Origin of the sequence: Rhodovulum tesquicola, from assembly GCF_024128855.1 — a bacterium.
Taxonomy (GTDB): domain Bacteria; phylum Pseudomonadota; class Alphaproteobacteria; order Rhodobacterales; family Rhodobacteraceae; genus Rhodovulum; species Rhodovulum tesquicola.
The window spans coordinates 1-46,968 of sequence record NZ_JAMYDV010000020.1; the positions used below are offsets into that span (position 1 = coordinate 1).

General features: G+C 67.8%; 39 protein-coding genes and 1 tRNA gene. 21 read left to right on the top strand and 19 right to left on the bottom strand.

Features of this window, described 5'->3' with window-relative positions; genetic code table 11:
• Positions 1-554: 554 nt before the first annotated feature.
• Positions 555-1,559, top strand: a complete 1,005-nt coding sequence (locus tag NHN26_RS14070) for a hypothetical protein (protein ID WP_253090039.1) — start codon at positions 555-557, stop codon at positions 1,557-1,559.
• A 135-nt stretch (positions 1,560-1,694) separates the two neighbouring features.
• Here NHN26_RS14070 and epmA read toward each other — a convergent pair whose 3' ends face one another.
• On the bottom strand, positions 1,695-2,732 hold the full coding sequence (gene epmA, locus NHN26_RS14075; RefSeq protein ID WP_253090040.1) for an EF-P lysine aminoacylase EpmA: 1,038 nt from the start codon (positions 2,730-2,732) through the stop codon (positions 1,695-1,697).
• Positions 2,733-2,833: 101 nt separating this feature from the next.
• Between epmA and efp the strand changes: the two genes are divergently transcribed.
• Positions 2,834-3,400, top strand: coding sequence for an elongation factor P (gene efp / locus NHN26_RS14080; RefSeq protein ID WP_253090041.1), 567 nt, complete (start codon positions 2,834-2,836; stop codon positions 3,398-3,400).
• Here efp and NHN26_RS14085 read toward each other — a convergent pair.
• The gene (locus NHN26_RS14085; RefSeq protein ID WP_253090042.1) at positions 3,376-4,395 is read right to left on the bottom strand and encodes a GlxA family transcriptional regulator; all 1,020 of its coding nucleotides are present in this window, start codon (positions 4,393-4,395) and stop codon (positions 3,376-3,378) included. The genes efp and NHN26_RS14085 overlap by 25 nt on opposite strands.
• Positions 4,396-4,496: 101 nt before the next feature.
• On the opposite strand from NHN26_RS14085, the gene NHN26_RS14090 reads away from it, so the two are divergent.
• From NHN26_RS14090 to NHN26_RS14105, 4 genes are read left to right on the top strand one after another with little or no spacing between them, the layout of a single operon-like run.
• The gene (locus NHN26_RS14090; RefSeq protein ID WP_253090043.1) at positions 4,497-5,750 is read left to right on the top strand and encodes a sarcosine oxidase subunit beta family protein; all 1,254 of its coding nucleotides are present in this window, start codon (positions 4,497-4,499) and stop codon (positions 5,748-5,750) included.
• A gap of 10 nt (positions 5,751-5,760) precedes the next feature.
• Positions 5,761-6,060: a sarcosine oxidase subunit delta gene (locus tag NHN26_RS14095; RefSeq protein ID WP_253090044.1), complete on the top strand. Its 300-nt coding sequence runs from the start codon at positions 5,761-5,763 to the stop codon at positions 6,058-6,060.
• Complete coding sequence (locus NHN26_RS14100) at positions 6,057-9,050, top strand: sarcosine oxidase subunit alpha (protein WP_253090045.1); 2,994 nt, start codon at positions 6,057-6,059, stop codon at positions 9,048-9,050. Before NHN26_RS14095 ends, NHN26_RS14100 begins: the two co-directional genes overlap by 4 nt.
• Positions 9,051-9,064: 14 nt before the next feature.
• Entirely contained in the window at positions 9,065-9,571 is a 507-nt protein-coding gene (locus NHN26_RS14105; protein WP_253090046.1) for a sarcosine oxidase subunit gamma, read from the top strand.
• A gap of 101 nt (positions 9,572-9,672) precedes the next feature.
• Here NHN26_RS14105 and NHN26_RS14110 read toward each other — a convergent pair whose 3' ends face one another.
• Positions 9,673-11,136 carry a metal-dependent hydrolase family protein gene (locus NHN26_RS14110; RefSeq protein ID WP_253090047.1) on the bottom strand — a complete coding sequence of 488 codons (1,464 nt, stop codon included), beginning with the start codon at positions 11,134-11,136 and terminating at the stop codon, positions 9,673-9,675.
• A gap of 333 nt (positions 11,137-11,469) precedes the next feature.
• On the opposite strand from NHN26_RS14110, the gene NHN26_RS14115 reads away from it, so the two are divergent.
• The 8 genes from NHN26_RS14115 to NHN26_RS14150 are packed head-to-tail and all read left to right on the top strand — an operon-like array spanning position 11,470 to position 20,057.
• Positions 11,470-12,600: a transporter substrate-binding protein gene (locus NHN26_RS14115; protein WP_253090048.1), complete on the top strand. Its 1,131-nt coding sequence runs from the start codon at positions 11,470-11,472 to the stop codon at positions 12,598-12,600.
• Positions 12,597-13,187, top strand: coding sequence for an ANTAR domain-containing protein (locus NHN26_RS14120; RefSeq protein ID WP_253090049.1), 591 nt, complete (start codon positions 12,597-12,599; stop codon positions 13,185-13,187). Before NHN26_RS14115 ends, NHN26_RS14120 begins: the two co-directional genes overlap by 4 nt.
• Positions 13,184-14,071 (top strand): ABC transporter permease, encoded by an 888-nt coding sequence (locus tag NHN26_RS14125; RefSeq protein WP_253090050.1) that lies wholly within the window; start codon positions 13,184-13,186, stop codon positions 14,069-14,071. The genes NHN26_RS14120 and NHN26_RS14125 overlap by 4 nt, the downstream gene beginning before the upstream one ends.
• The gene (locus NHN26_RS14130; protein WP_253090051.1) at positions 14,071-14,991 is read left to right on the top strand and encodes an ABC transporter permease; all 921 of its coding nucleotides are present in this window, start codon (positions 14,071-14,073) and stop codon (positions 14,989-14,991) included. Before NHN26_RS14125 ends, NHN26_RS14130 begins: the two co-directional genes overlap by 1 nt.
• 20 nt (positions 14,992-15,011) lie before the next feature.
• On the top strand, positions 15,012-16,637 hold the full coding sequence (locus NHN26_RS14135) for an ABC transporter substrate-binding protein (RefSeq protein WP_253090052.1): 1,626 nt from the start codon (positions 15,012-15,014) through the stop codon (positions 16,635-16,637).
• On the top strand, positions 16,627-17,571 hold the full coding sequence (locus tag NHN26_RS14140) for an acetamidase/formamidase family protein (protein WP_253090053.1): 945 nt from the start codon (positions 16,627-16,629) through the stop codon (positions 17,569-17,571). Before NHN26_RS14135 ends, NHN26_RS14140 begins: the two co-directional genes overlap by 11 nt.
• Positions 17,568-19,361, top strand: a complete 1,794-nt coding sequence (locus NHN26_RS14145) for an ABC transporter ATP-binding protein (protein ID WP_253090054.1) — start codon at positions 17,568-17,570, stop codon at positions 19,359-19,361. Before NHN26_RS14140 ends, NHN26_RS14145 begins: the two co-directional genes overlap by 4 nt.
• A 24-nt stretch (positions 19,362-19,385) precedes the next feature.
• Positions 19,386-20,057, top strand: a complete 672-nt coding sequence (locus NHN26_RS14150) for a cysteine hydrolase family protein (protein WP_253090055.1) — start codon at positions 19,386-19,388, stop codon at positions 20,055-20,057.
• Between the two features lie 12 nt (positions 20,058-20,069).
• On the opposite strand, the gene nadC is transcribed toward NHN26_RS14150, so the two are convergent.
• The 8 genes from nadC to repA form a co-directional block, all read right to left on the bottom strand.
• Positions 20,070-20,942 carry a carboxylating nicotinate-nucleotide diphosphorylase gene (gene nadC / locus NHN26_RS14155; RefSeq protein ID WP_253090056.1) on the bottom strand — a complete coding sequence of 291 codons (873 nt, stop codon included), beginning with the start codon at positions 20,940-20,942 and terminating at the stop codon, positions 20,070-20,072.
• Between the two features lie 24 nt (positions 20,943-20,966).
• Positions 20,967-22,007, bottom strand: coding sequence for a quinolinate synthase NadA (gene nadA / locus NHN26_RS14160; protein WP_253090057.1), 1,041 nt, complete (start codon positions 22,005-22,007; stop codon positions 20,967-20,969).
• Positions 22,008-22,185: 178 nt separating this feature from the next.
• Positions 22,186-23,391 (bottom strand): methyl acetate hydrolase AcmB, encoded by a 1,206-nt coding sequence (gene acmB, locus NHN26_RS14165; RefSeq protein ID WP_253090058.1) that lies wholly within the window; start codon positions 23,389-23,391, stop codon positions 22,186-22,188.
• Between the two features lie 738 nt (positions 23,392-24,129).
• Complete coding sequence (locus NHN26_RS14170; RefSeq protein WP_253090059.1) at positions 24,130-24,699, bottom strand: hypothetical protein; 570 nt, start codon at positions 24,697-24,699, stop codon at positions 24,130-24,132.
• A 34-nt stretch (positions 24,700-24,733) separates the two neighbouring features.
• The gene (locus NHN26_RS14175) at positions 24,734-30,040 is read right to left on the bottom strand and encodes an ExeM/NucH family extracellular endonuclease (protein ID WP_253090060.1); all 5,307 of its coding nucleotides are present in this window, start codon (positions 30,038-30,040) and stop codon (positions 24,734-24,736) included.
• Between the two features lie 445 nt (positions 30,041-30,485).
• On the bottom strand, positions 30,486-31,649 hold the full coding sequence (gene repC, locus NHN26_RS14180; protein ID WP_253090061.1) for a plasmid replication protein RepC: 1,164 nt from the start codon (positions 31,647-31,649) through the stop codon (positions 30,486-30,488).
• A gap of 181 nt (positions 31,650-31,830) precedes the next feature.
• Entirely contained in the window at positions 31,831-32,769 is a 939-nt protein-coding gene (repB, locus tag NHN26_RS14185) for a plasmid partitioning protein RepB (RefSeq protein ID WP_253090062.1), read from the bottom strand.
• Positions 32,759-33,949, bottom strand: coding sequence for a plasmid partitioning protein RepA (repA, locus tag NHN26_RS14190; RefSeq protein WP_253090063.1), 1,191 nt, complete (start codon positions 33,947-33,949; stop codon positions 32,759-32,761). The genes repB and repA overlap by 11 nt, the downstream gene beginning before the upstream one ends.
• 315 nt (positions 33,950-34,264) lie before the next feature.
• On the opposite strand from repA, the gene NHN26_RS14195 reads away from it, so the two are divergent.
• The 4 genes from NHN26_RS14195 (at position 34,265) to NHN26_RS14210 (ending at position 36,447) form a co-directional block, all read left to right on the top strand.
• On the top strand, positions 34,265-34,747 hold the full coding sequence (locus NHN26_RS14195) for a hypothetical protein (RefSeq protein WP_253090064.1): 483 nt from the start codon (positions 34,265-34,267) through the stop codon (positions 34,745-34,747).
• A complete protein-coding gene (locus NHN26_RS14200; RefSeq protein WP_253090065.1) occupies positions 34,744-35,214 on the top strand; it encodes a hypothetical protein in 471 nt (156 codons plus the stop codon). The genes NHN26_RS14195 and NHN26_RS14200 overlap by 4 nt, the downstream gene beginning before the upstream one ends.
• A complete protein-coding gene (locus NHN26_RS14205) occupies positions 35,202-36,257 on the top strand; it encodes a CBASS cGAMP-activated phospholipase (protein WP_253090066.1) in 1,056 nt (351 codons plus the stop codon). Before NHN26_RS14200 ends, NHN26_RS14205 begins: the two co-directional genes overlap by 13 nt.
• Positions 36,258-36,373: 116 nt before the next feature.
• Positions 36,374-36,447 (top strand) — tRNA-Cys (locus tag NHN26_RS14210).
• Between the two features lie 248 nt (positions 36,448-36,695).
• Here NHN26_RS14210 and NHN26_RS17610 read toward each other — a convergent pair.
• From NHN26_RS17610 to NHN26_RS14230, 4 genes are all read right to left on the bottom strand, one after another.
• Complete coding sequence (locus NHN26_RS17610; RefSeq protein ID WP_253090067.1) at positions 36,696-37,829, bottom strand: tyrosine-type recombinase/integrase; 1,134 nt, start codon at positions 37,827-37,829, stop codon at positions 36,696-36,698.
• A gap of 40 nt (positions 37,830-37,869) precedes the next feature.
• Entirely contained in the window at positions 37,870-38,190 is a 321-nt protein-coding gene (locus NHN26_RS14220; protein WP_253090068.1) for a hypothetical protein, read from the bottom strand.
• Between the two features lie 195 nt (positions 38,191-38,385).
• A complete protein-coding gene (locus NHN26_RS14225; RefSeq protein WP_253090069.1) occupies positions 38,386-38,823 on the bottom strand; it encodes a hypothetical protein in 438 nt (145 codons plus the stop codon).
• A gap of 81 nt (positions 38,824-38,904) precedes the next feature.
• Positions 38,905-39,303 (bottom strand): hypothetical protein, encoded by a 399-nt coding sequence (locus tag NHN26_RS14230; protein WP_253090070.1) that lies wholly within the window; start codon positions 39,301-39,303, stop codon positions 38,905-38,907.
• A 701-nt stretch (positions 39,304-40,004) separates the two neighbouring features.
• Here NHN26_RS14230 and NHN26_RS14235 point away from each other — a divergent pair.
• Together NHN26_RS14235 and NHN26_RS14240 are read left to right on the top strand one after the other, a co-directional pair.
• Entirely contained in the window at positions 40,005-40,235 is a 231-nt protein-coding gene (locus tag NHN26_RS14235; RefSeq protein WP_253090071.1) for a hypothetical protein, read from the top strand.
• Positions 40,236-40,355: 120 nt separating this feature from the next.
• The gene (locus NHN26_RS14240; RefSeq protein WP_253090072.1) at positions 40,356-40,721 is read left to right on the top strand and encodes a hypothetical protein; all 366 of its coding nucleotides are present in this window, start codon (positions 40,356-40,358) and stop codon (positions 40,719-40,721) included.
• Between the two features lie 192 nt (positions 40,722-40,913).
• Here NHN26_RS14240 and NHN26_RS14245 read toward each other — a convergent pair whose 3' ends face one another.
• The 4 genes from NHN26_RS14245 to NHN26_RS14260 all read right to left on the bottom strand — a co-directional run bounded on the left by NHN26_RS14245 (position 40,914) and on the right by NHN26_RS14260 (position 46,079).
• Positions 40,914-42,596 (bottom strand): site-specific integrase, encoded by a 1,683-nt coding sequence (locus NHN26_RS14245; protein ID WP_253090073.1) that lies wholly within the window; start codon positions 42,594-42,596, stop codon positions 40,914-40,916.
• Positions 42,589-44,415, bottom strand: coding sequence for a site-specific integrase (locus NHN26_RS14250; protein ID WP_253090074.1), 1,827 nt, complete (start codon positions 44,413-44,415; stop codon positions 42,589-42,591). The genes NHN26_RS14245 and NHN26_RS14250 overlap by 8 nt, the downstream gene beginning before the upstream one ends.
• Before the next feature lie 187 nt (positions 44,416-44,602).
• Positions 44,603-45,055, bottom strand: coding sequence for a helix-turn-helix transcriptional regulator (locus NHN26_RS14255; protein WP_253090075.1), 453 nt, complete (start codon positions 45,053-45,055; stop codon positions 44,603-44,605).
• A gap of 136 nt (positions 45,056-45,191) precedes the next feature.
• Entirely contained in the window at positions 45,192-46,079 is an 888-nt protein-coding gene (locus NHN26_RS14260; RefSeq protein ID WP_253090076.1) for a hypothetical protein, read from the bottom strand.
• A gap of 515 nt (positions 46,080-46,594) precedes the next feature.
• On the opposite strand from NHN26_RS14260, the gene NHN26_RS14265 reads away from it, so the two are divergent.
• Complete coding sequence (locus NHN26_RS14265; protein WP_253090077.1) at positions 46,595-46,846, top strand: helix-turn-helix domain-containing protein; 252 nt, start codon at positions 46,595-46,597, stop codon at positions 46,844-46,846.
• Positions 46,847-46,968: the final 122 nt, after the last annotated feature.

Consider the following 46,968-nt stretch of genomic DNA (forward strand, 5'->3'; position numbering starts at 1 on the left):
AAAAACCAAACGGTGCGCCATCCCTAAACAGCGCCACCCGCCAGCAATCATCCCCGATTGTCAAAACCCAGACCAGTCTCACAACCCGTCCAGACCACCAACGCCACCTCAGCGCCGCCGGTGAGGGAGGTATCTAGTCAGCACCGAAGAGAGTCGCAAGAGGTTTTTTTGCCGAGGGACAAAATTTCTGTCCCGACCATCCGGGGCAGGGGCAAACGCGCCGTCCGTGCGGCGGGATCGGGTTGTGACAGGCATGAGGCCGCCCGGGGTTCACCGGCAGCACGGACAACCCCGCCGTGGCAGGGCGATCCCTGTGGGCCCCGGTGTTTCAGGGACGCCTGTCGAAGGCCCGATTGGACCGCGCGGCGACGACCCCCGGGTCGTCGGTCATACACGGGCGTCCGTACGACCCGGAAGGAACAGGCCATCATTTGCCGGGCGGATCCCGCGCATGGTGCCTGCGTGACCTGCTCCGACGTCGCGCGCCGATCGTGCAGATTGACGGCCTCTCTTCGATCTGCCACGTCGCAAGCGCCATTTCCTGAGAGGCGATCATGAAGGACAAGCCGCTTGACCGGGCCGAACGGGCTCTGCTGACCGTCATCCGCGAGATCGACGACAAGCGCGGTGGGGTGGACCGCGACAGGCTCTCCGTCATGGCCCGGGGGCGCGGGCTGGAGGTTGCAAGACCGCTCGCCTCGCTGGTGGATCGCGGGCTGATCGAGGAAATTCATCGCCGCCCGCTCCTGCTGGCCCGGGTGTTCGGGGCGCGGCCTGCGCTGCTGTTCAGGCTGACGCCGTCCGGGCTGGCCGCCGCGGCGGAAACCGACCCGGCGGCCGAACCCGAAATGGGGGCGTCCGGGTCGATTGCGCCTGTCGTGGAGCCGCCTGCCGCCGGGATCGGCGAGCCTGAACCGGATCCGGCAGGCCCGGACCCCGTGGCGGCGCCGCCTGCCAACCCTCTGAAAACAGGGCATTCGCCCGTCGAGGACACCGCCCCGGCCAAGGCGGCGCGCGCGGTCGGGGGGCCTGCGCGGGCAGCGCGGCCGGATCGCAGGAATTTGGCGGCGTTTACCGAGGATCTGGGCGGGGCGCCGGTTTCCGCGGGGGGCGTGTCGCTGTCGCACGGGGTCGAGCCGGAGGTCATGGAGGGGCTGCGCGACGTGCTGGCGGGCCTCGGGATGGAGCTGACCTTTGCCGGTGAGGCGCTGGTCGGCGACCGGATTGCGCGCGGCGAGACGGCGGGCGAGGCGCTGAGCCAGGTCGTGCTCTTCGCCTTTGCCCATGCCGCCCGCGAGGACATGGCCTCCGGCGGCGCGCTGGCGGCGCTGGGTTTCGGGGAATATGCGGGCGAGGTGGCGGCGGAGCTGAAAAAACTCAATGCTGCCGGGCTGATAGACGCCGACCGGTGCGAGGCCGTGCTGTCCCGTATTGTCGTTCTGGCGGGGGATGACGCGGCGCGCGACCAGGTCGTCGCCGAGATCCTGGCCGATCCCGTCGGGGGTCTCCTGCCCCCTGCCCTGGTGCCGGAGGAGCTTCGCCCGGCGGGAGATTCCTGATCCGGGCGGGGCCGCGCAAAATCGGAAAACCGTCGGACTTTCATCGGACTTTCATCGGACTTCTGGCCCGACAGGGAACGACTGCGCGCGGCCCTTCCCGACCTTCGGACCCGGTAGGACCGCGCGGCGCGCGCCTCAGCCGGGCGGGGTCCAGAGGACATCCTCGATGCGCGGGGCGGCGGTGGCCAGCATGGCCAGCCGGTCGAATCCCAGCGCGATGCCCGAGGCGGGCGGCATCAGCGCCAGCGCGGCCAGGAAATCCTCGTCCAGCGGATAGCGTTCGCCGTAGACGCGCTGTTTCTCGTCCATCTCGGCGGCAAAACGGCGGCGCTGTTCGGCGGGGTCGGTCAGCTCGCCGAAGCCGTTGGCCAGTTCCACGCCGCAGGCATAGACCTCGAAGCGCTCGGCCTCGCGCGGGTCGTCGGGGCAGGTGCGGGCAAGGGCGGCCTCGGCGGCGGGGTAGCGGTCCAGGATGGTCACGCGGCCCATGCCCAGATGCGGCTCGACCCGGGCGACCAGGACGCGGCTGAGGATGTCGGACCAGGTGTCATCCCCGGCCAGCCCGATCCCGGCGCCCGTGGCCTGCGCCGCCAGAGCGTCGCGGTCGGTCGTGCCATCGGGCCGGATCGTGGCCAGCAGGTCGATCCCGGCATGGCGCGCGAAGGCTTCGGCGACCGAAAGCCGCTCATAGGGCTGGAACGGGTCGCAGTCGGCATCGCCGTGGCGAAGAAGGGTCGTGCCCGCCGCCTGGCAGGCCAGCCGCAGCATCGCGGCGGTATCGTCCATCAGGACGGCGTATTCCTCATGCGCGCGATACCATTCCAGCATGGTGAATTCGGGGCTGTGGCGCGGGCCGCTTTCGCGGTTGCGCCAGACATGGGCAAAGGCGGCGATCCGCGTCTCGCCCGCCGCCAGCAGTTTCTTCATCGCGAATTCGGGCGAGGTATGCAGATACATCCGCCGCGCCACCCCGTCATTGCCGATGGCGTCGGTCGCAAAGGCGTGCAGATGCGCCTCGTTTCCCGGGCTGACGGCCAGCGCGGCGGGGTCGACCTCGGTGAAGCCCTCCCCCTCCAGCCAGCCCCGGATCGCGGCCTGGATGCGGTTGCGGGCCAGCAGCGCGGGGCGGCGGTCGGCATGCCGGTCGGGGTGCCACCACGGGGTCTGGGTCACGATCTGCGCCTTTCGTCTGGAATTTCGCGCCAAGTTCGGCTAGGGGCCTGTCCGATCCGGCGCTTAACGCGCGCAACGCCTGTCCACAAGGAACCCGCCCAGTGAAAGTCATCGCCTCCTCGCTCCGCAAGGGCAATGTCGTCGAAAAGGATGGCCAGCTCTATGTCGTTCTCAAGGCCGAGAACTTCCACCCCGGCAAGGGCACGCCGACGACATCCGTCGACATGCGCCGGATCTCGGACGGGGTGAAGACCACCGAACGCTGGAAGACCACCGAGCAGGTGGAAAAGGCCAATGTCGACGAACGGGAATACGATTTCCTGTATGACGATGGCGAGGGCTATCATTTCATGAACCCCGAAACCTTCGATCAGGTCGTGGCCAGCCCCGACGTGATCGGCGATTCCGCGGCCTATCTGTCGCCGGGAATGCGGGTGTTCCTGCAGACCTTCGAGGACAACCCGATCGCGATCGAGCTGCCGCAGAAGATGGTGGTCGAGGTCATCGAGACCGAGCCGGTGGTCAAGGGGCAGACCGCGTCCTCCAGCTACAAGCCCGCGATGACCAATATCGGCGTCCGGGTGATGGTGCCGCCGCATATCGACGTGGGCACGCGGATCGTGATCAACACCGCCGACAATACCTATGTGGAGCGGTCGAGGGACTGAGCGGCCCCGCCCCTGCCCCGCCATGCGGCGGGGGTGACGCCCTCGGCCTGCCGGAAGGCCCGGATCAGGTGCGAGGCGTCGCAGAACCCGGTGGCGGCGGCGATCTGCGTCACGGAGCGGTCCGAGCGGTCGAGCAGAAGGCGCACCTGCGCCAGCCGCACCCGCAGGAAGGCGGCGTTGGGGGTCTGGTCCAGAGCCTCGCGGAAATGGCGTTCCAGCTTGCGGCGGCTGACGCCCAGGCGCGCCGCGACCTCGGCCACGCCGGGCGGGGCGTCAAGGTTCTGCTGGATGTGCAGCAGCGCCTTGCGCACCAGCGGATCGCGGGTCTTCAGGTCGAGCGGCAGGCCCGGCTGCGGATCGTCCCCGGCCCTTTCCTCGGGGATGATCATGATGCGCAGGCTTTTTTGCGCGGCGGCCCGACCGATATGGCGTTCGACCAGAAAGGCGGCCAGATGCGCCGAACTGGCCCCGCCCGAACAGGTCAGCCGGTCGCGATCCACCACGAATATGCGGTCGGAGACCGGCACCAGCCCGTCGAACTGTTCCAGGAAATCGTCATGGTGAAACCAGCTGACGCAGCAGCGATAGCCCTGCATCAGCCCGGCCCGGTGCAGCACGAAGGCGCCGGTGCACACGCCGACCAGCGGTATCCGTGCCTCGGCGGCGCGGCGCAGGAAGGCGGTATAGGCAGGCTCCAGCCGCTCGATCTCGTCGATCAGGCCGCCAACCACCACGATGTAATCGAAGCGCGCCGGATCGCCCAGGGCCTCGTCCGGGCCGATCGCGATGCCGCAGCTTGACCGGACGGGGTCCATCGTCGCCGACAGCACCTTCCAGCTGCAATGGATCGGGCGCGAGCGGTCGCCCTCGTCCGCGGCAAGGCGCAGCACGTCCACGAAATTCGCGAAGGCCGACAGCGTGAAGCGCCGCGCCAGAACGAAGCCCACGCGCAGGCGCGGGCGAAAGGGCGGCGCGGGGGCAAGGGGTCTGGCCATGACGCGATCATAATGCGGTTCTGACGCATTCCTACTGTGATTTCACGCCGGTTTCTGCGACGGTCGGCCATTGCGGAATGAGGCCCCCCGAGGAGTGCGCCATGACCCGTTTCTCTGCGATGTCGCTGTTGAAGAACGCGCTGACCGGCCAGAAGGGCTGGGGCGAGCAATGGCCCGACAGCCAGCCCAGGGCGGAATATGACGTGGTGATCGTCGGCGCGGGCGGGCACGGGCTGGGGGCGGCCTATTACCTGGCCAAGGAACACGGCATCACCAATGTCGCGGTGATCGACAAGGGCTGGCTGGGCGGCGGCAACACGGGCCGGAATACCACGATCATCCGGTCGAACTACCTCTATGACGAAAGCGCGCGGCTTTACGATCACGCGGTGGACCTGTGGGAGGGGCTGAGCCAGGAGCTGAACTACAACGTCATGTTCTCGCGCCGGGGCGTGATGATGCTGGCGCATAATGTCCATGACATCCACAGCTTCCAGCGCCACATCCATGCCAACCGGCTGAACGGGGTGGACAATGCTTGGCTGACACCGGGCGAGGCCAAGGTGTTCTGTCCGCCGCTGAACATCTCGCCCAAGGCGCGTTATCCGGTGCTGGGGGCGGCGTTGCAGATGCGGGCGGGCACGGCGCGGCATGACGCGGTGGCCTGGGGCTATGCGCGGGCGGCGGCGGCGCGCGGCGTGGACATCATCCAGAACTGCCCGGTGACCGCGATCCGGCGCGGGGCGGATGGCGCGGTCGAGGGGGTCGAGACCGCCCGCGGTTTCATCCGCGCGAAGAAGGTCGCGGTGTCGGCGGCGGGGCATACCAGCGTGCTGATGGACAGCGCAGGGATCCGCATGCCGCTGGAAAGCTATCCGTTGCAGGCGCTGGTCAGCGAGCCGGTCAAGCCCTGTTTCCCCTGCGTGGTGATGTCGAACACGGTGCATGCCTATATCAGCCAGTCCGACAAGGGCGAGCTGGTGATCGGCTCGGGCACCGACCAGTATACGAGCTATTCCCAGAGGGGCGGCCTGCCGCTGATCGAGCATACGCTGGCCGCGATCTGCGAGGTGTTCCCGATCTTCAACCGGATGCGGATGCTGCGCAAATGGGGCGGCATCGTGGACGTGACGCCGGACCGCTCGCCCATCCTCGGCAAGCTGCCCGTGAAGGGGCTTTACGTCAATTGCGGCTGGGGCACTGGCGGGTTCAAGGCGACGCCGGGGGCGGGGCATCTGCTGGCCTGGACCGTGGCGAAGGACGCGCCGCACCCGATCAACGCGCCCTTCACGCTGGAGCGGTTCACCACCGGCCGGCTGATCGACGAGGCGGCGGCCGCGGCCGTCGCACATTGAGGACAGACCCATGCTGCTGATCCATTGCCCCTATTGCGACGAGACCCTGCCCGAGGCCGAGTTCGCCTATGCCGGCGAGGCCCATATCGCGCGCCCCGCCGATCCGATGGCGACCAGCGACGAGGAATGGCGCGATTTCCTGTTCATCCGCACCAATGCGAAGGGTCCGCATTACGAACGCTGGCGCCATGTCCATGGCTGCGGGCGCTTCTTCAACGCCATCCGCGACACGGTCAGCGACCGCTTTCTGATGACCTACAAGGCGGGCGAAGCGCGCCCCGCCCTGCCCGCCAAGGAGGGCGCCGAATGAGCCGCTATCGCATTCCGGGCAAGGGCCGCGTGGATCACGCCGCGCCGGTCCGGTTCAGCTTCGACGGGCGCAGCTATACCGGGCTGCGCGGGGATACCGTCGCCTCGGCGCTGCTGGCGAATGGCGTGCATCTGATGGGGCGGTCCTTCAAGTATCACCGCCCGCGCGGCGCCGTCACCGCCGGGTCGGAGGAGCCGAACGCGCTGATCGGCACGTCGCGCGGCAAGGGCCGGTTCGAGCCGAACACGCGCGCCACCATGCAGGAGCTGCGCGCGGGGCTGGTGGCGGAAAGCCAGAACAAGTGGCCGGGGCTGGGCTTCGATCTGGGTGCGGTCAATGACCTAGCATATCCGCTGTTCTCGGCGGGGTTCTATTACAAGACCTTCATGTGGCCGCGCGCCTTCTGGGACCGGGTCTACGAGCCGGTGATCCGCGCCGCCGCGGGGCTGGGCCGGGCGCCGAGCGAGCCTGATCCGGACCGCTATGCCTCGCGCTACCTGCATGCCGATCTGCTGGTGGTCGGCGCGGGGCCTGCGGGGCTGGCGGCGGCGCGCGCGGCGGCGCGCGCGGGGCTGCGGGTGACGCTGGTGGACGAACATGCCGAGATGGGCGGTGCGCTTCTGTCCGATCCGGGCGTGGTGATCGAGGGGCGCCCGGCCTGGGACTGGCTGGCGGCGACACTGGACGAACTGCGCGCGCTTGGCGTGCGGCTGATGTGCCGGACCACGGCCATCGGGTATTATCATCAGAACATGATCGGGCTGTGCGAGCGGGTGACCGACCATCTGGACAGCCCGCCCGAGAACGCGCCGCGCGAACGGCTGTGGCGGGTGCGGGCGGCGCGGGTGGTGCTGGCGCAGGGCGCGATCGAAAAGCCGCTGGTCTTTGACGGCAATGACCGGCCGGGCGTGATGCTGGCGGGGGCGGCGCAGACCTATCTGCACCGCTTTGGCGTGCTGGTGGGCAGGCGGGCGGCGGTCGTCACCGCGCATGACAGCGCGTATTTCGCGGCCTTCGACCTGGCCGATGCGGGGGTGCGGATCGCGGTTCTGGTGGACACGCGCGATGCCCCGCCCGCCGCGCTGCTGGACCAGGCGCGGAGGCGCGGGATCGAGGTGCTGGCAGGCCATAGCGTGACGGCGACGACAGGGCGGCTGCGCATCCGGTCGGTCCGGGTGAACCGGGTTCGGGACGGGCAGGTTGCGGGCGGGCGGGCCATTGCCTGTGACTGCCTGCTGATGTCGGGCGGCTGGACGCCCTCGCTGCACCTGTTCTCGCACACGAAGGGCAGCCTGATCTGGGACGAGGCGGCGCAGACCTATCTACCCGGCGAGACCATCGAGGATTGCCATGTGGCGGGCGCGGGCAAGGGGCTGTGGGGCTATGGCGCCGTGCTGGCCGATGGCGATGCCGCCGGGGTGGCCGCGGCCAGCGCGCTGGGGCGCGCGGCGGCCGGGGCGGCGCCCGCGGTGGCCCATGACCGCACGGGCAGCGGCGAGGCGCTGCGCGAATTGCCCAGCGACCTTGCCCCGAGCCTTGCCCGCGCCTTCGTCGATTTCCAGAACGACGTGACCGCCAAGGATATCCGCCTTGCCGTGCGCGAGGGGATGAAATCCATCGAGCATGTCAAGCGCTACACCACGACCGGCATGGCGACCGATCAGGGCAAGCTGTCGAACATCAACGGGCTGATGATCGCGGCCGACACGCTGGGCAAGGCACCGCCGCAGGTGGGGCTGACCACCTTCCGCCCGCCCTACACGCCCACGACATTCGGCGCGCTGGCGGGCTATCACCGGGGCAGCCATTTCGAACTGACGCGCAAGACCCCCATCGACCCCTGGGCCGAGGAACACGGCGCGGTGTTCGAGCCGGTCGCGCAATGGCGCCGCGCCTGGTATTTCCCTCGCCCGGGCGAGGACATGGAGGCGGCCGTGGCGCGGGAATGTCTGGCGACGCGGGCCTCGGTCGGGATCTTCGATGCCTCGACGCTGGGCAAGATCGAGGTGGCGGGCCCCGATGCGGTCGAGTTCATGAACCGCATGTATACCAACCCCTGGACCAAGCTGGCGCCGGGGCGGACGCGCTACGGCCTGCTGCTGGGCGAGGACGGGTTCATCCGTGACGATGGCGTGATCGGGCGCCTCGCGGACGATCTCTTCCATGTCACCACGACCACTGGCGGGGCGGCGCGGGTGCTGACGATGATGGAGGATTACCTTCAGACCGAATGGCCCGATCTGCGGGTCTGGCTGACCTCGACCACCGAACACTGGGCGGTCGCGGCGCTGAACGGGCCGAATGCGCGCAAGGTGCTGGAACCGCTGGTCGAGGGGCTGGATATCTCGGCCGACGCCTTCCCGCATATGTCGGTCGCCGAATGCCGTGTCGCGGGCATCCCCGCGCGGCTGTTCCGGCTGAGTTTCACGGGCGAGCTGGGCTTCGAGATCAACGTGCCCGCGCGGCATGGCGCGGATCTGTGGCGGGCGCTGATGGCGGCCGGTGCGCCCTTTGACATCTGCCCCTATGGCACCGAGACGATGCATGTCCTGCGCGCCGAAAAGGGCTTCATCATCGTGGGGCAGGACACCGACGGCACGGTGACGCCCGAGGATGCGGGGCTGGGCTGGGCCATCGGCAAGGCCAAGCCCGATTTCGTCGGCAAACGCTCGCTGTCCCGGCCCGACATGGTGGCGCCGGGGCGCAAGCAGCTGGTCGGGCTGCTGACCGAGGAGGACGACGTGAGGCTGGAGGAAGGCGCGCAGATCGTGGACGACCCCGATCAGCCGCTGCCGATGCGGATGGTGGGGCATGTGACGTCCTCCTACCGCTCGGCCACGCTGGGGCGGTCCATCGCCATGGCGCTGATCGAGAACGGCCATTCCCGCATCGGCGAGGTGGTCCATGTCCCGATGCCGGGGCGCACGCATCGCGCGCGGATCACCGGAACGGCGTTCTACGACCCCGATGGCGCCCGGCTGAAGCTGTGAAGAAAGGATATCCCATGCAAGTCACGGTCGAGGAACTGGCCCCGGTCGCGCGGTTTTCCCTGCGGGTGCGCGACAAGGGCGTCGCGGCGGTGGGCAAGGCGCTGGGGCTGACGCTGCCGGGCCGCATCGGCGAGCGCGCCGACAGGGGCGATCTGACCGCGCTCTGCCTTGGTCCCGACGAATGGGTTCTGACCGCGCCCGAGGACGCGCGCGACCGGATCGCCGCCGATCTGGCCGCGATCTATGCACGCGCGCCGCACAGCCTGACCGACATCTCGGATCGCGAGATCAGCCTGCGGATCGCGGGGCCAGCGGCGGCGACGCTTCTGTCCATCGGCTGCCCGCGCGATCTGGACCGGCTGGAGCCGGGGCGCGGGGTGCGCACGCTGTTCGACAGCGCGACCGTGGTGCTGTGGCGCGACGGCCCAGAGGCGTTCCGGATGGATGTCTGGCGCTCCTTCGTGCCGCATGTCCGCCCCTTGCTGGAGATCGGGCAAGAGGAACTTGCCGCCGGTCTGTGAGCGCGCGTGCCCGGAATCGCCGGGCGACGCCGGAAAGCGGGCCGCTCATGGTCGCGTCGATGCGTTTGCCGCCCGCGCCCCCTGCCCCGCCCGTTTCGCGATCAGGCCAGCGTATCCTTGACGATCCGCCCGCCCTTGAGGATCAGGCGCAGCGAGGTTTCGGGGGTTTCGAGCCAGGCGAGATCGGTTTCCGGATCGCCCTCGATCACCAGCAGATCGGCCAGCGCATCCTCGCGGATCACGCCCAGGGCCCCGGCATAGGGCGCGCGGTCGCCCGACAGGGCCAGCAGCGCGCCCGCCGCGCCGGTGGCCTTGTGCAGGGCTTCGAGCGGCGACATGAAGCGGGCGAACTTGGCCAGGTTGCGGCCCTGCAACGCGCCGCCCTGCGCGTTGAACAGGATGTCGGTGCCGAAGGCGACATTCACGCCATGCTTGCGCGCCAGATCGAAGGCGCGCACCGTGCCCTCGGCGACCTGCTGCTGCTTGGCGATCTGGCGGGGGTCGGTATAGGCGTTGGAATCCTCGTCGGCGAGGAAGGGCTGGATCGACCACCAGACGCCATTGTCGGCCATCATGCGCACGGTGTCCTCGTCTGCCAGCTGGCCGTGCTCGATGGATTTCACGCCGGCGGCGATGGCCCGCCGGATGCCGGTCGAGGTGTAGACATGGGCGCAGACATAGGTGCCCCAATCCTCGGCCGCCTCGACCGCGGCGCGCATCTCGCGTTCGGTATATTGCGTGGCGTCCAGCGGATCGTAAAGCGAGGCGACCCCGCCGCCCGCCATGATCTTGAGCTGGCTCGCCCCCTTCATCAGCTGTTCGCGCGCGGCGCGCAGGACCATGTCGGCGCCGTCGGCGATCTGCGCGACACCCTGCCGTTCGATGTAGTTCGCGGGCGTGTCGGGAAAGCGCGGCAACTCGTTCAGCAGGCGGAAATCGCCATGCCCGGCGGTCTGCGAGATCATCGCGCCCGAGGGGAAGATGCGCGGCCCGGCCACCACGCCGCGGTCGATCGCCATCTTCAGCCCGAAGGCGGGACCGCCGACATCGCGCACGGTGGTGAAGCCGCGCATCAGCGTGGCGCCCGCCTCGCGCCCGGCCATCAGGTGAACGAAGCCGATATCCTGCGTCAGCGCCACGATCTGGCTGACCGCGACCAGCGTCGCATGCCAATGCGCGTCGATCAGGCCGGGGATGACTGCGCGCCCGCCGCAGTCGATCCGCTCTGCCTCCTGCGGGCCCTGGCCGGTCGGCGGCAGGGCGGCGATCCGCTCGCCCGCGATCAGGATGTCGACGCCTTCGCGCAGCGCCAGCGTCTCGCCGTCGAAGAGGCGCAGATTGGTCAGCAGCAGCGGGCGGCCGGGCGTCTGGGCGCGGATCTCGCGCGGGGCGAGGCCGAAGCCCGCGAACATGCCCAGCACGGCCGCCGTGCCGCCGATCATCCGGCGCCGGGTGATGTCCGCCTCGATCCGGGCAAAGGCGGCCTGCGTCCCGGGCGCGCCGCAATGGCAGATATCGACGGGCGCGCGATCTGCCGGATCGGCAGAGTGACAGAGCTGGCACATGTTCGACCCTCCGGCGACCTTTTCGAGCTTGAAGCTATGCGTCCCGCCCCGCGAGTCAACGCAAGCGGAGACCGGCACCGCGGGGCGCGGGGGCGGTCGACGCGGCAAAAGGGCCATTCCCGGGCGCGACGCGCTGCCGCATGATTGATCAAGGCGCGCAAGAATCGGGCAGAATCGCTGACCTGGGGGGTCCGGCCGATTGTCCCGCTTGCCCGCATGTGGATCATGTGGTGAAGTCGGGGAAAGGTTTCTGGTCGGCAATCGGGCCCCGGCCCCCTGCGTGGGGGACTGGGGCTTTTTTCGTTCGGCCCGGCACGGAAAGGAACGGGTTCAGTGGCAACGGCACGGATCGGATTGCTCTTCTCGACGACCGGCCCCTATTCGGCGCTCGGCCGCAGCGCGCTTGACGGCGCGTTGATGGCGGTCGCCGAGGTCAATGCGCGCAATGGCCTGACGCTTGTGCCGGTCTGCGCGGATCCGCGGGGCGTTCCGGCGGATTACGAAAGGCTGGCGGCCGAGCTGCTGGGCCGGGGCGATCTGCGGCATATCGTGGGCGGCATCACGTCATGGTCGCGCAAGGACATGATCCCGGTGATGGAGCGGCATGGCGCGCTGCTGTGGTATCCCTGCCCCTATGAGGGGTTCGAGTGCAACGATCATGTCGTCTATCTCGGCGCCTGTCCGAACCAGCATCTGGTGCCGCTGATCGACCATGTGCTGCGCAAGGGGCATCGGCGGGCCTTTCTCGTCGGGTCGAACTATGTCTGGGGCTGGGAGACGCTGCGCGTCGCGCGGGAATGGTTCGCCGGTGGGCAGGGGGGCGAGGTCACGAGCGAACGCTATCTGCCGCTTGGCGATACCGATTGCGGGCATCTGATCGAGGAAATCGCGGCGCAGCAACCCGATCTGATCGTCAACAGCCTGATCGGGCCGTCGAGCCATGCCTTCATGCAGGCGCTGTCGCGGCTGGATCTGCCGGGGGGGCGGCCGCTGGTGATCAGCGCCAACCAGACCGAGGCCGATCTGGACATCCTGGGCCCTGCGGCGGACGGGATGCTGTCGATCGGGGCCTGGTTCGAGACGCTGGACGATCTGTCCACGGTCGCGTTCCGCAACCGCATCGCCGGGCATTACGGGGCGTCCTACCGCGCATCCTGCAACTTTGCCACGGCCTATACGGCGGTGCACCTGCTGGCCCGCGGGCTGGAGCGCGCCGGGCATGACGATCCGCGCGCGGTGTTCGAGGCGGTGGCGGGCAGCCCCGAGGACACGGTTCTGGGGCCGGTGACGATCGACCCGGTCACGCGCCACACCAGCCTGATCCCGCGCCTTGCCATGGCCGAGTCGGGGCGGTTCCGGATCGTGGACGACCCCAAGATCGCGCTGGCCCCGGACCCCTATCTTGCGCGGGTCCGCGCGCCCGTGCCGCCCCGTGCAACGCCAAATCTGAGGATCGTGTCATGACATCGCGACTTGATCTGAACTTTGCCGGCCGCCGCGCCGTCGTGCTGCACCCGGCCGAGAGCGTCCGGGCCGAACTGATCGCGCGTCTTGCCGCGCTGGGGGTGGAGGCGTCTGCCGACTGGCCCGCAAGCGCCGCGGTGAGCGCGGCGGATTTCCTGTTCGTCGACGTGGACATGGGCCATGACGACCAGATCCCGTGGGAACCGGGAACCGCGCCGATCCCGCTGATCGGGCTGGTGCGCTCGGAAAGCCCGGGGCGGCTGGCCTGGGCGCTGGGGCAGAATTGCGATGCCTTCCTGTCGCAGGCGGCGCTGGGGCTGGTCTACTCGACGCTGGTGATCGCCGCCGCCAAGTCGGCCGAGCGCCTGCGCGTGCGGCGCCGCGAGGCCGAAACCGCCCGCCGCGCCGGGATGCGCGACGTGCTGGTGCGGGCGGTGCTGGCGATCATGCAGGCCGAGGGCGTGGACGAGCTGGCCGCGCTCCGGCAGTTGCGGGCCTTTGCCATGGTCGAGCGGCTGGCGCTGGAGGATGCCGCGGCGCGTTACCTCAACGACCGGCGCGGCCGCCGGGCCGGGACGACGCGATGACCGACGCCACGGCCGCGACGCCGCCCCGGCGCCAGGGCTCGGTTCTGGTCGCGCTGTTGCGGCGGCCCCGGTCCGCCTTTGGACTTATCGTGATCCTGACGATGGTGGGCGCGGCGGTCTTCGCGCCCTGGCTGATGCCCTATGACCCGAACGACCAGATGTTCGACGGCCTCAGCCTGGAGGGCGCGCCGCTGCCACCATCGTCGGAATTCTGGCTGGGCACCGACCTGCTGGGGCGCGACCTGTTCTCGCGGCTGATCCTGGGCGCGCAGACCTCGCTGATCATCGGGGTGCTGGCCAACGGCATCGCGGTGCTGCTGGGCGCGACGGTGGGCATCACGGCGGGGTATTTCGGCGGCTGGATCGGCGGCATCCTGATGCGGTTTACCGACCTGATGATGGCCTTTCCCGCGCTGTTGCTGGCCATCGTGCTGGCCGCGATCTTCAAGCCCTCGCTGCTGATCGTGGCGATGGTGATCGCGATGGTGAACTGGGTCCAGATGGCCCGCGTGATCTATACCGAGACCCGCAGCCTGGCGCAGCGCGAGTTCATCGAGGTGCAGCGCGCGATGGGCTCGTCCACATTCCGCATCCTCGGCCGCCACATCCTGCCGCATCTGGTCTATTCGATCATCGTCTTCGGCACGCTGGGGATCTCGACCACCGTGCTGCTGGAGGCGACGCTCAGCTACCTGGGCGTCGGCGTGCAGCCGCCCACCCCGTCCTGGGGCAACATCATCTACGAGAACCAGACCTATTTCGCCAACGCACCCTGGCTGGTGTTCTTTCCCGGCCTTGCCATCGTGCTGCTGGCGCTGGCCTTCAACCTGTTGGGCGACGCGTTGCGCGACACGCTCGACCCGCGGCTGAAGGGGCGGCACTGATGTGGGCCTATGTCGTCCGCCGGCTGGGCGAGTCGCTGCTGATCCTGCTGGGGATCAGCGTGGTGACATTTGCCCTGCTCTACCTCGTGCCCGCCGATCCCGCGCGCCAGATCGCGGGCCGGTCCGCCACCGCCGAGACGGTGGCCAACATCCGAGCGCAACTGGGCCTCGATCAACCGTTCCACGTCCAGTATGTCCGCTATCTCGGCAACCTGCTGCAGGGCGATCTGGGCCGGTCCTACCTGCAGCGCACAGAGGTGTCGGAACTGATCGCCGCGCGGATGCCGGCCACGCTCCTGCTGATGGGTGCGGCCATCGTGGTGGAACTGATCCTCGGGCTGACCATCGGCGTCATTGCCGCGCTCCGGCGCAATTCGGCGCTGGACCAGTCGCTGATGGTGTTTTCCTTCGTCACCATCTCGGCGCCGCAATTCGTGGTGGGCATCCTGCTGCTCTATGTCTTCGCGGTGCAACTGAACTGGTTTCCCATCGGCGGCTACGGCACATTTGCCCATCTGGTGCTGCCCGCGATCACCATCGGGCTTCTGGGCACGGGCTGGTATTCGCGCATGATGCGCAGTTCCATGATCGACGTTCTGGCGCAGGATTTCGTGCGCACCGCGCGGGCCAAGGGGCTGGGCAAGCTGCGCATCATCCTGCGCCATGTCGCGCCCAACGCGATCCTGCCCGTCATCGCGATGATCGGCATCGACATCGGCCTCTTCATGTCAGGCATCGTCGTCGTCGAAAGCGTGTTCGGCTGGCCCGGTATCGGCCAGCTGGCCTGGCAGGCGATCCAGCGCGTGGACATTCCCATCATCATGGGGGTCACGCTGGTTTCGGCCTGTTTCATCGTGCTGGGCAACCTTCTGGCGGACCTGATCGCGCCGCTGGTGGACCCGCGGATCAAGCTCAAATAACCAACAGGAGAGGAAGACCCATGAAAAAGACGCTTGCCACAAGCATTCTGGCGCTGGGAACGGGTTTCGGCCCGGTTCAGGCGCAGGATTTCCTGGATGCCAAGCAGGGCGGCGCGATGATCGTCACCTACAAGGACGACGTCTCCACCCTTGATCCGGCCATCGGCTATGACTGGCAGAACTGGTCGATGATCAAGTCGCTGTTCGACGGGCTGATGGATTACGAGCCCGGCACCACCGAACTGAAAAAGGACCTGGCCGAGGATTACACCATCTCGGATGACGGGATGACCTATACCTTCACGCTGCGCCAGGGCGTCAAGTTCCACAATGGCCGCGAGATGACGGCCGAGGACGTGAAATATTCGCTGGACCGGGTGACCAATCCCGCGACGCAAAGCCCCGGCGCCGGCTTCTTCGGCTCGATCGAAGGCTATGACGCGATGGCCGCAGGCGAGGCCGACAGCCTGTCGGGCGTGACCGTGATCGACCCCTACACGGTCGAGATCAAGCTCTCGCGCCCCGACGCCACCTTCCTGCATGTGATGGCGATCAACTTCTCGTCCATCGTGCCGAAAGAGGTGGTCGAGCAATATGGCGAGGATTTCGGCAAGAACCCGGTCGGCACCGGCGCCTTCTATCTTGAAAACTGGACGCTGGGCCAGTCGCTGACATTCGCCCGCAATACCGACTACTGGAACGAGGGGCTGCCCAAGCTCGACAAGATCACCTTCGAGATCGGGCTGGAACCCATCGTGGCGCTTCTGCGGCTGCAACAGGGGCAGGCCGACATCCCCGGCGACGGCATCCCGCCCGCCAAGTTCCTCGAGGTGACGCAGGATCCGGCCTTCAAGGATCTGGTGATCGAGGGCGGGCAGTTGCATACCGGCTATATCACCATGAACGTCAACATGGCGCCCTTCGACAACGTCAAGGTGCGTCAGGCGGTGAACATGGCGATCAACAAGGACCGCGCCGTGCGCATCATCAACGGCCGCGCGGTGCCCGCCAACCAGCCGCTGCCGCCCACGATGCCGGGCTATGCGCCCGATTACGAGGGCTATGCCTACGACCCCGAGGCGGCCAAGGTGCTGCTGGCCGAGGCGGGCTTCCCCGACGGGTTCGAGACCGAGCTTTACGTCTTCAACACCGACCCGAACCCGCGCATCGCGCAAAGCTTCCAGCAGGATCTGGCGGCCATCGGCATCCGGGCGGAAATCCGCAGCCTCGCACAGGCCAACGTGATCGCCGCGGGCGGCGAGCCGGACCAGGCGCCGATGATCTGGTCGGGCGGCATGGCCTGGATCGCCGATTTCCCCGACCCGTCCAACTTCTACGGGCCGATCCTGGGCTGCGATGGCGCGGTGCAGGGCGGCTGGAACTGGTCGTGGTACTGCAACGAGGACCTGGACGCAGCGGCCAATGCCGCCGACGCGATGACCGACCCCGCCGAGGCCGAGGCTCGCGAGGCCGCCTGGCGCGACATCTACCTCAAGATCATGGAGGATGCGCCCTGGGTGCCGGTGTTCAACGAACAGCGCTTCACCATGCGCTCGGCCCGTCTGGGCGGCCCCGACGCGATCTTCGTCGATCCGGTCCATGTGCCGGTGAACTACGACTTCGTGTATTCGACCGATGTGCAATAACTGCAATCACACGATCCACGGTCGTCATCATCATTTCGGGTGGGATCGTTCGATCCCCCCCGTCGCCACCGTGGCGCCCGGGGAATCGGTGCATTTCGAATGCGTCGATGCCTCGGGCGGGCAACTCACGCAGGGCAGCAGCGCCGCCGATCTGGCCAGCCTGTCCTTCGAAAGGGTCAACCCGGTCACCGGCCCCGTCTATGTGGACGGGGCCAGACCGGGCGACGTGCTGAAGATCACCATCGACGGCTTCGCGCCGTCGGGCTGGGGCTGGACGGCGAACATCCCGGGCTTCGGGCTTCTGGCCGACCAGTTCCCCGAAGCGGCGCTGAACATCTGGTCCTATGATGCCGACACGCTGGCCCCCGCGCTTTACTGCGACGTGGCGCGCGTGCCGCTGAAACCCTTTGCCGGGACCATCGGCCTTGCCCCGGCCGAGGCGGGGCATCATTCCGTGGTGCCGCCAAGGCGGATGGGCGGCAACATGGACATCCGCGACCTTGCCGCGGGCACGACCCTTTACCTGCCCGTCGAGGTCGAAGGGGCGCTGTTTTCCATCGGCGACACCCACGCGGCCCAGGGCGATGGCGAGGTGTGCGGCACCGCGATCGAAAGCCCGATGAACGTCTCGCTGACGCTCGATCTCATCAAGGACCAGCCGCTGAAATTCCCGCGCTTCACCACGCCGGGGCCGGTGACGCGGCATCTGGATGCCAGCGGCTACGAGGTGACGACCGGCATCGGCCCCGACCTGATGACCGGGGCGCGCGACGCGCTGGCTGCCATGGTCGACCTGATCTGCGCGCAGCACAAGCTGTCGCCTGTTCAGGCCTACATGCTGTGTTCGGTCTGCGGCGACCTGCGGATCTCCGAGATCGTGGACATGCCGAACTGGGTTGTGTCCTTCTACCTGCCGCGGATCGTCTTCGAATGACCGCACAGGCCGCAACGCCCGGGCGCGGGGACGCGCCGCGCCCGGTCCTGACCGTCGAGGGGCTGACGATCCAGGTCGCCACCCCCGACGGCGCGCAGATCGTGGTCGAGGACCTGGGCTTCACCCTGAACCGGGGCGAGACGCTGTGCCTGGCGGGCGAATCCGGCTCGGGCAAGTCGATGACGGCGCTGGCGATCATGGGGCTTTTGCCCCAGCCCATGGCGCGGATCGCAAGGGGCTCGATCCGGCTGGCGGACGGCACCGAACTGGCCGGACGCAGCGAGCGCGATTTCCGCGACATCCGCGCCAACCGGATCTCCATGATCTTCCAGGAGCCGATGACCTCGCTCAACCCGGTGATGACGATCGGGCGGCAACTGACCGAGGTGCTTCTGGAACACCGCGCCTGCCCCCGCGCCGAGGCCCCTGCCCGCGCGCTGGACCTGCTGCGCGACGTGCAGATCACCGATGCCGAGCGGCGGCTGAAACAATATCCGCATGAATTGTCGGGCGGCATGCGCCAGCGCGTGATGATCGCCATCGCGCTGGCCTGCAACCCCGAGATCCTGATCGCCGATGAACCCACCACCGCGCTGGACGTGACCGTGCAGGCCGAGGTGCTGGAACTGATCCGGGCCTTGCAGCGCGAGCATGGCACCACCGTCCTGATGATTACCCATGACATGGGCGTGGTCGCCGAAATGGCCGACCGGGTGATCGTCATGCGCCACGGCCGCCAGGCAGAGGCCGCGCCGGTGCGCACGCTGTTTGCCGCGCCGCAGACCGCCTATGCCCGCGAATTGCTGGCCGCCGTGCCGCGCCTTGGCCAGGCGCCCGCCCGCCCCGTGCCCGACCGCACCCGCGACGTGGTGGACGTGGCCGACCTGAGCGTGCGGTTCCCGATGCGGGGCGGCGTGCTGAACCGCGTTCGGGCGCAGGTCCACGCGGTGGAAGGCGTCAGCTTCCGCGTCGCGCCGGGCGAGACGCTGGCGCTGGTGGGCGAATCCGGCTGCGGGAAGTCCACCATCGGCAAGGCGCTCTTGGGCCTCGTGCCGTGGGAGGGCAGCATCCGCATCGACGGGCGGCAGATGGCCGGGCTCTCGCCCAGGGGGCTGAAGCCGATCCGGCGCAACATCCAGATGGTGTTCCAGGACCCCGGCGCCTCGCTGGATGCGCGCATGACCGTGGGCCGGCAGGTGGCCGAGCCGCTTCTGGTGCATGGGCTCGCCACCGGCAGCGAATTGACCGACCGCGTCGCCTGGCTGTTCCGCCGCGTGGGCCTGACCCCCGACCAGATGGACCGCTACCCGCACGAGTTTTCCGGCGGACAGCGCCAGCGCATCTGCATCGCCCGCGCGCTGGCGCTGCGGCCCAAGGTCATCGTCGCCGACGAAAGCGTCTCGGCGCTGGACGTCTCGGTGCAGGCGCAGGTGCTGGAGCTTCTGCGCGAATTGCAGCAGGAGGAGGGGCTGGCCTACCTCTTCATCTCGCACGACATGGCGGTGATCGAACAGGTGGCCGACCGCGTGGCGGTGATGAACCTGGGCCAGATCGTCGAGACCGGAAGCCGCGAGCAGGTGCTGCGCGCGCCCGCGCATCCCTATACACGCCGCCTGCTGTCCGCCGTGCCGGTGCCCGACCCCGAGCATGTGCGCCCGCCTGTCCTTCCGCGCGAGGGCGAGGTCGGCTCGCCCGTCCGGCCGCTGGGCCAGCCCCCTGCGCGCAGCGAGATGCACGAAATCGCGCCCGGCCACTGGGTCGCGCGCCCCGCCCGGTCCCGCGCGGCCTGACCGCCGCCCTTTCAGGAGGATCCCATGAGCTGGAAGACCGCCTTTCGCTCGTTCTACTACGAAACCGCCGACGCGCCCGAGGACATCGTCCTTCCACCCGCCGAGACCGTGCTGCTGGTGATCGACATCCAGAACACCTATCTGGAGCCGAAGGACACGCCCGGGGAAAACACCCGCTGGCAGCCCTTCTTCGACCGGATGCGCGAGGTGGTGATCCCCAACACCCGCGCGCTGCAGGACTGGGCGCGGGACGCGGGTATCGAGGTGATCCATGCCCGCATCGCCTGCCTCAAGGAGGACGGGCGCGACCGCTCGCTATCGCAGAAGAAACCGGGCTTCAACTACCTGCTTCTGCCCAAGGACCGCGCGGACAGCCAGATCGTGGACGCGGTCGGCCCGCGGGCGGACGAGATCGTGGTCACCAAGACCACCGACAGCGCGCTTACGGGGACCAACCTGCGCATGATCCTGCACAACATGGGCATCCGGCATGTGATCGTGGCGGGCATCTTCACAGATCAATGCGTCAGTTCCAGCGTGCGCAGCCTGGCCGATGAAAGCTTCGACGTCGTGGTGGTCGAGGATTGCTGTGCGGCGGCAACCGACGAGCTGCACCGCCATGAGCTGGCCGTCATCAACATGATCTACTGCCATGTCGTCAGCAGCGCCGAGGTCAGGGGGTTTCTCGCGCGCTGAGGCGCGCCCCTGTCAGGACCCGGTCGGCCCAGACTGGGCGTCGATGTCCAGCCCCAGATCCAGCGCCGGGGCCGAATGGGTCAGCGCGCCGGACGAGATGTAGTCGACCCCGGTTGCCGCGACCTCGGCGATGCGGTCGAGCCGCATGTTGCCCGATGCCTCGGTCACCAGGCGCCCCTCGACGCGGCGCACCGCCTCGGCAAGCTGGTCGGTGGTCATGTTGTCCAGCAGCACGACATCCGCCCCGCCGATCCGAAGGACGGTGTCGAGCTGGTCCAGCGTATCGACCTCGACCTCGATCTTCATCATGTGCGAGACGGCGGCGCGGGCGGCGGGCAGGACCCGGTCGAGCCCGCCACCCGCGGCGATGTGGTTGTCCTTGATCAGGATCGCGTCGGACAGATCGAAGCGGTGGCTGGAGCCGCCGCCATGCAGGACGGCCAGTTTCTCGACCATGCGCAGCCCCGGCGTGGTCTTGCGCGAGCAGGTGATGCGCGTGGCGGTGCCGCGCGTTTCGGCGACGAATCCGGCGGTCAGCGTGGCGATCCCCGACAGCCGCGCGGCAAAGTTCAGCGCGACGCGCTCGGCCGCCAGGATCGCGGCGGTCTCGCCCGTGACGCTCAGCAGGGTCTGCCCGGCGGCGCAGGGGGTCCCGTCGGCGGCAAGGGGCCGGATCGCAAGGCCCGGATCGACCAGCCGGAAGGCCAGCGCCGCGACCGCCAGCCCCGACAGCCGGCCCGCCTGCCGGGCGCGCAGATGGGCGGTGCAGGTGGTCCCCGGCGGGATCACCGCGCGGCAGGTGACATCGCCCATGCGGCCCAGATCCTCCAGCAGCGCGGCGCGGACGAGCGGTTCAAGGATCAGGTCGGGCAAGGGCGGGATCATGCGGGCACCTGCGGGCGGGGGGCGTCAGGCACGCCCGATCTCGATCATGCGCTCGACCGCGCGGCGGGCGGGGGCCACCAGGTCGGGGGCCACGGTGACCTCGCCCTGCATCGCATGCAGGCAGGCGAGGATTTTTTCCAGCGTGATCTTCTGCATGTGCGGACAGAGGTTGCAGGGCCGGGTCAGCGACACTTCGGGCAGTTCGGCCGCGATATTGGCCGCCATCGAGCATTCGGTGACCAGCAAGGCGTTGGACGGGCGGCGCGCCCGCAGCCAGGCGATCATCGCGGCGGTGGAGCCTGCGAAATCGGCCGCGTCCACCACGTCGGGCGGGCATTCGGGATGGGCGATCACGATGGCGTCGGGGTTCGCCGCGCGCCAGGCGCGCAGATCCTCGGGGGCAAAGCGGTCATGCACGATGCAGGTCCCGCCCGCCGGGATCACCCGCTTGCCGGTCTCGCGCGCGACATTGGCGGCAAGGTGGCGGTCGGGCGTCAGGATGACCGTGTCGCCCGGCATCGCCTCGACCACCTGCACCGCGTTGGCCGAGGTGCAGCACACATCCGACGCCGCCTTGATCGCCGCGGGCGTGTTGACATAGCAGACCACCGCCGCGCCGGGATGGGCGGCGCGCAGCGCCTCGATCTCGGTCAGGCTGGCGGCTTCGGCCAGCGAACAGCCTGCGGTGGCATCGGGGATCAGCACGGTCTTGCCAGGATTCAGCACCTTGGACGTCTCGGCCATGAAATGCACGCCCGCCTGCACGATCACCGCGGCCTCGACCCGGGTGGCCGCCTGCGCCAGTTGCAGGCTGTCGCCGACGATGTCCGAGACGCCGTGATAGATCTCGGGCGGCATGTAGCTGTGGCCCAGGATCACCGCGTTGCGCCGTTGCTTGAGCGCGTCGATCGCGAGGATCAGGGGCGCGTGGCGCGCCCAGTCCTCGGGCGGGATGACATGGGCGACACGGGCATAGCGGTCGCGCGTCGCCTCGAACTTGTCGGGCGACGGGGTCAGATCGTAGTGATCGGACAAGCTAACGGAAGCCGTAACGGTGTCGGACATTGCGCCCTCCTCGACTGGGATGTTAGCGCTATCGCGGCGGGCAACACCCCGTCCAGCATCCGGGCGCGCGACCATTTGGCGCAGCGCGGGGCACGCGCGATCCGGCAAGGACGCATCGTCATGGCCGCGGGCCTTGCGCCGGGGACCGCCGCCGACGGACCGGCGGCGGCCGGGGGCGTCACGCGACACGGGAATGGCGCAGGTTGCGGTAGAACGCGGTTTCGAAATCGAGATAGCCGCCAAAGGAGACCGGATCGCCGAAAGGCAGGATCTGGGTGGCCCAGAAGCCGCCGAAGCCGTTCTGCCGGTCGATCCAGTAGAACAGGTTAGCCAGCCCCGCCCAGCCGATGGCCCCGGCGGGCCGCCCGGTCGGGGCCTCTTCCTGGTTGACCATGAAGGTCAGGGACCAGCCTTTCTTCAGCCCCGGGAAGAACTCGGCATCGTTGGAGAGCGACGGGATCACGCCGGGCAGCATCACCACCTGCTGATGCGGCTGAAGCCCGTTCTGCACCGCCATCGCGACGGTTTCGGGTTTCAGCACGCGACCCTGCGGCCCCATCCCGTCATTCAGCCACATGCGGATGAACTTCATGTACTCGCCCACCGTGCCGTAAAGCCCGTGCCCGGCCATGTCGATCTCGGGATTGTCGGGCAGCGCGAAATCCAGCGGCGTCAGCGACCCGTCCGCGCCGCGGGCATGGACGGTTGCGGTGCGCGCCTTCATCTCCGCGCTGCGGGTAAAGGCCATGTCGGTGATGCCCAGCGGCGCGAAGACGTGGTCCTTCAGGACCTCGGACAGCCGCTTGCCGCGGATGCCCTCGACCACCTGGCCCGCCCAGTCGATATTGCTGCCATATTCCCATTTCTCGCCGGGATCGAACAGCAGCGGCGTCATCAACGCCTCGCGGCTGGCCGTCACGACCGAGGGCTGGCCATGTTCGGCGGCCATCTTCAGGTAGTCGCGGTTGAAGAAATCATAGCCGAAGCCGGCCGTGTGCAGCAGCAATTGCCGCGTGGTGATGTCGGATTTCGGCGGCCTGAAGCGCGGGACGCCGCCCGGTCCGAACCCCTCGAGCACCTGCAATTCGCCCAGACCGGGGGCATAGTCCCTGGCCGGGGCGTCGAGATCGAGCAGCCCCTCCTCGACGCATTGCAGCACCGCGGTCCCGCCGATCGCCTTGGTGGTCGAGAAGATGGCAAAGACCGTGTCGGTCGTCATCGCCGTTCCTGTCGCAAGGTCGCGTGCCCCCCGCGCGCCCTCGTAGACATTGCCCTGCCGGTCGGTGAGCATCGCCACCACACCCGGCACGCGCGCCGCCATCTCGCCCTGCGTCACGCCGTCGAGCACGGCATCGAAGGCGGGTTTCCATCCGTTGGTGTTCATCCTTTCCTCCCTTTGACGTCTGTTCCGCCCCGGCGGTTCCCGGCGCAGGGGCCTTCGTCCGGTGCAATCCGGTCCCTTCATGCACGGTCCCGGCCAGTCCGGCGCAGGTCCGGCGATGGCTGCCAAGGCCGCAGCATAGGACATAACCCGCCGCGCCTTGCCGGGAAGATCCGCGCCCGGCTGCGACGTCACCAGCGGCGGGTTGGCGGCGGCGTCACGAGGGCGAGCCGCTCGGCCTGCCGGTCGGGACGGCCGGGAAGCGGGCGCCTCATCGGGAATCCGGAAATCAACGGCTCGTCGAGTCCAACCCGCAGAAACCGCGTTTATTGCGGATTACATATGCCTTTCCGGAACAAGGCGTTTCCCGGCCCCTGCATCACCCTCGCCCGGCACGTCGCACCGGGCGCGTTGCGGGGCGCAGATCTGCCCTTTTCGGTCGAAACGGCCGCAGATCGGCCAGCACAGGCGTCCGGCACGCCCCTTGCATGCGATGAGAAACGACCGTTTACTGCCGACATATCAAATTGCAAAATGACCGCGCCGCGGCACCGTCCCGCCCGATCCGCGGCTCGACCCTCCGCGGGGAATGCGCCAGGGCCGGTTTCGCCGGACCGCGTCCGGTCAGCCGGTTCAGGAGAGGTTCAACGGCCCTGCGGCCTGTGCCGGGCGGCGTCCGGGGGGGGCCATGCCGCCTTTTCGAGGCGCTGGCCGAACGGCGTGAGCGGCCCCCCCTTTCCGTCAGGCCCCCGCGCGGCGGCGCAGGACCAGCATCGCCCCCAGCCCCGCCAGCAACAGCGGCAGCCCCGCGGGCAGCGGAATCGGCGCAAGCTGGCCTTCGCCCGTGGCCACGACCTTATAGACCTCGCCGCTCTCCAGCCCGGCCAGCGGATCGGCGCCCACCTCGGTGTTGAAGAACAGCTCGACGCGCAGCGCGTCGCCGAACAGCGCCGCGGCGCTGCCGGTCAGCATGTCGAAGACCAGCGTCAGCAGATCCTCCTCGGCGGAAACCGAGGCCAGCAGACCGCCGAGGAACAGATCGGCCCCCTCGTAGAGATCGAGAAAGCCGTCCAGCGTGCCGTAGGGGTCGGCCTGGTCGAAGACCAGCGCCAGATCGGCGGTCAGGGCCGCCGAAAGCCCCGACCCGTTCACCAGCGCATCGGCGCCGAACAGCGTCAGGTCGCCCGTGCCGTCAAAGACGGTGAACGCGGCCTCGCCATCGGGCAGGTCGATGATCGGCGCGGCGCCCGCGGACAGGGCCGGGAAGGCGGCCGCCAGCGAGAGCGCGAGCGAAGCAAGCAGGTTGCGCATGTTCTTGTACCCTTTCACGTTTTCAAACCGCCGCTCACGCGACCGCCCAGGAGAAGTTGTCGATGAAGGTGATGTTGTCCACATCGACGCCCGCGCCCTGGATATAGATCGCGTCGTTCATGCCCAGCGGATCGTCCAGATAGACCACCACGCTGGACCCGGCCTTCTGGATGCTGGCCACGCTGACCCCCGCACCCAGCCCGATCGCGTCCACGCCGATCTCGTAATCGAGGATCGTGTCACGCTCGCGCACGCCGTTCAGGGTCTCGTCGCCGAAGAAGAAGACATCGGCCCCTGCCCCGCCCGTCTGGGTGTCGAAATTGCCCGCCCCGCTGACGATCACGTCATCGCCATCGGTGCCCACCAGCCGGTCGCGGCCCGCGCTGCCGAAGACGAAGTTGAACTCGGGCTCGTCGATCACGGTATCCGCGCGCCATTGCAGGTTCTGGATCCGCGCATCGCTGTCGCGGCCCGCATCCTCGATGGCAAAGGCGGTTTCGGGCGTGGCATGGTTGGCCGCCAGATATTCGGCAAAGGCATCCTGTTCGGTGCCGTTGTCGGCAAAGACCGCCACGCCGTCGCGCAGACCGTCGGCCACCCCGTCGCCATCCAGATCGGTCAGGTTGACCCGGTTCGTCGCCGCCCCGGTCGGGAAGGGATAGCCGTCCCCGCCATCGGCGAGGAAGCCCAGCGTCACGATCCGCACCGTGGCCGAGCCATCGCCCACCAGCACGCCGTCGCGCATCAGGACATCCAGATCCTTGCCGTCCGCGTCGGTGATCGCGGCATTGACGATCCGCGCCCCCACCGGCTGCGAGGGGTCATGGCTGAACTGCACGCCCGAGACCTGCGGGAACTGGCCCGCCGCGCCCGGCAGACCGGCAACGCCATGTTCCAGCAGCGCCACCAGTTCGGCCCGGGTGACGGTCAGCAGCGTCAGGTCGTTGTTGAAGGCCAGCGACGCCTTGATGTCGGCCTCGGAAATGCCGCCCTCGGGCTTGATGACATTGCCCGCGCTGTCGGTGATCTCGCCATTGGCCTGGCGCACGAAGCCGGTGCCGCCCGGGGGCACCACCGTCTCGCCGATCGAGGCGCGGATGCCGCCGCCATTCTTGATCGAGACCATCACGCTGTCATCGAATTGCCGTGCATAGGCAAGGTTGGCATCCGCCGTCAGGTTGCCCAGGTTGGTTTCCTGCACCCGCACCCCGTCGGGATCGCTGCCCGAGGCCGTGCCCGAGCGGTTGCCGTTCAGGAAGACCGAGGAGATCCCGAAGACATTGCCCTCGGTCGCGATGATCTGGGCCTCGATGGCCTCAACGATGGCGGCCACCTCGGGATCGACCATCCCCTCGGCTCCCAGCGCCGCAACGCCCGCATTGTCGGTGGCATAGGCCCCCGAGACGGAGGGATCGTAGCTTTCGGGGATGATCCGGCCCTCGGCGTCGAAGTCGATGACCAGGCGGCCGACATATTTGTAGCTGCCATCGGTGTTCACCACCGCGGTCACCCCGCCATCGGCATTGTCGACGAAGATCGGATAGGTTCCCTGCACGCTGTCGCCGTCGATCACGCGGTCATCTTCATCGAACAGCCGCGTGTTCGACCCGCCCGCGACGATCACGTCGACACCCGACAGGCGGCCCGCCAGCGCGACCTCGATGTTCAGGACCTGCATATGCGCCAGCAGGATGACCTTGTTCATTTCGGGGCTGGCGGCCAGCAGCGCGTCGACCTCTGCCTGGATGATCGCGGCCAGCGCGTCCAGTTCGGCCTCGGTCGGCGTGGTTCCGGCCCAGACCGGCGCGATGGTCACGTTGCCGGGGCTGGAGATGCGGCCCAGCGTCGGCGTGACGGCGCCCACGACGCCGATCGGTTCGCCATTCACGTCGATCACGGTCGAGGAGGTGATCGAATTGGGCAGCGGCGCCTGCCCGCCCTGCACCGCAAGCGGGGCAAGGTTGGCATCGGTCGTGACGTCGAGATTGACCCCGAGATAGGGCATCGCCGTGCCGCCGAAATCCAGCCCGTCCAGCGCCGTGCCCGACAGGGACGAGAAATCGCCCGGCGCCGCGCCGCTGATCAGACCGGCCAGAACCGCGGTGCCCTTGTCGAACTCGTGATTGCCGAAGGCGACGGCCTGGAAGCCCATCTCGTTCTGGATCTGGATATCCGCGATCCCGCCCGAGCCGAAGGCCGCGGCCGAGGCGTCGAAGAACACGCCCGGAATGAACGCATCCCCCGAGGCCAGCCGGATCGTGTTGTCCGCAAGCCCGTCATTGCCCAGGTCCTGCTCCTCCAGCGCGTTCAGCACCGCCGAGGCGTTGGGCGCGTAGAGGATCGAGCTGCCCGAGGCCTCCTGGTCGGCCATGTGCAGGATTTCCAGCGTGTAGACCATCGGCGCGATGCCGAAATCGAGCCCGACAAGGATCGGGTCATGGTCCGAGGACCGGAACGCATCATCGCTGTAAAGCGCGGGGTTGCGGCCGAAATCCAGATTGTAGTCGAAGGCGTCCGGCTCGTCGGCATTGATGTTCCAGTAGGCCGCGCCGGTCACCTTGGCCGTCAGCCCGCCCGAGGCCAGCGCATAATCCAGCGTGCCGGTCTGGCCGTCGAAGACATAGCTGATGCCGTCGGGGTCATGGACCGCGCCCAGATCGGTGTAATCGTCCGCCGTGCCGGAGACGCCATCGGCGCCGCGCAGGATCGTCGTGATCGGGTCTTCCTTCCGGTAGGCGTTCAGATCGCCCAGGATCAGGATGTCGTCCTCGCCCGTGCCGGTCGGATCGCCGGCCAGCCAGTCGACCAGCGCCTCGGCCGCCAGGGTGCGCACGGTGGAACTGGCCCCCTGCCCGTCCCCGATGTCGATATCGCCGCCCACGGCCGAGCCCTTGGATTTCAGATGGGTGACCACGGCGGTAAAGCTTTCGCCCGAGGCGATCTCGGTGAAGGTCTGCGCCAGCGCCGGACGCTGCACGCCGACACTGGCGAAGCGGGCATCCACGGTTTCGTCCAGCAGGGCGAAATCGCCGTTCAGCGTGACGGTGGTGGTGTCGTAGATGAACGCCACCTTGATCGCGTCGCCTTCGAGCACGCCGCCCATCGCGCCCTCGATCGGGCCGGTCTCGACATGGGCATAGCTGCCGCCCGCCGCGTTCAGCGCCGAGACCAGCGCGATCAGCGAGGTCGAGCCCATCGGATCGTTCTCGATCTCGATCAGGCCGATCACATCCGCCGCAACCGCCTTGATCGCGGCCACGAGTTTCGCCTCCTGCCGCTCGAACTCGGCCACCGAATTGGCGCCGCGCGGGGAAAGCGTGCCATCGGGGCCGGTCGTGCCGGTGATGGTGGTGAAATAGTTCAGCACGTTGAAGGCCGCGACCTTCAGGGTCCCCCCCACATCCGGCGGCGTCGCCTCGCGCGGGTTGGTCTGGATCAGGGTGCCTTCGCTGGGCAGGTGGATGCGATATTCGGGCTCTTCGCTGGAGGAGGCGGAATCCTCGGAATAGCCGAGAACGCCGGTCAAGCCGGTATAGACATCGCCCATCCGGAACACGTCGCCGCCGTCCAGACGCCCGTCCGCGCCCAGAAACGGCACCAGCAACTCGGCCGGGTTCTGCACGTTCAGCCCGTCATCCAGCACCAGCGAGCGCGCGGCGACCTGTTTCAGGTGCTCCTGATAGCCCTCGACGCTGGGCTCGTTGACCTGGGTAAAGGTCTCGATCCGTCCATCCGAGGTCAGCCGGATCGTGCCGAAGCGGTCGAGCTGGAACAGTTCGCTGACCGTCATCTCCTGCGGGATGGTGACGCGCATCCCCTCATAGGCTTCCAGATTGGCGACGTAATCGCCATCCGCATCGCGCAGCACCGTGGCGGTGGGGAAGCTCAGGACCACCGCCTGGGGCAGGTCATGGCCGCCCGACTCGACGCTGACCGAGGACGCGGCGATCCGCGTCTCGCCGAACTGTTCCTGCACCACGCCCGCGACGGTGACCAGATCGCCGACCGCAACCGCGGCGGTTGCGGCGACGAAGATCCCCTCGGACGACCAGGGGTCGTCATCGGCATCGGCATCCTCTTCCTGGATGTAGAACCCGCCCAGCCCCGGCAGGACCTGGGTCACGACGGCCTGCACCCGCACCGACTCGCCCAGCATCGGGCTTTCATCCGCCGCGCCCGGCACCCCGACCAGCGTGCCGTCGGCAAGGTTGGTCGAGCCTTGAACCTGATGGATCTTCACGTCCTGATAGGCATCCTCGTCGATGGCGAAGGTCCCCGCCCGGGGATTGTTCACGGCGGGATCGTTGTTGAAGTCGAGGATGCGGAAATCCGCGGCCGTGTCGGTATCGGCACCGTCCACCACGCGCGCCGCCCCCGCAGGCAGGAAGGTCCCGTCCGGCCCGACCACCGGCGCGTCGAAGAAGAACGTGTCCCCTGCCCCGCCATCGGTGATGCCGACCGCGTCCAGCACAATCTCGGCGCCGCTGACCGTGCCGCCGGTGATCGAGGCGGTCTCGACCAGCGCCAGCGTGTAGCTGCCGTTCTCGATGAAGTTCAGCGGGATATCCGCGTTCGGCGTGGCGCCATATTCGCCGGCCACCAGCGCGTTGCCCACAAGGAAGAACCCGTTCTCGCCGAGGGCGTGATCGTCGGCGAAATCGAACCGCGCGTCGATCTGGCCGATCGCGCTGCCTGCATCGCCCTCGACCACGATCAGGCTGAGGCCCGCCAGCGACTGGCCGGGCTGGCCGAAGAGTTCGACATATTCGACATCCGTGCTGACGGTCGAGCCGAGCACCGCGTTGATCACCAGCTTCTGCGCGGTGCCGTAGGTGCCCAGCGGGAAGGGTGTCGCCGCACCGGCATTCGAGGTCTGATTGTCATTGGCATCCTTGCCCGAGAACAGCCATTCGGACGGGTCGAAGATGGCGCTGGGGGTCGCGCCGGGCTTGCGATAGGCCCAGCCATCCTCGTAATCCCAGACCGTGCCGGTGCCGTCCAGATTCGGGTCGCCGAACAGATCGACCACCACGCCGCCGAGGAACAGTTCGATCGCGTCATCGCCATTGATCGAGGCCGCGGCGGAGGTGAAATCGGGCGCGAAGCCGAAATAGGCGGAAAACCCGGTGCTTTCGGTCGCGACATAGATATGGCTGCCGCGGCTGGCCGGGATCGCGGGGAAGGTGAATTCCTGCCCGTCCGTGCCGCCCCCGTTATTGGCCGAGCCAAGCCCGTAGACCGACAGATCGGCAATATCCTCGAGGACGTAAAGCTCGATGGCCTTGGGCAGGCCGCCCGCAAGCGGGCCGTCGAAGATACCGGTGATCAGCAAGCTGGACATGAGAACCCCTGTTGTTCGCGCTGACAAAAGCAATCATGGGGCATAGCGGCGATTGTTAACGATTTATGAACCGGTATTCGAAGCTTTCCTGACAGTTTGATGACGGCGGCCAGCGCGGCGGCATGAAAGTTGACAGCCGCAACCGTGGGCGGGTGGGGCCGTTCGGGCGGCGGTCCCGGCGGTCAGGTGGGCGGAACGCGAGAAAGCCTGCGGGTTTCGGCCGAAAATGCCGCAAGATATTGTTTTTAAGGCATATTAGCGCCGTTCTGGCCGTCATGCGGGACCTTTGGACGAGCCCCCTGCCCTTTCGCGGGATTGCATCGAGGACAAGCCCCTGATCTTGCGGTTTCGCTGGTTGCATTGGTGGGACCAGCTCGCGGGATGCGCGGGCAGACAAGGTCCGGGCCAGACTTGACGACCGGGGGGCAAGTTGACAGCTGTCAACTCACGCGGCCTTCGGCCGCAGCAGGGCCATCACCATCGGTCCGGGCGAGAAGGACCCATCGGCCGCCTTGCGGGACAGCGCGCGGAGATAGCCGCCGGGCGACTGGATGTCCGAGACCCGTTGAAGGATGGCGGCTAGGGTGATGGCTGCCACCTCTGGCCCCATGTCGCGTTGTGCCTCTGTCCAGGCGTCGGGGCTGATGCCCATCATGCCGCGGACGAAACCGGCCAGCGCAACAAGCTCCTGCCAATGCCGGGGTGCGGTGGGGGCGTAGTCGAGGATATCGGGACAGGCCTTCAGCACAAGCGCTAGCGGCAGGGCAGGGGGGCTCGATCCCTGTTCCGGTGTCCTGGCCTTCGCGGTTTCACGGCAGGATTCAAATTCAAGTATATTGGTGTCTGAATTCTGATAGTGCCGCTCATTTTCGCGGTCATTGCCGCCCATTTCGTCTGTTTCGGTCAGCAGGGCGGTCAGGTCGTCCCTGAGTCTCGCGAGCGTGTCGCGCAGGATTTCCAGTTCGGCGAAGGCAAGCTTTCGGCGCATCGCGCGCTGGATATCGTGAAGGCGGAGGTTCAGCGCGTCCCAGTTGCCTTGCAGGCCCGCCTGCTGGGCGTATTCGGCCAGCTTGATGGCGTCGCGCTTCATCAGGGTCACGTCCTCGCGCAGGCGGCGCATCCGGTCGGCAGCGGCGCGCGCCTCGGCGGCGGCATGGGTGATGCGGCGGGCCTGGACCAGCAGGGGGCGCAGGTCGAAGCCGAAGGCCCGGGCGATGGTGCCGTTGGGGCCACGGGCGGCGTAGCGCTTTCCGTTGGGGCTGTCATGGCGGGCGATCAGGCCCGCGGCGACAAGGGCCGCGAGGTGACGGCGCAGGGTGCTTTCGGCCATGCCATGCGCGCGCTCGGACAGGGCCGCGTTCGACGGAAAGACGATCAGCGGCGCGGTCTCGGACAGGATCGTGCCGGGGTGAAAGCTGATCAGCGCGTTCAGCACCGTCAGATCGCGGTCGCTGATCCCGAATGCGGCGCGGGCGGCGCAAAGCTCGCGGAAAAGTTCCCATTTGTCGAATTCGGGAAGGCTGGCGGGGCGGCGGGCCTCGCGTACCTGTTCCAGCAGGGCAGCCGTCACCGGCCGCCGCCCGAAGGGCGTCGTTGTCAGATGCTCCATCACGTTTCACGAAGGCAAGATTTTTCGTCCGCCGCAACGACGCCTGTTGACAGCTGTCAACTCATGGCCCAAGATCGGAGGTGCTAGACAACGATTGGGGCCTCTCGGGATACGTCTCGGGGGGCTTCTTCTTTGGTCCTGCCTTTACTGTGCCTCCTTTGTCATTGCGCTGCTCTTGCTCTCACTTCCCGCGGGCGGTGGACCACTCGCGGTGAAGACGGGCGAGGTTCTCGACGAGCCAGTCCTCGAACCCCTCGGCTGTCCGGTTCTCGACGCTGACGACCGTGGTGCCGCGCTTGCGCGCGACGCGGGCCAATGCCGCGCCATCCTGGGTGCGCACGGTCTGGGGCGGCGGGGCAGGGGGGCGGGGGCGGACCAGCGCGGCCATCACCGCCTCGAAGCGGGCATCCGAGGTCTCGCCCTTCGCGGCCTCTGTCAGGTCGCGGCCCCTGATCCGGTCGGCCAGCGCCACCCAGCGGTCCCGCCCGATGCCCGGCGCCGAACCGATCGCCTCGATCAGCGCGACGGGCACCCGGTCGGCGACGGAAAGCATACGGGAAATCAATGTCTTGTCGACATGAAGGGCATCGCAGATCACCTTGCGGTCATAGCCCGCATCGCGCATCTGGCGGGCGAAATTCGCCCGTTCGATAAAGGTCAGATCGCGCCTTGCGGCATTTTCCTGACCCTGGGCGATCACCAGTTCGCGGTCGTCCAGCACCCGCACCATCGCCTTGACCGGCATGTGCAGCGCCCTGAGCGCGGCGACGCGGCGCCGGCCATAGACCACCTCGTAGCGTTCGGCATCGTTCGGGTTCGGCCGCAGCAGGACCGGCACCTGCTGGCCGTAAAGGCGGATCGACTCGATCAGCTGGTCGAGATCGGGGTCTTCGTGGTCGAGCCGGTCGCGAAAGCCGCCCTGGTCGATCATCCGGGGATCGACCTCGGAGATCGAGCGGGATTTCAGCTCGGCGATGGACTGGCTGACCGCGCCGATCGCGCCCTTGGAATAGCGCGGCCGCGCGGCGTCGATGCGGGCCGGGGCAGGGGCGGCGGGCGGGGTCTCGGGTTCGGCCGATTTCGTTTCGATCAGGCCCTTCAGCAGATCCTTACGCGCCATCGCCGCGCCCCCATGCATTCTGGACCAGCGCCTCGATCTCGCCATTGACGGCGTTGAGGCTTTCGATCGCGCGCTCGTAGGTCGAGCGGGTGAACTGGGTCTTTTCCACCTCGTAGAGCGTCTGCTTGGTGATCCCGGCATCCGAAATGGCGGTGGATTTCAGCATCGGGTGATTCAGCACATGATCGCCGAACATCGAGCGCATGAAGCTGACCATCTGGTTCTGCGGCCCGTCGCCGGGTTCGTAGCGGGTGATGAGATAGCGCAGCCAGTCATAGGACATGTCCGCGCCCGCCTCGGACACGACACCCAGCAGGTTCGAGACCATCAGCAGGAACTGGCACATCGACATCACGTCCAGCATCTGCGGATGCACCGTCACCAGCACGGCCGTCGCCGCCGACAGCGCGGACATGGTCAGGAATCCCAGCTGCGGCGGGCAATCGATCACCACCACGTCATACTCCGCCTCGACCTGGGCCAGGGCGTCGCCGACACGGGTGAAGAAGAAGCTGCCCGACCGGTTGGCGAGTGCGCGCGGCGTCTCGTGCTCGAACTCCATCAGGTCGAGATTGCCGGGGATGATGTCGAGATTGGTGAAATAGGTCTTCTGGATGACCTGGGCCAGCGGCGCGGGCTCGTCATAGCGGATCGCATCGTAAAGCGTGCCGCCGTCCAGCAGGTCGAATTCGGGCTGGAAGCCGTGCAGCGCCGACAGGCTGGCCTGCGGGTCCAGATCGACCGCCAGCACGCGGTAGCCGTCCAGCGCCATCTTCTGCGCCAGATGCGCGGCGGTGGTGGTCTTGCCCGAGCCGCCCTTGAAGTTGATGACGGTGATGACCTGCAGGTGATCGCCATTGCGTCGGCCGGGAAGATAGGTGCCGGGGCTCTTGGCGCCCGCCTCCAGCAGCCTGCGCAGGGACTGGATGTCCTCGGGCGTGTAATAGCGCCGCCCGTTGCCGCGAATCTCGGGGCTTGGGCCCTTGCCGTCCAGATGCAGCTTGCGCAGGTAGGCATCCTTGACGCCCAGCAATTGCGCGGCCTCGCCAGAGGTGAACTTGCGCAGGGTGCGTCTGGCGTCCGGCGGGAAGAGCTGTGCCCTATGTGCCTGCAATCGCTCGGAAAGTTTCTGAGCATGTTCCCCGACCAGCAGGTCGATGCGTTCTTGCCTGTATGCCATTCTTGCCCTCGGCCCCGGAACCGTTTGTTACGGTTTCCCGCGTTTTGTTCCGTTTGTAGCGTATATTACTGGCCGAGGGATGGGATTCGGGCAAGCCTTTTCTGTATCTTGTGTGACAGGCGGGGACAGCCACAAGACCGGTGCGGCCGGGGCGGGGTCGGAGCCGGGGCGCCGTGGGCCGGGCCCAAGCCCTGTCCACATTGACAGACCGCCATCATAGGACCATATTAACCGGACATATGACCACATGAAGGACCGGCCGTTCCGGCAGGGTTCGACTGGTCGGTTCCGGACACGCCACCCATGACATTCTCCATGCAAGACGACGACGACAGCCCGGTTTCAACGCCCACCGATATCGGCCGGACTCTGGGCCGCGCGCTGGTCGAGCACGGGCTCGACGACCGTCACGCCGCCCGGCTGGCCATGGTGGCGAACGCGGTCTTTGCGGGCGGGCAGGCGGCGCGCATCACCGCGCTCAAGGCAAATCCCGGTCGGCTGATCGACCTGAGTGCGGAAAGCGGGCCGCAGCGCGTGGCCGATGCCAAGAGCCGCGACCGGCGCGAGGCGATGGTCGTCGCCAGCGAGGACATGGAACTGCTGATCGAGACGCTGGCGCGCGCGGTCGAGCCGCGCTTTGCCTCGGGCCGGGAGCTGTGCGCGCGCTTTGCCCATGACCGGCCCGCAACCCGGGCCGCGCTGGCCCCGCCCGACGAGGCGGCGCATGTCACGCCCACGCTGGCCGAGGCGCTGCATGGACGGCGCGCGGGGGCAGGGCAGGGCGCCGGGGTAGAATGATCATCCTGGGCGCCCAGCCGACGATGCAATTCGTCGACGGCAACGGCGCGCTGCCCGTCTTTCGCCATCTTGCGGACACCAACGCCCGGGTCGCGCTGACCGCACCGGGGCTGACCTATGCCGCGGATGTCATCGCCACCCAGCCCGAGCCCGACCGCACGACCCTGACAAACAGCCTGGACGACATCCTGCGGCAATGCCGTCCGCCCGAGGGGCCGGGTCTGGATGCGCCGGTGGCGGCCTACAAGTTCCTGCCTTTCGGGCTGGACGAGATCGAGGCCTTTCCCCCGATCGCGCGCGCATTGGCGGGGGCGGGGCTGGCGCGCGGCACGCTGGAGATCCAGATCCTTGCCATCGCGCGCACCGTCGACCTGCCGCTTGCGCTGCTCGACGGGCCTCGGGACCGGGACATGCTCGCGGCGCTGGGGGCGGCGGGCTTCCATCTGCAGGCCGTATGGATCGGCTGAACGATCCCGGCGCACTTGCCCCGCCGCGCGCTGCCACGATCCTGGCCCTGAAGGGCGGCGGCTATATGGGCCTTTACACCGCGCATCTGCTGGCCCGGCTGGACGCCTTTCGCCGCGCGCGAGGCATGCAAGGCACGCTGGCCGACAGCGTCGAGGTGATCGCGGGCACCTCGGTCGGTGCGATCCTGGCCGCGGGCCTGGCGGCCGGGCTGTCGCCCGCGCGCCTTGTCGATCTGATCGAGACCGAAGGGCTGCGCATCTTCCCGCGCCGGTCGGTCCTGCACCGCGCGCCCGGCCTGATCCGTGCGCGGTTCTCGCCCGGTCCCCTGCGCGAGGTGCTTGAGACCGCGCTTGGGCCGATCACGCTGGGCGATCTGCGCCATGTGCTGGTGATCCCGGCGGTGAACGAGACGCGCGGCCGTGCGGTGCTGTTTCGCAGCCACGACCCCGCCCAGCACCATCTGCGGCTGGTCGATGTGGTGCTGGCCTCGGCTGCGGCCCCGCTATACTTTCCGCGCCATGCGATCGGGGGCGAGTTCTTCACCGATGGGGGGCTGGCCGCGAACGGTCCGGCGCTGGCCGCCGCACTGGACCTGCGTGCGGTTTTCGGGGTGCCGGTCGACTGCCAGAGCGTGCTGTCCCTTGGCACGACGCTGGCCGCGCCGCGTCCGCACCCGGCCCGCGCGCGGGCGGCCTGGGGGGCGCTGGACTGGCTCTGGCGGGGCAACCGGCTGCTGGACCTGCTGCTGGGCGGGCAGGTCGATCTGCAGACCGATCTGCTGCGCAGTCTCGGACCCCGCCGCCTGATCGTTCTGGACGAGGAACTGGGCCCCGGGGAGGCCGATGCGGTCCATCTGGTCGATGCGGGGCTTGACGCCCGCGCCACGCTGGCCGAGGCCGCCGCCCGCACCGCTGCCCGCATCCCCCCCGACCTGCGCGAGGACCTGGACCGCCTGCTGGCCCGCCGTGCCCGCCGGCTGGCCTTTGTCACCGTGCCCGGCGCCCTCCGTTCCCGGCCCTGCCTGATCCCGCCCGAGGCGTGATCCGGCCCCGGGGTCGGGTGGCCGGCGGGTGATGGCCTTGTCGGCGGGGATCGGCATCGCGACGACGGATAACCGCTTGACGGGCGCCGAGCACAAACCTAAGCATGGCGGCGCTTGGCGAGTTGGCGGAGTGGTTACGCAGCGGATTGCAAATCCGTGTACGCCGGTTCGATTCCGGCACTCGCCTCCATTTACTTTCAAATACTTAGGGCAAAACGGCGACAGCCTCGCGGCTTGGTTTGCCAACCCGGTTTGCCAACCGGGCCCGATCCGCGTCTCATTTCGGGATGGACCGGGCCGCCCCCTTCTCCCCTCTAGACACGGAAAACCGGGCGCAGGGCATGGCCCTGGCCCGGTTTTGAACGCGCGGATTGTAAGCCTGATGGGAGCGAGATCGCGACCCGAGGAGCATCGACCTCACCGGCTGGAGGCGCATACTCAGCCTCGACTTCCCGAGGCTCCTTTCGCTCTCTCGTTCTCCTGTCGCTGCCTCTCCTTGGCCGCCGTCAGCTTGGCCAACACCTCATCCGAGACCTCGGGAACGAGCGCGGCATAGCGCTCGATGATGTTGGCGGCATGCCGGATCCCCCATCCCATGGTCACGGCGATCTCGTTCAGGGTGCAGCCCGCCCGCAGGAGCGCGGTCGCGGCGGTCCCGCGCATGTCGTTCAGGCGCAATTCATCCCGGATGTGGATTTTCGTCCTGTCTGCCTTCGCCGCCTCGTTCGCCCGCTTTTTCAGCTCGCGAACGATCGCCGACGCCCGCAAAGATGTGAGCCGTTTTCCGGTCAGGGAGGTGATCAGATACTCCTGGTCTTCCGGCGTGGTGTCGATGACGCTCGCCATTGCCGGTGTGACAGGGATGCTCACGGGCTTCCCGCTCTTAGTTCGCCTGAAGTAAATGCGGCGCCCCAACGGCGTGCTCTGCACATGGCTGCGGGTCAGAATGCCGATATCCTGCGGCGTCAACCCGCCCTCGGACGCCGCGATCACCACCCTTTTCTCCGCCTCGGTGGCGACTTCCAGCAGGGCATTCACCTCGCGCGGCAGCCAGATGATCTCGGCCCGGTTCGCCCGATAGGTCTTCTTGACCCCAGAATGATGGTGCATGTCGATGTACCGGGTCTGTTTCGCCCAGTTCAGCAAGAGCGTCACCACCGCGCCTGCGTAATCATATCTTTTCGGCGAATGGGACCATTTGTTCTTCCAGGTCACGATCTCCGCAATCGAATCGGGCTCTTCGAACATCTTGATCGGGTCTTCGCCAAATTCGGCTTCGAACGAATTCAGGAAGCTGTCATAGTCGCGGCGAGTGCGTTCCGCCAACTGGACATATTCAGCCGATTGCTTGAATTTCACGATGATGGCGCCGGTCGACACGAGGTTCGGCACGTAACACGGCTTGCTGCGAGCGCCGCGCTTGTTCTGGGCTCGCTCTTTCGCCTCGATATACGCCGCCAGGTATTCGTCGCTTCCCAAGCCAAAGTCCTGGCCGGAATGCCAGAATTGCGGCCCCCCACGGCGAACGTAATGATACTCACGTACCGTGCCATCGGCGAGGGTCTTCACCACGATCTGGACCCCTTTCGGCACATTGCTCCGTCGGCTCGTACTACGTTTTCGTGGCACGGCGCATCCTCCTCAACTCGGTAAGGTTGTTTTCGATAGGCTTCGAGGATGTCGGCTCCGACGGGACGATCCCCTGGAGCGCGTTCAATCGCTCGCGCACCAGATGCGCGTCAAAGAGATGGGGGCGTCCGGGAACAGGCTCGATCCCGGTCTGTCTGACCCAGCGACGAAACTTGGAGTCCGGACCATCGGGAAAGCGCATGACACCGGCCAGTTCCTCCGCCGTGAGGAACACGAGCGAGGCTGCCGTCGCGGCGTTCCGCACGTGATGTCCGGCAAAGGGATGAGAGTCGTATCCGTCCATGGTGGTCGCCACGTGGGGTTCGGTTTTCTTGATGAGGGGGAGATCGGTCCATGCCTGCTCTGCCGGTCGCGAGAACGCGCACGGATTGCCTTCATGGTTAACCGATCGGCGTCATGACTGGCGGTAACGCGCAAGGGGCATGCGTCGGGGCAGAATGAGGCTCCTGCCCCGAGCGGGTCTTTTCGCTACCGGCCCTCAGGTCCGGCCGAGGAGGAGCCGTTCAGCCTCGAGCCGGTCGAGCACGTCCCGGCGGAGGGCCAGGACCGTCTCGAGCCGGTCGACCAGCCCCGCGAGCGCGCGGCCGTGGTCCGAGTACTCCACCACCTCCTGGACGATCCCGACGGCATCGCCCTCGGGGTCCTGAAACCCCATGAACTCACGGTGCCGGCCGAGTTCCTCGGCATCGCGCAGCGCGCGCAGCCGGGTCAGCGCCGCCTCGAAGCCGCCCTCGTGGAGCCGGTCGAACACCTTGTCGTCGCGCAGCGGGGACAGGCATCGCTGGAGGTACGCCACCTCCTGCGAGTCGGCGCCCGGCTGCATGTCGCGGGCGAGGAGCGCGACCTCCCGCCCGAGGCGGAGCCCCCGCGCCGCCAGGTCTTCCAGGCTTTCGGATTGGCGATCGTGTTTCTGCATGTTTCCCTCTCCGGGTTCGCGGGGGCAGCCCCATGCCGCCCCCCGTCACTCCCGGCCCCCGGCCTGGGGGCCGGAGGGAAATCACGCGGCCGCCGCGGCGGCTGGCGAGGGCGGCCCGGCGATCTCGCCGAGAAGGGTCCCGAGGCGATCCGTGAGCCGGCAGAGATCCTCGACCCGCGGATCGGCGGGGTGAATCTCCGCGAAACGCGCGGCCTCGACGCTGTCGAGATCGTCGACATGGTCGAGGGCGAGCAGCCCGTGCAGCGCCACGAGGTCCCGTTCGAGCCCGCGCGTGAGGCGGTCCGCGCCGGACATGGCCTCGAGAAGCCCCAGCGCCCGGCTTTCCCAGCGCGCGCCCCCGAGGAGCGCCGCCGCCGTGACGAGCGCCTCGCCATGTTCGTTGCAGAAGTGGCGCGCCGCTGCCAGGCGCGGGTCGCAGGTGACCGGTGTGCCGGTCTTGAAATTATCCTTGACGTACATGGGTTTCCTCCATGCGGTGCTGCCGCCCCATGCGGCAGCGTCACAGGACCCGGCGCTGACCTCCTTTCGGTCCGGGGGATGGCGGGCGAAGCGCGTCGTTGGCAGCAGAAAGGTTGGTATCGGGATGCTTCGACCCGGGTTTCGGTTTCGCGCGGCTGGGGGGTCCGGCGCGGTCTCGCCCCGAGGACCGCGCCGGAACCACGGGCCGCGCCCCATGGACCAGTTCGTCCTTGGCCGGCTCGGCAAGCGGCGGTCTTCCTGCGGCGCCCGCGCTCCCGGCGGTCAGGGCGCGGGGAAGGCATCGGAGGTCAAAAAAAAGTGCGTATCGGTCACGCGGGCCTCGTGGCTCCAGGTCCAGCGGAAGGCATGGTACCTGTAGCGCTCCGTGGCCATGAGGCGCTCAAAGGCCCGCTGCATCCCGGCCCCAAGAGGCCATCGACCCGGCCCGTGTGATAGCCTGTTCCCTTCAGCGATTGCTGGACCATCCGGTGGGCACCATCCGAACGCGCAACACAGGCGCGACGGGCATCCTCCAAGGTGACAGGACGCCTCCCATCCGCGTCCTTCAGGCGAAATGTCCCAGTGTTTCGGCTGTCGAGAGAGGCTCGCCCCGCCCGATCGGCCGATTACTCCACATTCGCGTTTTGGCTCGGCTCGACACGATACCAATTCCTCCAGGCACCAACAGAAGGAGAACTCACATGCCCATGCATTCAAGCGACCTGCATATCGACACCTTCGGAAACGGCGTCCGCCTCCGCTTCGGTGAGAGGGCCTACCACAAGATGCTGAAGTCTCCGTTTGCCGACCAGGTCATCCGGGAGAACCGGCGGACCTGGCTGCTTGCCCCGATCGTTGATCGCGATCCGAACCTTGTGGCGGACCAGATCGCGGATTGGGCGAATGCCGCGGGCCTCAACACGTCCCGCTGACAGGTAACGTGCGGCGGGATCCGGGCGGGCATGCCCCCCCAGGTCCCGCCAGGTCGCTTGGCGAGAGAAGCGCCATTCGCGCCCGGCAACCCCTCTTGTACAAAAAGAAGGAAGATGAGAATGAAGATAGAAAAGAATACCGCAGGCTACTGTGCGGCACCGCCCGGGATCGGCTACATCATCCACCACGCCCCGTTGGTCGGGGACATCAGCGCCGGCTCAGTCTGGCTCTTTACCTGCGACCCGTCCAATCCGGACGGCGAGGACACGCTCCAGCTTCTGGACCTCTCCGAAGCTCAGGCGATGACTTTCCGGAGCGACGAAGACTACGACCTTTTCGTTGAAGAACGCTCCATCTGTTGTTCCTTCGACTGGTCACAGACCGGTGCCACGACGCCGCACCGCCTGTTCGAGCGTGCCGGCGCCATGTTTGAAACCGTTCGGGACCTCTTTGAAGAAATGACTTCGCGCGCCGATGTGACCTGAGGCCCGGACCGACTGGTACTACATCGCGCCGGGCGCGGATTGCAGGGAGGGCGTAGCCCGACCGGAGATCCGGGCCCGGCGCGCCGCTCTCATCCTGATTGTCGCGCCGCACGCGCGTGCAGGGCGTCGTGTCGGGATCGGTTGGGCAGGACCTCGACAGCCTCTGGTATCGATGGAATAAGCGGCGGTCGATCAGAACTCCCCCTCGAATTCCGCGAACAGCCCCTCGACCAGCTCCTGTCCCCGGGCCATCTGCGCCGCGGCGACGGCCTTGCCCTGGTAGAACAGCCGGCTCTCCGGGTCGATCTGGGCGCAGAGGGCGAGGGCTGCGTCCACGCCCGCGGGGCCGAGCTTGCCGAGTTCCGTGTGGATCCGGGTGCGCGCGATATGCGCCCCGGTGCCGAGGTGTTTCCGCCAGACCGTGCTGGGGTAGCCCTTCGACAACGCCGCGCCATCGGACTTGCGAAAAAGGGGGGCCCGGCGCTCCTGCGCTCTTTCGCGCATCTCGGGCAGATACGCCGGGTCGACCCCCTGGAGCACCAGCGCGTCGAGGAACCGTGTGAGGCGCGGATGAAGGCGGCCGCGCAGCGGAACCCCTTCCTTGTTTGTCGTGATATCGATCCAGTACTGGCCGTCTTCGAAGACAACATGCTCCCCCCAGCGCAGGGTGCCGTCCTCCAACCGCAGCGGGAGAAGGGTCCAGAGCGCGAGCACGGCGGCCTCGTTCCGCAACCGGAAGAGGCTGGCCCGGTCGCCCGGACCATGGCTTGCCTCGAGGAGGCCAAGGGCCAGCGACCAGGTTTCCTGCAGGTCCGGTATCGCGGCGAGCCGGGCCTCCTTGAGCGGCACCACGCCCCGCTTGGCCCGGCGCAGGGTCTTCTCGTGGGTCTTCAGGGCCTCGAGAATATAGGCCTCCTCGCCAATGCGGTGGCCGAACTGCCGAAGCCGCATCGTGGCGGTGTGCAGTGTCGCCGGGCGGCGCCCCCGGGCGCGGAGCCGATCCTCGTGAAGCCGGATGCCGGTCAGGCTGAGCGCGATCGGCAGGCCGTTATCGGTCATTGTGCGGGCATAGGCCCGGAGGGTCTCTTCCATGCTCGTGACCACGCTCTTCGCCAGAGCCTCGTGGCCATCGAGCGCCCCGCCCGCGCGCAGGGCGGCAAGCGTCCGCTGCCAGCCCAGGGGCAGGTCGGAGAGCGGCAGGCTCAGGTCCGCGGGCCGCGGTTTCGCCGGCTTCCGGCGCTCCTTTTCCGGCGTCTTGAGTTGAATGGCCTCGCGCAGGGTCAGGACGACCGCGGGGTTTCCCGGCAGCAGGCGCGCCAAGGCGGCTTCGAGCGCGCGCAGGCGGCGGGACGACGTGGTGTCGGCGGAGAACGCCAGGAAATCCCGGGGCGTCGGGATCTCCACCCCATTCTGGACGGCGAAGACGAGGAACCGGTCGAGAACCCGGAGGTCCTCCAGCGCCACGTCCGACATGCCGGGCAGGTCCCGGTACGGCGCGAAGTGCGCGCCGGACAGTATTTCCTCCCGGCTGCGCCGATCGCAGCGCCGCGACCGCGGTTTCTGCATCCGGATCGCCTCCTGCACCACGGCGCGGATCTGTGCGTCGGCGGGCAGGAATTTCCCGAACGCGAGGCGCAGGTCGGCGAGCGCCCGGGCCGATCCGATCTCCTCTGCAAGAGCGAGGAGGTCGTCGATGCACGGCGTCTCGAGGGACCGGGCCTCGGCCCAGGCGAGGAACCGGTCGAGCATGCGGAGCTCGCGGACGGGGATGTCCGCGACCCCCTGCAGGTCACGATAGGGGGCGAAGCGCGGCCCGGCGAGAATGTCCGCCGGGCTGCGGGTGTCATAGGATCGTCTGGCGGTCGTCTCAGTCATCGATCAGCCCGATCATCAGGTCCTGGCCGCGCTCCATCGCCTTCAGCGCATCGATGAATCCGTAGAAGCGCAGCAAGGCGTCGACCGTGTGCCCGGTGCGTCTGGCGATCACGAGAACCTCCTCGGGATGCTTGTTGAGCAGCAGCGACGCCTGGCCGTGCCGGAACTGGTGCGGATTCATCGGCAAGCCGACGATCGACCGGGTCGCGTTCTGGAACTCCGCGCGGAACCATCTGTCCGAGACCGGCGCGCCGGGCGTCCGCGGCGACGGGAACAGGTAGAGGTTGTCCTTCGCCCCCGGGATCAGCGGCCGGATCTCGCGGACGAACCACAATATGGTGTCGTGGCCGCGATACTTGTTCGGCCGGATCGTAAACTGGATGTCCTCTTCCTTGGCCTTGGTGTGCGCGGCCGGGATGAAGACCCGGATCGGCGTCTTCCTGCCCTTCTCCGGCACCGTGACCCAGGCACCGGGGCCATAAAGCGTTGCGTTGAGAACATTGGAGACCCTCAAGGGGGCCCCGGCGATCTCGATCGCGGCGAAGACCGCGCACATGCCGAGGATGCAGACACGCGACCGTTCGCGTCTCGTGAGCGCCCGTCCCTCGACCTTGGCCCGGTCGAGAATGGCCTCGGCGGCGCGGCGCAGGGCCAGGTAGGAGCCGAGGAATGTCAGCCGCAGGTCGCGCCGGGCGATGAGCCGCTCGCAGAACGCCCGGTTCCCCGGCGTCATCGTCCTGTCGTCCTTCGCCCCCGCCTTGAGATCCAGGTTGGCTTTCAGCGCCTGCTCCAGCGTCACCGGCTCTTGACCGGCCACCCGGAGGACCTGGCAAATGGTCTTGAGGTACTTCCGGACGGTGCGCCGCGTGAGCCCCCCTTCGGTCGTCGGCAGGCCGACTCGTGCAAGCAGGGCGCGGGCCACGTCCGCGGCGCGGGTCTCGTCGAGGCAGGCCGGCAGGCAGCTGTTCGCCCCGGCGTCGAGCGCGCCGATCGAGACGGCGCAGCGCAGATAGGTGCGGAACGCCGCGCGCGCGACATGCGCATGCTTTTCGTGCCGGGTCGTGTTCTCCTGCGTGATCGGGTCCCAATCGGTCTCGGTAGCAGCAATGATCCAGGGCTCGAATTCCGCGGCAACGGCCGCCGGGATTTCCAGCGGCGCATCGTGGTGCTCGGGCGCAAACCCGATGGGCTGGGGCGGCAACAGCGGCAAGGCCTCCGGGACTTTCCGATACGCGTCCATGCGGCGTGCAGCGGTCCGGTGGCTGCTCCGCCGGTTGCCGTGGTAGAGGGACTCGAGTTCGATCATGAACGTGCGATCGACCTGCCAGGGCTGCCGATCATGCGCCCGGCAGGTCTGGGCAAAACTCTTGAGAGCGATGAGCTTCTGCGGCGCGATCACCCACCGCGTCGGATGATCCTTGGTATACGGTTCGAGCACCGCCAGCAGGTCCGACCATCCATCCTCGACATCGCGCAGCGCCTGTTTGGTGGCCGCGATCCCGAGGAAATTCTCAAGGCTTGTCCGGGTCCGGTTCCGCCATGTGAGATATGCGGCCTCGGTCCGGTTCCAGTCCGGGTCGAACCCGTCGAGCGGATAGAGGCGGTCGAATTGGTCAAGATCGACCGGGCAGGTCTCGACCGGTCGGTTCAGCTTCCGGGCGAGCGTGCGGATGGCGGCACGGTAGCTGTCGGCGGTTGATTTGGAAATCTCGCCGGCGATCTCCCGGCGGTCGATATCGGCAAGCACGTCTGTCAGCACCGGTCCTGCCGGCGGAACCGGAATGGCCGTGCCTGATTTCGGCATCGTGAGGTTCAGCATGGGCGTGTCTCCCCTGTCGTGTCCGCGATTGCGTGGTCAAATCGCGGAGATGACAGGGACACGCCCGGTGTTTCCGCCCGTGAAATGCACCGGGTGATCCTGTCAGGATCGCCTTGTCCGTATCGGCGTGTCCTGCTCGCGTTTTCCATATCAAAGGTCCTGTTCTGCTCGTGGTTTCGGCGGTGGGTCATTTCGGGGAGGCGGGTTTCAGGGCACCGAAGGCCGGGCGGGCCGAGGTCTTGCGACGGGGAAAATTCGGCCTGTCGCGGAGGCCTTCCCAGGCGTGGATCTCGGCCGGAATCCACCGCGTCAGGCGCGGACCGAGTTGCAGGGGCGCGGGCATGTCGGCCCGCCCCTCCCGCCGCCAGCGATGGACCGTTTCCCGATCCACACCGAGCAAGGCCGCGATATCCGCCGTCGTCATCAGCGGCGTCTTGAGATCCGCGAACTGCTCTGGGGACAGGTCAGGGTTCAGCCCCATCGCGCGCACGACAACGGGCCAGGGCACCGTGGTCCCTCTGACATTCACGCCGAGAGATTTCAGCAGATTGCGGACGGGCCGAACGTCGTTGCGCCCAGCCTTTCGGCCGAGCTTGAAATACGTCCTCAGGTCCTCGAGCGTCGCCCGGTCGATGTCCATTCCGCACCTCCGGAGGAGGAGAAAGGGAAAACCGGGGCGATCTCAAAATCCGGGTGCGGGATCTTTCACGGGTAAGGCGGCCACAGGTCGGGGCGCGGCGGGAAAGGCCGAAGATCCCGGGTCAAGAACTGCCGGATCATGACGCCGTCAGACGCGCGCGCCAGGCCGCGACCGGCTCGACGGCATCCGGCAGGTTCGTCAACGCGACATCGCGGACCGTGGTCGCGTCGATGACAAGGGCCCGGGTCGTCTGACCCCGACCCCGCGGGCGCTTGAACAGCTGCGGTCTTTGCCATGTCGAGTGCATATGCTCGGCGCGGATGATGACGGTATCGATTCCGGGCAGCACGTATTGCCAGTGCAGCAGCACCACGAACCGCATGTTCTCGCGCGCCGCGATCTTCTGGAGGCTGCCGACGAACGGCTTGCGCAGACGCGCCCAGCTCGGGACACCGCCCGCCCGCAACTCTGCGCAGAGATCGGGAACGGCGAAGGCGCATTGCGGTCGGCGCATGCGCCGGACCAGTCCGACCTCGGTATGGAGGCGGAGCGCGAGAGCGGTTCTCAGGTCGGCAAGCCTGCGAATGTCGAAAAGGCCGTATTCATCATCCCGGAACAGCCAGGCCTCGGCAATATCGCTGAACTTCCAGCGCACGACCCGGCACCGGTGCTCGAAGCTCAGGACGTCGAACAACCAGGTCTGCCGGAGGATCTCGGCTCCGCGCGTGAGCGACCGGTTGTCGTTCGCGGCGGCCGTTCCAAGCAAGGTCTTGATCGCGACGCAGGCCCGGGCATGGCCGCCGGCGGGGAGCTCGAAATTATTGCGATACCAGTTCCGCACCTCGCGGCAGGTCGCATGGATGAGCGCGTGCAAGAGCCGGAGCGCGTCAAGATCGAGCTCTAGGTCGACGACATACTCGTGAAACCCGCGCGGGATGCGGTACATGAAGTCGGATTGGATGTCGGTCGGCACGGACGTGACAGCGGCGTCGACGGAGGCGTGGGGATCATCATACGGGGCCATGGGGTCCTCATTCCGGATCGGTTCCGTCAGAAGGTGAGACCGATCCCTCGCCGGCGGAAACGGACCGCGCCGTGTCAGCCCGGACACCGGCGGGGCCGCCCCGGCGGCGCCTCGTCCGTGGCCGGATGACGGTGGCCTCCCGCCGCCCCCAGGCGCCGCCACCCCGTATCAGGGACGCGACGGCGCGCGGAACAGCCTGATCGTCCGAGGGTTTCCGGGTCTCGAAAACCCGGAAAACCGGAAAAGAGAGAACCCCCTGAAAAGGCCAGGCTTCGCCTCGGGATCGATGAGGGGACCGGGATGAGGGGGCCTCCCCGCCCGCCGGTTCCTGATCGAGGACAGCACGGAGTCGAGGCGTTTCGCGGCAACCAGGGCCTTATCCGGCCCCCGGGTCACCTCGCGTTTTTCGCCGGGCACGAAGCGACCAACATTACCCTTGGGACCCTCCTCTCCGTCCCATTATCGCAAACCCGCTTTCGCAAACCCATTGCGGAACCCGAAGAAGGACAGTGACCATGACCGACAAGCCCCGCGAAGGCCGCCCGCCGAAATACACCGAAGCCCAGGTCTCGCGCGCGATCGAGATCGTCGAAGCCGCCGGGGACGAGCCGGACGGCAACACCGTCAAGGCCGTCCTGTGCCAGGAATTCGGGGTATCCAGGGGCATCAACGCGCAGAGCCTCGCCGAGGAGGTCAAGCGCCAGCTCGCCGAGCGGGTGCGCGAGGAGCGCGAGGCTCTTGTCGCGTCGCTGTCGCCTGCCGCGTAAGCGCAGCCTGACCACCCTTCGGCTTGCCGCGTGACTATTCAGCGAAGTTCCAGGGCATAAGCTCGGCGATATCGCTCTGCATGTGCTGGTCGAGGATCTTGCGGAGGGTTGCCGCGATATAG

What these genes read in the sequence shown, in the direction of transcription:
- NHN26_RS14140 (WP_253090053.1), top strand. Translation starts at nt 16,627, where the DNA reads ATGTGCAATAACTGCAATCACACGATCCACGGTCGTCATCATCATTTC.
- NHN26_RS14170 (WP_253090059.1), bottom strand. Translation starts at nt 24,699, where the DNA reads ATGCGCAACCTGCTTGCTTCGCTCGCGCTCTCGCTGGCGGCCGCCTTC.
- NHN26_RS14255 (WP_253090075.1), bottom strand. Translation starts at nt 45,055, where the DNA reads ATGGACATCGACCGGGCGACGCTCGAGGACCTGAGGACGTATTTCAAG.
- NHN26_RS14205 (WP_253090066.1), top strand. Translation starts at nt 35,202, where the DNA reads ATGGATCGGCTGAACGATCCCGGCGCACTTGCCCCGCCGCGCGCTGCC.
- nadC (WP_253090056.1), bottom strand. Translation starts at nt 20,942, where the DNA reads ATGATCCCGCCCTTGCCCGACCTGATCCTTGAACCGCTCGTCCGCGCC.
- nadA (WP_253090057.1), bottom strand. Translation starts at nt 22,007, where the DNA reads ATGTCCGACACCGTTACGGCTTCCGTTAGCTTGTCCGATCACTACGAT.
- NHN26_RS14090 (WP_253090043.1), top strand. Translation starts at nt 4,497, where the DNA reads ATGACCCGTTTCTCTGCGATGTCGCTGTTGAAGAACGCGCTGACCGGC.
- NHN26_RS14195 (WP_253090064.1), top strand. Translation starts at nt 34,265, where the DNA reads ATGCAAGACGACGACGACAGCCCGGTTTCAACGCCCACCGATATCGGC.
- NHN26_RS14125 (WP_253090050.1), top strand. Translation starts at nt 13,184, where the DNA reads ATGACCGACGCCACGGCCGCGACGCCGCCCCGGCGCCAGGGCTCGGTT.
- NHN26_RS14175 (WP_253090060.1), bottom strand. Translation starts at nt 30,040, where the DNA reads ATGTCCAGCTTGCTGATCACCGGTATCTTCGACGGCCCGCTTGCGGGC.
- NHN26_RS14225 (WP_253090069.1), bottom strand. Translation starts at nt 38,823, where the DNA reads ATGCAGAAACACGATCGCCAATCCGAAAGCCTGGAAGACCTGGCGGCG.
- NHN26_RS14200 (WP_253090065.1), top strand. Translation starts at nt 34,744, where the DNA reads ATGATCATCCTGGGCGCCCAGCCGACGATGCAATTCGTCGACGGCAAC.
- NHN26_RS14220 (WP_253090068.1), bottom strand. Translation starts at nt 38,190, where the DNA reads ATGGACGGATACGACTCTCATCCCTTTGCCGGACATCACGTGCGGAAC.
- repA (WP_253090063.1), bottom strand. Translation starts at nt 33,949, where the DNA reads ATGGCATACAGGCAAGAACGCATCGACCTGCTGGTCGGGGAACATGCT.
- NHN26_RS14130 (WP_253090051.1), top strand. Translation starts at nt 14,071, where the DNA reads ATGTGGGCCTATGTCGTCCGCCGGCTGGGCGAGTCGCTGCTGATCCTG.
- NHN26_RS14110 (WP_253090047.1), bottom strand. Translation starts at nt 11,136, where the DNA reads ATGTGCCAGCTCTGTCACTCTGCCGATCCGGCAGATCGCGCGCCCGTC.
- repB (WP_253090062.1), bottom strand. Translation starts at nt 32,769, where the DNA reads ATGGCGCGTAAGGATCTGCTGAAGGGCCTGATCGAAACGAAATCGGCC.
- NHN26_RS14150 (WP_253090055.1), top strand. Translation starts at nt 19,386, where the DNA reads ATGAGCTGGAAGACCGCCTTTCGCTCGTTCTACTACGAAACCGCCGAC.
- repC (WP_253090061.1), bottom strand. Translation starts at nt 31,649, where the DNA reads ATGGAGCATCTGACAACGACGCCCTTCGGGCGGCGGCCGGTGACGGCT.
- NHN26_RS14265 (WP_253090077.1), top strand. Translation starts at nt 46,595, where the DNA reads ATGACCGACAAGCCCCGCGAAGGCCGCCCGCCGAAATACACCGAAGCC.
- NHN26_RS14250 (WP_253090074.1), bottom strand. Translation starts at nt 44,415, where the DNA reads ATGCTGAACCTCACGATGCCGAAATCAGGCACGGCCATTCCGGTTCCG.
- NHN26_RS14135 (WP_253090052.1), top strand. Translation starts at nt 15,012, where the DNA reads ATGAAAAAGACGCTTGCCACAAGCATTCTGGCGCTGGGAACGGGTTTC.
- NHN26_RS14105 (WP_253090046.1), top strand. Translation starts at nt 9,065, where the DNA reads ATGCAAGTCACGGTCGAGGAACTGGCCCCGGTCGCGCGGTTTTCCCTG.
- acmB (WP_253090058.1), bottom strand. Translation starts at nt 23,391, where the DNA reads ATGAACACCAACGGATGGAAACCCGCCTTCGATGCCGTGCTCGACGGC.
- NHN26_RS14095 (WP_253090044.1), top strand. Translation starts at nt 5,761, where the DNA reads ATGCTGCTGATCCATTGCCCCTATTGCGACGAGACCCTGCCCGAGGCC.
- NHN26_RS14230 (WP_253090070.1), bottom strand. Translation starts at nt 39,303, where the DNA reads ATGTACGTCAAGGATAATTTCAAGACCGGCACACCGGTCACCTGCGAC.
- NHN26_RS14245 (WP_253090073.1), bottom strand. Translation starts at nt 42,596, where the DNA reads ATGACTGAGACGACCGCCAGACGATCCTATGACACCCGCAGCCCGGCG.
- NHN26_RS14235 (WP_253090071.1), top strand. Translation starts at nt 40,005, where the DNA reads ATGCCCATGCATTCAAGCGACCTGCATATCGACACCTTCGGAAACGGC.
- NHN26_RS14260 (WP_253090076.1), bottom strand. Translation starts at nt 46,079, where the DNA reads ATGGCCCCGTATGATGATCCCCACGCCTCCGTCGACGCCGCTGTCACG.
- NHN26_RS14145 (WP_253090054.1), top strand. Translation starts at nt 17,568, where the DNA reads ATGACCGCACAGGCCGCAACGCCCGGGCGCGGGGACGCGCCGCGCCCG.
- NHN26_RS14070 (WP_253090039.1), top strand. Translation starts at nt 555, where the DNA reads ATGAAGGACAAGCCGCTTGACCGGGCCGAACGGGCTCTGCTGACCGTC.
- NHN26_RS14120 (WP_253090049.1), top strand. Translation starts at nt 12,597, where the DNA reads ATGACATCGCGACTTGATCTGAACTTTGCCGGCCGCCGCGCCGTCGTG.
- NHN26_RS14100 (WP_253090045.1), top strand. Translation starts at nt 6,057, where the DNA reads ATGAGCCGCTATCGCATTCCGGGCAAGGGCCGCGTGGATCACGCCGCG.
- NHN26_RS14240 (WP_253090072.1), top strand. Translation starts at nt 40,356, where the DNA reads ATGAAGATAGAAAAGAATACCGCAGGCTACTGTGCGGCACCGCCCGGG.
- NHN26_RS14085 (WP_253090042.1), bottom strand. Translation starts at nt 4,395, where the DNA reads ATGGCCAGACCCCTTGCCCCCGCGCCGCCCTTTCGCCCGCGCCTGCGC.